At 71.1% G+C, this 55,801-nt stretch carries 50 protein-coding genes, 2 tRNA genes and 1 pseudogene (1 of these 53 cut by a window edge); 28 read left to right on the top strand and 25 right to left on the bottom strand.

Annotation, left to right across the window (positions count from 1 at the left end):
* Positions 1-793 carry the 3' end of an ABC transporter ATP-binding protein gene (locus BT98_RS0120755; protein WP_019461354.1) on the top strand. The gene continues 1,043 nt to the left of window position 1, outside the view, so only the last 793 of its 1,836 coding nucleotides appear in the window; its start codon lies beyond the left edge, outside the window; its stop codon occupies positions 791-793.
* Positions 794-875: 82 nt separating this feature from the next.
* Here BT98_RS0120755 and BT98_RS0120750 read toward each other — a convergent pair whose 3' ends face one another.
* Positions 876-1,721: a helix-turn-helix transcriptional regulator gene (locus tag BT98_RS0120750; protein ID WP_026033234.1), complete on the bottom strand. Its 846-nt coding sequence runs from the start codon at positions 1,719-1,721 to the stop codon at positions 876-878.
* Positions 1,722-1,814: 93 nt separating this feature from the next.
* On the opposite strand from BT98_RS0120750, the gene BT98_RS0120745 reads away from it, so the two are divergent.
* The gene (locus BT98_RS0120745) at positions 1,815-2,723 is read left to right on the top strand and encodes an SDR family oxidoreductase (RefSeq protein WP_019461352.1); all 909 of its coding nucleotides are present in this window, start codon (positions 1,815-1,817) and stop codon (positions 2,721-2,723) included.
* A 44-nt stretch (positions 2,724-2,767) separates the two neighbouring features.
* Here the strand turns inward: BT98_RS0120745 and BT98_RS0120740 are convergent, their stop codons facing one another.
* The 5 genes from BT98_RS0120740 to BT98_RS0120715 form a co-directional block, all read right to left on the bottom strand.
* Positions 2,768-3,745, bottom strand: coding sequence for a Bug family tripartite tricarboxylate transporter substrate binding protein (locus tag BT98_RS0120740; RefSeq protein WP_081798694.1), 978 nt, complete (start codon positions 3,743-3,745; stop codon positions 2,768-2,770).
* Between the two features lie 262 nt (positions 3,746-4,007).
* A complete protein-coding gene (locus BT98_RS0120735) occupies positions 4,008-4,706 on the bottom strand; it encodes a glutathione S-transferase family protein (protein ID WP_026033232.1) in 699 nt (232 codons plus the stop codon).
* Positions 4,707-4,709: 3 nt separating this feature from the next.
* Positions 4,710-5,687, bottom strand: coding sequence for an SMP-30/gluconolactonase/LRE family protein (locus tag BT98_RS0120730; protein WP_019461349.1), 978 nt, complete (start codon positions 5,685-5,687; stop codon positions 4,710-4,712).
* Between the two features lie 274 nt (positions 5,688-5,961).
* Positions 5,962-7,245 (bottom strand): M20/M25/M40 family metallo-hydrolase, encoded by a 1,284-nt coding sequence (locus tag BT98_RS0120720; protein ID WP_019461347.1) that lies wholly within the window; start codon positions 7,243-7,245, stop codon positions 5,962-5,964.
* Between the two features lie 176 nt (positions 7,246-7,421).
* Positions 7,422-8,108, bottom strand: coding sequence for an MBL fold metallo-hydrolase (locus BT98_RS0120715; RefSeq protein WP_019461346.1), 687 nt, complete (start codon positions 8,106-8,108; stop codon positions 7,422-7,424).
* 173 nt (positions 8,109-8,281) lie between these two features.
* Between BT98_RS0120715 and thrC the strand changes: the two genes are divergently transcribed.
* The 3 genes from thrC to BT98_RS0120700 all read left to right on the top strand — a co-directional run bounded on the left by thrC (position 8,282) and on the right by BT98_RS0120700 (position 14,612).
* Positions 8,282-9,688: a threonine synthase gene (gene thrC, locus BT98_RS0120710; protein WP_026033230.1), complete on the top strand. Its 1,407-nt coding sequence runs from the start codon at positions 8,282-8,284 to the stop codon at positions 9,686-9,688.
* A 376-nt stretch (positions 9,689-10,064) separates the two neighbouring features.
* Positions 10,065-12,545, top strand: a complete 2,481-nt coding sequence (locus BT98_RS25520; RefSeq protein ID WP_019461344.1) for a cellulase family glycosylhydrolase — start codon at positions 10,065-10,067, stop codon at positions 12,543-12,545.
* 231 nt (positions 12,546-12,776) lie between these two features.
* Positions 12,777-14,612 carry an SLC13 family permease gene (locus BT98_RS0120700; RefSeq protein WP_019461343.1) on the top strand — a complete coding sequence of 612 codons (1,836 nt, stop codon included), beginning with the start codon at positions 12,777-12,779 and terminating at the stop codon, positions 14,610-14,612.
* 242 nt (positions 14,613-14,854) lie between these two features.
* On the opposite strand, the gene BT98_RS0120695 is transcribed toward BT98_RS0120700, so the two are convergent.
* The 4 genes from BT98_RS0120695 to BT98_RS0120680 all read right to left on the bottom strand — a co-directional run bounded on the left by BT98_RS0120695 (position 14,855) and on the right by BT98_RS0120680 (position 18,185).
* Positions 14,855-16,294, bottom strand: a complete 1,440-nt coding sequence (locus BT98_RS0120695; RefSeq protein ID WP_026033379.1) for an IS1182 family transposase — start codon at positions 16,292-16,294, stop codon at positions 14,855-14,857.
* Between the two features lie 83 nt (positions 16,295-16,377).
* Complete coding sequence (locus tag BT98_RS26940; RefSeq protein ID WP_076970170.1) at positions 16,378-16,839, bottom strand: GNAT family N-acetyltransferase; 462 nt, start codon at positions 16,837-16,839, stop codon at positions 16,378-16,380.
* A gap of 129 nt (positions 16,840-16,968) precedes the next feature.
* Positions 16,969-17,547: a glutathione S-transferase family protein gene (locus BT98_RS0120685; protein ID WP_019461909.1), complete on the bottom strand. Its 579-nt coding sequence runs from the start codon at positions 17,545-17,547 to the stop codon at positions 16,969-16,971.
* Positions 17,541-18,185 (bottom strand): GNAT family N-acetyltransferase, encoded by a 645-nt coding sequence (locus BT98_RS0120680; RefSeq protein WP_079253332.1) that lies wholly within the window; start codon positions 18,183-18,185, stop codon positions 17,541-17,543. Before BT98_RS0120680 ends, BT98_RS0120685 begins: the two co-directional genes overlap by 7 nt.
* A gap of 260 nt (positions 18,186-18,445) precedes the next feature.
* Here BT98_RS0120680 and BT98_RS28285 point away from each other — a divergent pair.
* From BT98_RS28285 to BT98_RS0120650, 6 genes and pseudogenes are all read left to right on the top strand, one after another.
* Positions 18,446-18,643 (top strand): annotated as a pseudogene (locus tag BT98_RS28285) (transposase); the annotation flags it as partial.
* Between the two features lie 47 nt (positions 18,644-18,690).
* Positions 18,691-19,038: a hypothetical protein gene (locus BT98_RS28280; protein WP_237719385.1), complete on the top strand. Its 348-nt coding sequence runs from the start codon at positions 18,691-18,693 to the stop codon at positions 19,036-19,038.
* Between the two features lie 190 nt (positions 19,039-19,228).
* Positions 19,229-20,494 carry a M16 family metallopeptidase gene (locus BT98_RS0120670; RefSeq protein ID WP_019461907.1) on the top strand — a complete coding sequence of 422 codons (1,266 nt, stop codon included), beginning with the start codon at positions 19,229-19,231 and terminating at the stop codon, positions 20,492-20,494.
* Between the two features lie 23 nt (positions 20,495-20,517).
* On the top strand, positions 20,518-21,870 hold the full coding sequence (locus tag BT98_RS0120665) for a TldD/PmbA family protein (protein ID WP_019461906.1): 1,353 nt from the start codon (positions 20,518-20,520) through the stop codon (positions 21,868-21,870).
* Between the two features lie 175 nt (positions 21,871-22,045).
* Complete coding sequence (locus tag BT98_RS27510) at positions 22,046-23,710, top strand: FkbM family methyltransferase (RefSeq protein ID WP_019461905.1); 1,665 nt, start codon at positions 22,046-22,048, stop codon at positions 23,708-23,710.
* A 49-nt stretch (positions 23,711-23,759) separates the two neighbouring features.
* Positions 23,760-27,539 carry a glycosyltransferase gene (locus BT98_RS0120650; RefSeq protein ID WP_019461904.1) on the top strand — a complete coding sequence of 1,260 codons (3,780 nt, stop codon included), beginning with the start codon at positions 23,760-23,762 and terminating at the stop codon, positions 27,537-27,539.
* A 75-nt stretch (positions 27,540-27,614) separates the two neighbouring features.
* On the opposite strand, the gene BT98_RS0120645 is transcribed toward BT98_RS0120650, so the two are convergent.
* The 5 genes from BT98_RS0120645 to BT98_RS0120625 form a co-directional block, all read right to left on the bottom strand.
* The gene (locus BT98_RS0120645) at positions 27,615-28,784 is read right to left on the bottom strand and encodes an iron-containing alcohol dehydrogenase (protein ID WP_019461903.1); all 1,170 of its coding nucleotides are present in this window, start codon (positions 28,782-28,784) and stop codon (positions 27,615-27,617) included.
* 179 nt (positions 28,785-28,963) lie between these two features.
* Complete coding sequence (locus tag BT98_RS0120640) at positions 28,964-29,221, bottom strand: GlsB/YeaQ/YmgE family stress response membrane protein (RefSeq protein WP_019461902.1); 258 nt, start codon at positions 29,219-29,221, stop codon at positions 28,964-28,966.
* Between the two features lie 142 nt (positions 29,222-29,363).
* The gene (locus tag BT98_RS0120635; protein WP_051004905.1) at positions 29,364-30,641 is read right to left on the bottom strand and encodes a TIGR03862 family flavoprotein; all 1,278 of its coding nucleotides are present in this window, start codon (positions 30,639-30,641) and stop codon (positions 29,364-29,366) included.
* Positions 30,638-32,323, bottom strand: coding sequence for a M3 family oligoendopeptidase (locus BT98_RS0120630; protein WP_019461900.1), 1,686 nt, complete (start codon positions 32,321-32,323; stop codon positions 30,638-30,640). The genes BT98_RS0120635 and BT98_RS0120630 overlap by 4 nt, the downstream gene beginning before the upstream one ends.
* A 51-nt stretch (positions 32,324-32,374) precedes the next feature.
* On the bottom strand, positions 32,375-33,697 hold the full coding sequence (locus tag BT98_RS0120625; protein ID WP_115359206.1) for an Hsp70 family protein: 1,323 nt from the start codon (positions 33,695-33,697) through the stop codon (positions 32,375-32,377).
* Between the two features lie 150 nt (positions 33,698-33,847).
* Here BT98_RS0120625 and BT98_RS0120620 point away from each other — a divergent pair, with 150 nt between their 5' ends.
* The 8 genes from BT98_RS0120620 (at position 33,848) to BT98_RS0120585 (ending at position 38,798) form a co-directional block, all read left to right on the top strand.
* Entirely contained in the window at positions 33,848-34,501 is a 654-nt protein-coding gene (locus BT98_RS0120620) for a glutathione S-transferase family protein (protein WP_019461898.1), read from the top strand.
* 181 nt (positions 34,502-34,682) lie between these two features.
* Positions 34,683-35,138 (top strand): hypothetical protein, encoded by a 456-nt coding sequence (locus BT98_RS0120615; protein WP_019461897.1) that lies wholly within the window; start codon positions 34,683-34,685, stop codon positions 35,136-35,138.
* A complete protein-coding gene (locus BT98_RS0120610) occupies positions 35,135-35,410 on the top strand; it encodes a hypothetical protein (protein ID WP_019461896.1) in 276 nt (91 codons plus the stop codon). Before BT98_RS0120615 ends, BT98_RS0120610 begins: the two co-directional genes overlap by 4 nt.
* Positions 35,407-35,700: a monovalent cation/H(+) antiporter subunit G gene (locus BT98_RS0120605; RefSeq protein WP_019461895.1), complete on the top strand. Its 294-nt coding sequence runs from the start codon at positions 35,407-35,409 to the stop codon at positions 35,698-35,700. Before BT98_RS0120610 ends, BT98_RS0120605 begins: the two co-directional genes overlap by 4 nt.
* On the top strand, positions 35,697-35,957 hold the full coding sequence (locus BT98_RS0120600; RefSeq protein ID WP_019461894.1) for a Na(+)/H(+) antiporter subunit B: 261 nt from the start codon (positions 35,697-35,699) through the stop codon (positions 35,955-35,957). Before BT98_RS0120605 ends, BT98_RS0120600 begins: the two co-directional genes overlap by 4 nt.
* Complete coding sequence (locus BT98_RS0120595; RefSeq protein WP_019461893.1) at positions 35,954-36,712, top strand: MnhB domain-containing protein; 759 nt, start codon at positions 35,954-35,956, stop codon at positions 36,710-36,712. The genes BT98_RS0120600 and BT98_RS0120595 overlap by 4 nt, the downstream gene beginning before the upstream one ends.
* Positions 36,709-37,053, top strand: coding sequence for a sodium:proton antiporter (locus BT98_RS0120590; protein WP_019461892.1), 345 nt, complete (start codon positions 36,709-36,711; stop codon positions 37,051-37,053). The genes BT98_RS0120595 and BT98_RS0120590 overlap by 4 nt, the downstream gene beginning before the upstream one ends.
* Positions 37,050-38,798 (top strand): complex I subunit 5 family protein, encoded by a 1,749-nt coding sequence (locus BT98_RS0120585; protein WP_019461891.1) that lies wholly within the window; start codon positions 37,050-37,052, stop codon positions 38,796-38,798. Before BT98_RS0120590 ends, BT98_RS0120585 begins: the two co-directional genes overlap by 4 nt.
* A gap of 149 nt (positions 38,799-38,947) precedes the next feature.
* On the opposite strand, the gene proB is transcribed toward BT98_RS0120585, so the two are convergent.
* The 4 genes from proB to rplU form a co-directional block, all read right to left on the bottom strand.
* Positions 38,948-40,060, bottom strand: coding sequence for a glutamate 5-kinase (gene proB, locus BT98_RS0120580; protein WP_019461890.1), 1,113 nt, complete (start codon positions 40,058-40,060; stop codon positions 38,948-38,950).
* Complete coding sequence (obgE, locus tag BT98_RS0120575) at positions 40,057-41,067, bottom strand: GTPase ObgE (protein ID WP_019461889.1); 1,011 nt, start codon at positions 41,065-41,067, stop codon at positions 40,057-40,059. The genes proB and obgE overlap by 4 nt, the downstream gene beginning before the upstream one ends.
* Positions 41,068-41,180: 113 nt before the next feature.
* Positions 41,181-41,462, bottom strand: coding sequence for a 50S ribosomal protein L27 (gene rpmA / locus BT98_RS0120570; protein ID WP_019461888.1), 282 nt, complete (start codon positions 41,460-41,462; stop codon positions 41,181-41,183).
* A gap of 25 nt (positions 41,463-41,487) precedes the next feature.
* The gene (rplU, locus tag BT98_RS0120565; protein WP_019461887.1) at positions 41,488-41,805 is read right to left on the bottom strand and encodes a 50S ribosomal protein L21; all 318 of its coding nucleotides are present in this window, start codon (positions 41,803-41,805) and stop codon (positions 41,488-41,490) included.
* 191 nt (positions 41,806-41,996) lie between these two features.
* Here rplU and BT98_RS0120560 point away from each other — a divergent pair.
* Positions 41,997-42,086: transfer RNA gene (locus BT98_RS0120560), tRNA-Ser, on the top strand.
* 195 nt (positions 42,087-42,281) lie between these two features.
* A tRNA-Sec gene (locus BT98_RS27505) sits at positions 42,282-42,372 on the top strand.
* Positions 42,373-42,412: 40 nt separating this feature from the next.
* On the opposite strand, the gene BT98_RS0120555 is transcribed toward BT98_RS27505, so the two are convergent.
* Both BT98_RS0120555 and BT98_RS0120550 read right to left on the bottom strand, forming a co-directional pair.
* The gene (locus tag BT98_RS0120555; RefSeq protein WP_027297495.1) at positions 42,413-44,104 is read right to left on the bottom strand and encodes a dihydroxyacetone kinase family protein; all 1,692 of its coding nucleotides are present in this window, start codon (positions 44,102-44,104) and stop codon (positions 42,413-42,415) included.
* A gap of 25 nt (positions 44,105-44,129) precedes the next feature.
* Complete coding sequence (locus BT98_RS0120550) at positions 44,130-45,557, bottom strand: FAD-binding oxidoreductase (RefSeq protein ID WP_019461885.1); 1,428 nt, start codon at positions 45,555-45,557, stop codon at positions 44,130-44,132.
* 303 nt (positions 45,558-45,860) lie between these two features.
* Here BT98_RS0120550 and BT98_RS0120545 point away from each other — a divergent pair, with 303 nt between their 5' ends.
* From BT98_RS0120545 to BT98_RS0120520, 6 genes are all read left to right on the top strand, one after another.
* A complete protein-coding gene (locus BT98_RS0120545; protein WP_019461884.1) occupies positions 45,861-47,705 on the top strand; it encodes an ABC transporter permease in 1,845 nt (614 codons plus the stop codon).
* A gap of 361 nt (positions 47,706-48,066) precedes the next feature.
* Complete coding sequence (locus tag BT98_RS0120540; protein WP_019461883.1) at positions 48,067-48,831, top strand: ABC transporter ATP-binding protein; 765 nt, start codon at positions 48,067-48,069, stop codon at positions 48,829-48,831.
* The gene (locus BT98_RS25510) at positions 48,831-49,460 is read left to right on the top strand and encodes an ABC transporter ATP-binding protein (protein ID WP_019461882.1); all 630 of its coding nucleotides are present in this window, start codon (positions 48,831-48,833) and stop codon (positions 49,458-49,460) included. The genes BT98_RS0120540 and BT98_RS25510 overlap by 1 nt, the downstream gene beginning before the upstream one ends.
* Positions 49,461-49,665: 205 nt before the next feature.
* A complete protein-coding gene (locus tag BT98_RS25505; protein WP_019461881.1) occupies positions 49,666-51,057 on the top strand; it encodes an FAD/NAD(P)-binding protein in 1,392 nt (463 codons plus the stop codon).
* Between the two features lie 47 nt (positions 51,058-51,104).
* Positions 51,105-51,545 (top strand): response regulator, encoded by a 441-nt coding sequence (locus BT98_RS0120525; RefSeq protein WP_019461880.1) that lies wholly within the window; start codon positions 51,105-51,107, stop codon positions 51,543-51,545.
* Complete coding sequence (locus BT98_RS0120520) at positions 51,542-51,982, top strand: CBS domain-containing protein (RefSeq protein WP_019461879.1); 441 nt, start codon at positions 51,542-51,544, stop codon at positions 51,980-51,982. Before BT98_RS0120525 ends, BT98_RS0120520 begins: the two co-directional genes overlap by 4 nt.
* A gap of 24 nt (positions 51,983-52,006) precedes the next feature.
* On the opposite strand, the gene BT98_RS25500 is transcribed toward BT98_RS0120520, so the two are convergent.
* The 3 genes from BT98_RS25500 to BT98_RS25490 all read right to left on the bottom strand — a co-directional run bounded on the left by BT98_RS25500 (position 52,007) and on the right by BT98_RS25490 (position 54,040).
* On the bottom strand, positions 52,007-52,444 hold the full coding sequence (locus BT98_RS25500; protein ID WP_037251926.1) for an HNH endonuclease: 438 nt from the start codon (positions 52,442-52,444) through the stop codon (positions 52,007-52,009).
* 180 nt (positions 52,445-52,624) lie between these two features.
* Positions 52,625-52,990: a hypothetical protein gene (locus tag BT98_RS26350; RefSeq protein ID WP_019461011.1), complete on the bottom strand. Its 366-nt coding sequence runs from the start codon at positions 52,988-52,990 to the stop codon at positions 52,625-52,627.
* Positions 52,991-53,098: 108 nt separating this feature from the next.
* Positions 53,099-54,040, bottom strand: a complete 942-nt coding sequence (locus BT98_RS25490; protein WP_147292460.1) for a helix-turn-helix domain-containing protein — start codon at positions 54,038-54,040, stop codon at positions 53,099-53,101.
* Between the two features lie 116 nt (positions 54,041-54,156).
* Here BT98_RS25490 and pobA point away from each other — a divergent pair, with 116 nt between their 5' ends.
* Positions 54,157-55,368, top strand: a complete 1,212-nt coding sequence (pobA, locus tag BT98_RS0120500) for a 4-hydroxybenzoate 3-monooxygenase (protein WP_019461009.1) — start codon at positions 54,157-54,159, stop codon at positions 55,366-55,368.
* A 111-nt stretch (positions 55,369-55,479) separates the two neighbouring features.
* Here the strand turns inward: pobA and BT98_RS26930 are convergent.
* Positions 55,480-55,801 (bottom strand): transposase (locus BT98_RS26930; RefSeq protein ID WP_027297307.1); only part of this gene is annotated, 322 nt, incomplete at its 5' end.

Genomic DNA, 55,801 nt, shown 5'->3' with positions numbered 1-55,801 from the left:
CGACCGCCCCGGCGCGCGCGCCATCGACGTGCGGGAAGGCCGCATCGAGTTCGACCGCGTCACCTTCCACTACGGCCGCCACACCACCCCGCTCTACCGCGACTTCTCGCTCACCATCCAGGCGGGCGAGCGTGTCGGGCTGGTCGGCCACTCCGGTTCCGGCAAGACCACCTTCGTGAAGCTGATCCAGCGGCTGCACGACGTGAGCGGCGGCCGCATCCTGATCGACGGCCAGGACGTCGCCGCCGTCACGCAGGAATCGCTGCGCCGGAACATCGCCATCGTGCAGCAGGAGCCGGTGCTGTTCCACCGCTCGCTGGCCGAGAACATCGCCTATGGCCGCCCCGGCGCCACGCGCGCGGAGATCGAGCGCGCCGCGCAGCTCGCCAATGCGCACGGCTTCATCGCCCGCCTGCCGGAAGGCTATGCCACCACGGTCGGCGAGCGCGGCGTGAAGCTGTCGGGCGGCGAGCGCCAGCGCGTCGCCCTGGCCCGCGCCTTCCTGGCCGACGCCCCGATCCTGATCCTCGACGAGGCTACCTCGGCCCTGGATTCGGAATCCGAGGCGCTGATCCAGGAAGCGGTGGAACGGCTGATGCACGACCGCACCACCATCGTCATCGCCCACCGCCTCTCCACCGTCCGCGCCCTGGACCGCATCCTGGTCTTCGACCACGGCCAGGTCGTGGAGGAAGGCCGCCACGAGACCCTGGTCCGCCGCGAGGACGGCATCTACCGCCGCCTCTTCGAACGCCAGGCCCTGGAACTGGCGCGCGGCCTGATGGCGGAGTGATCCGGGTGGCCATCCTTCCCTGCCCGGCCCCGGTCCATCCGTGGGGAAGGCGGCCGCCCGGACATCCCGTTCAGCGTGCCGCTCAGCCCGGGGCGGCGGCGCGCGGCGCCTCGATCAGCGCCCTGATCCGCTCCCTGTCCGCGGGCAGGACAGGGTTGTGGACCAGCAGCCAGAGATCGGGCCGGCCATCCACGGCGAAGCTGGACAGCTCCAGGGTAATCCGGCCCAGCACCGGGTGCCGCAGGTGCTTGAGGCCCTCGCCATGGCTGCGGACATCGTTGTCGCGCCACATGGCCGCGAATTCCGGGCTGGTCCGGCAGAGCTCCTCCGCCAGCGCCCGCACCTCCTCCACCGCGCCGGCGCGCGCCGCATCCGCCCGGAACGACCCCACCACGAAGCGGGCCACGCCCTCCCAGTCATCCTGCGCGGCACGGACACGCGGATCGCCGAAGAGAAGGCGCAGGACATTGCGCTGCCCTGGCGGGAGCAGGCTGTAGTCCGTCAGCATCACCACCGTCGCCCGGTTCCAGGCGACCACGTCCCAGGTGGCCGTCCTGATGATCGCCAGCCCGGGCTCCAGCGCATCCAGCACGCGCTGCAACCGCGGCGTGATGCCCTCCGCCGCCCGGTAGCGTGCCTCCGGCGGCCGGCCCAGCCCCAGCAGGAACAGGTGCTCGCGCTCGACCTCCGTGAGCATCAGGGCCTGCGACAGCCGGTCAAGCACCTGGGGCGAGGCCGCGCCGCCACGCCCCTGCTCCAGCCAGGTGTACCAGGCCGGGCTGATATGGGCGCGCAACGCCACTTCCTCCCGCCGCAGCCCCAGGGTCCGGCGCCGCGTCCCCGGCAGGCCACAGGCCGCCGGGTCGAGCCTGGTGCGACGGTCCTTCAGATAGGCGCCCAGCGTCATTCCGCCGGCCGGCGTGCTCATCCTGACAGTCATTATACCACGATGATCTCACGGCTTTACCACGATGGAGACTGGGCCAAGTCTCGCCCCCGACCAAGATCTGGAGATTGTCCCATGCGTATCTTCGTGACCGGCGCGACGGGTTTCGTGGGTTCCGCCGTGGTCCGGGAACTCATCGGCGCCGGGCACCGGGTGCTCGGCATGGCCCGTTCGGAGGACGGCGCCCGGGCCGTCGCCGCCATGGGAGCCGAGGTGCATCGCGGCTCGCTGGAGGATGCCGGGAGCCTCCGCAGCGGCGCCGCCTCCACGGACGGCGTCATCCACACCGCCTTCATCCACGACTTCTCGCGCTTCCAGGAGAACAGCGAGATCGACCGCCGCGCCATCGCGGCGCTTGGCGCCGCGCTGCGGGGCTCCGGGCGGCCCCTGATCGTCACCTCCGGGATGGCGCATCTGGCGAAGGGCCGGCTCGCGACCGAGGACGACACCCCGCCTCCCCCGACGCCCCATTTCCCCCGCGCCTCCGAAGAGGCCGCCGCCGCGCTCGCGGCAGAGGGCGTGCGCGTCGCGGTGATGCGCCTGCCGCCATCGGTGCATGGCGACGGGGACCACGGCTTCGTGCCGATCCTGCATCGCATCGCCTGCGAGAAAGGCCGGTCCGCCTTTATCGGCAAAGGACTCAACCGCTGGCCCGCCGTGCACCGCCTGGATGCCGCCCGCGCCTTCAGGCTGGCGATCGAGCATGGGTCCCGGGGCGATGCTCCACCGGGCGAGCGCTATCACGCAGTGGCCGAGGAAGGCGTGCCGTTCCACGGGATCGCCGAGGCCATCGGCCGCCAGCTCGGCCTGCCCGCCGCCGCCCTGCCCCCGGGGGAGGCCGCCGGGCACTTCGCTTGGTTCGCGGCCTTCGCCGGCATGGACGCGCCGGCCTCGAGCGAGCGGACCCGGGCGCTGCTGGACTGGGCGCCGGCGCAGCCAGGCCTGCTCGCCGATATCGGTCGGCCCGGCTATTTCGGCGGCTGAGGCAGCCGCAGGGCGGCCCGCGGTCCGGCGTGGGCCACCTCCGGCTAGCTATCCAGCCGGATGCCGAGTTCCTTGATCAGCGGCCGCCAGCGCGCGCTTTCCTTCGCGACGAAGGCATTGAACGCGGCGGGCGACAGGGGCGAGGACTCGATCCCGAGGGCCTGCATCCGCGACTGCGCCACCTCGCCCCGTACGGCGCCGTTCAGCGCCGCGTTCAGCCTCTCCACCAGCTCGCCCGGCGTGGCCGCCGGCACCGAAAGCCCCTGCCAGCCATAGGCCACCGCATCCGCATAGCCGAGCTCCAGCGCTGTCGGCACCTCCGGCGCCGCCCGGGAACGCGCCTCGCCCATCACCAGCAGCGCCCGCGCCTTGCCGTCGCGCAGGAAGGGGATGCCCGTCGCGCAGTCCACCACCACGCAGTCCACGCTGCCCGCGATCAGGTCCTGCATCGCCGCCGGCGCGCCGCGATAGGGCACGTGCACCGCCGGGAAGTTCCCCGCCCGCCGCCGCAGCATCTCCATCGCCAGATGGTGCGGCGAGGCCACGCCCGCCGTGCCATAGGTCGGCGGGTCCTTCGGCGCCGCGGCCAGGAAATCCGCGAAGCCCTTTGCCGGATCGTCGGGCCGCACCACCAGGAAGAGCGGAAAGCGCCCGATGAACCCCACCCCGGTCAGGTCGCGGTCCGGGTCATAGGGCAGCTTCGCATAGAGTGCCGGGTTGTAGACGAGGTTCCCGTTGTCCGTATGCAGCCAGGTATAGCCATCCGGCGCGGCATGGCTCACCACCTCGCTGGCCAGCACCGCGCCCCCGCCGGGCCGGTTCTCCACCACCACGTTCTGCCCCAGCGCCGCGCCCATGCCCGCGCCGATCAGCCGCGCGAAGACATCCGACGCCCCGCCCGGGGGATAGCCCACCACCCAGCGCAACAGATGCTCCGGCCAGCCCGCCGCCCGCACCGTCCTGGCACCCGCCAGCGATGCCGCCCCCAGCAATCCCAAACCCAGCCCGCGTCGTCCCAGCATCGGTCCCTGCCTCGCCAACCTGTTCAGCTTATCGCATGGCGGGCGCTGGCACATGGCGTGCCAGAGCGGCGCATTCCCTCCGGCATACAGGTTCCCTTCGGCAGCACCTCTCCCCGGGAGAGGCGCCGCCTCTCCCGGACCCTCTCCGCCGGGGGGAGCGAAGCCGGTTCCCGGACCCCGGGGCAGGGTTGGCCCTGGTGATTGCCGTCATCCCGGCGTCCGATTCTTGGGAACAGGCGGAAAGGCGGGGCGCCCGAGAACGTCAGCCCCGCTCCGCCGCCGGCACCGCCCGCGCCACGCCGCCGAAGGCATCGAGCAGCCGTCCGCGCCAGGCATGCAGCACGTCATCCGGCGCCAGCAGCGGCAGCGGGCTCACCACCCGCGCCCACTGGAAGCCGGAGAAGGCGATGTAGTCCCCCGCACCCGGCGTGGCGCCATGCAGGAAGGGCCGGTCCGACAGCGTCAGCCGCAGCGGCCGCAGCCCGGCGCGGAAGCCTTCCAGCCGTTCCTCCCGCCCCGCCGTCACCTCCGCCAGCGGCTTGCCGAAACGCGCCTCGCGCGTGCGGACGAAATACGCCTGGTCCTCGGGATCGAGCAGCGCCGGGATGTCGGACACGATCAGCGCCGCGATCGCCGGGTTCAGCACCGTATCCGCCCAGTGCGCCACGAAGCGCGCCAGCGCCCGCCCGCCCTCGCCGCCGAAGAGGCTGGCATGGCCCGGATAGCGGTCCTCCAGATATTCCAGGATCGCCCAGGAATCATGCACGGTGCGTGTCCCGTCGCGCAGCACCGGCACCTTGTCCGTGCCCGCATCGGCGATCGCCGCCTTCTCGGTGAAGCGCCAGGGCAGGCTCTCATGCGGCAGCCCCTTGTGCAGCAGCGCCAACCGCGCCCGCCAGCAATAGGGGCTGAAGACCCGCGCCGGATCGCTGCCGCACAACTCATGCAAACGGATCGCCATGCCTCAGCACCCCCGCGTGTTGACGAAAACGCTGTACAGCGAACGGCACCCCGCCATGAAGAGCCGGTTCCGCCGCCACCCGCCGAAGGCGACATTGGCCACCCGCTCCGGCAGGTCGACATGCCCGATCGGCGCGCCGCTGGCGTTGAACACCCGCACCCCGTCCAGCCCGTCGCGCCCCATGCCCCAGCCGCACCAGAGATTGCCGTCCTCGTCCACGCGGAACCCGTCCGGCGTGCCGTCCGCCTCGGCCTCGACCAGCACCCGCGCCTCGCCCAGCGAAACGCCGCCCGCCCGCACCGGATAGCTCAGGATCTGCCGCGGCTCGGCGCGCGAGGCAACGAGGTAGAGCAGCCCCTCATCCGGCGAGAAGGCCAGCCCGTTCGGCCCCGGCACACCCTCCGCCACCTTGCGCAGCGTGCCCCGCGACGGATCGGCGCAGTACACGGCGGCGGGGATCTCCGACTCCGCACGCTCGCCCTCGTAATCGCCGCCAATGCCGAAAAGCGGGTCGGTGAACCAGATCGTGCCGTCCGACCGCACCACCACGTCGTTCGGCGAGTTCAGCCGCTTCCCCTCGAAACGGTCGGCGATCACCGTGATCCGCCCGTCATGCTCCGTCCGCGTCACCCGCCGCGCGCCGTGCTCGCAGGTGACGAGCCGCCCCTCGCGGTCGCGGGTATTGCCGTTGGCGAAGTTCGAAGGCTTGCGGAACACGCTGACGCCACCCGTCTCCTCGTCCCAGCGCAGGATGCGGTTGTTCGGGATGTCGGAGAAGAGCAGGCAGCGATGGTCGCCGAACCAGACCGGCCCCTCGCCCCAGCGCAGCCCGCCGCACAGCTTCTCCACCGCCGCGTTCATCACCCGGTACTTCGCGAAGCCCTGGTCGAGATCCCGCAGCCGCGCATCCGGATAGCGCGGCGAGGCCACCCAGGGTGTCTCGTTCGCCCTGTCCGCTTCCGGCGCCGTTCCACCGCTCATGCCCACCTCCCCATACCCCTCTTTCATCCCCGCCGTCCCGCCGGAGCGGCACGGAAGACCGCAAGTCCGGGACGCAACCCCCGCCGCGAACGCCACGTTTCCCCTCCGCAGACAATCGAGAGGAAACGATGCGCGGCATCCTTCTGTGGCTGATCGGGATCCCGATCCCGGTGATCATCCTGCTGTGGCTGTTCGGCGTTCTGCACTGAGGCAGAGCCGGCGGAAAGGGTGGACCTGACGGTCCGCCCTTCCCATCTCCCGGCACGCCCCGCCGTCACCCCGCCAAGCCAGCCACCGACACGATGATGCCCAGCGCCGTGGCAATCCCCTTCGCGCTTTCCTCCGGCGCCACGTCGATCCATTCCTCCAGCGAGTGCGCCCGCCCACCCCTGCCGCCCGAGGCCACGGTGACCGCCGGAATGCCCAGGCTGATCGGGATGTTGCTGTCCGTCGAGGACGCTTCCAGCTTCGGCGCATAGCCCCGCGCCGCGATCACCGCCTCCGCCAGCCGCACGATCCGCGCCTCGCGCGGCGTCGTCCCCGCTGGCCGGTCGCCCACCTGCCTCACCTCGACCTGGATGCCGCCGCGCTTCACGTCGCGCGCCGCATTCTCGTCCGCCGCCGCCTGCGGCAGCGTGGCCAGGAAGCGCTCCTCCAGCCGCGCCAGTTCCTCGGCGGATTCCGACCGCAGGTCCACCTCCATCCAGGCCTCCTCCGGAATGGCGTTGATCGAGGTGCCGCCGCCGATCTTGCCGATGGAGAAGGTGGTGCGCGGCACCGGCGGCACGCGGATGCGCGACAGGTCGTCCGCCGCCCGCGCCAGCGCGAAGACCGGGTTCACCAGGCCGAAGGCGCCGAAGGAATGCCCGCCCGGCCCGCGGAAGCTGACGCGGTAGCGCTTGCTCCCCACAGCCCCCACGGTCAGCCGCGCCGTCTCCAGGCTGTCCACCGCCACGAAGGCCGCCACCCTGTCGCGCAGCGGATGCTCGCGGAAGAAGCTCTTCACCCCCCGCAGGTCGCCCGCCCCCTCCTCGCCCACCGAGGCCAGCACCAGGATTCCCGCCTTCGTCCGGATGCCCGCCGCATCCAGCGCCCGCAGGATGGCGAGCTTCACCGCCAGGCCGCGGCTGTTATCCCCTACTCCCGGCCCGCGCAGCACCGTGCCCTCGCGCTTCACGGTCACGTCCGTCCCCTCGGGGAACACCGTGTCGAGATGCGAGCAGATCACCACCAGCCCCGCCTGCGGGTCGGTGCCGGGCCGCAGCGCGGTGACGTTGCCCTGCGCGTCCCGCGCCACATCCGCGAGCCCCTGCGCCCGCAGCATCTCCCCATAGGCCGCCGCCCGCCTCGCCTCGCCAAAGGGTGGCGAGGCGATCTCGGCGATGCGGATGATCTCCGACACCGTGCGCTCATGGTCCTGCCGCACGAAGGCATCCGCCTTGCGGAACGCCTCGCCGGACAGCAGCCGCGTCACCTCGCCCGCCACCTCCGGCCCACCTTCCGAGACCAGGGCCTCCCGCAGCGCAGGCAACATGGCAGGCGGGGAAAGCTCGTTCATGGCAGGGGCCTCCGGAATTCCGGGCGCGGAGGCTCCGCCCGTTGCCCGGCCCGGTCAAGGCCAGGCAACCTCCGGTCCGCGCCCGACCGGCGCCGTTGCTCCGTCCCCGTGGTGGAAAGGCCCTGCCTTTCCCCGGGCGGGCGGCCACAGGGCGGAACGCCGTCCGTATCACGCCCTCAGCGCGACTGCTCCAGCACATAGACATGCGGCGCATCCGCCGGCAGCGTCTCCGGGGTCAGTTCCAGGCTCGGCCCGCCGACCCGCGTTACCCGTCCCGGCGGCACCCGCGCCAGGAAGGTCTCGACCGGCTCGATCTGCAGGATGCCGCGCGGGTTGTAATAGTGCATCGGGATGACCACCCGCGGCCCGATGGCCTCGATCGCCGCGTCCAGGTCGTCCAGCGCGATGGTCGCATGCGCGCCGGTCAGCGCCAGCAGGATGTCCACCTGCCCGCGCAGCGCCTCCAGCTGCCTCGGGTCCACCGGGTTGCCGATATCGCCCATGTGCAGCACCCGCAGCCCGCCCAGGGTGAAGTGGTAGAGCGCATTGGCATCCGGGTCCCGCCCCGCCGCTGCCTGGAAGTCGAAGGTCAGGCTCTCATAGGCCGGAAAGGAGCGGACCGGGATGCCCAGCACCTCCACCCCCTCGGGCGGCAGCTCCAGCGTGTTGATCACCACCGGCTCGCCCCGGATATGGCTGGGGTCGGAATGGAACTCGTCGGTGGCCGAGCTCATCAGCACCAGGTCCGCCGGCTCGTCGATCGGGTCGAAGCGGCTGAGCGGCGGCTTGTAGGGATCGGTGATCACCACCACCCCATCCGCCTCCAGCCGGAAGCTCGCATGCGCGTAGAACGTGATCTTCACGATTCCCTCCGCTCCATCCAGGACCGTTTCCGGGGCGGCCTCCCGCCCGGACCCCTCCCATAACGGCCCACCCCGGCCTTCGTCCCGGAATCTTCGGTGAAGCCGCGCCCCGCGTCCCACCCCCCTCATCCCGCATGGCTTCCTGCCGCCCACCCGGCTATACGCTGCCTCCCATGCGATACGTCTCCACCCGCGGCGAGGCTCCGGCCCGCGACTTCCCGGGCGTCCTGCTCGCCGGCCTGGCCGAGGATGGCGGCCTCTTCGCCCCCGAGACCTGGCCCTCCCTCTCCGCCGCCGAATGGCGCGCGATGCGCGGCCTGCCCTATCCGGAACTGGCCGCGCGCATCGTCGGCCTCTTCACCGGCGGCACGATCCCGGACGCCGCCCTGCGCCGCATGACGGAGGAGGCCTACGCCTCCTTCAACCATCCCGCCATCGCCCCGCTGGTGCAGCTCGACACCCGCAGCTTCGCGCTGGAGCTCTTCCACGGCCCCACGCTCGCCTTCAAGGACATGGCGATGCAGCTCCTGGGCCGGCTCTTCGACCATGTCCTGGCCGAGCGTGGCGAGCGCGTGACCATCGTCGGCGCCACCTCCGGCGACACCGGCTCCGCCGCCATCGAGGCCTGCCGCGACCGCGCCAACATCGACATCGTCATCCTGCACCCGCAGGGCCGCACCTCCGAGGTGCAGCGCCGGCAGATGACCACCGTTCTCGCCTCCAACGTCCACAACCTGGCCGTGGAAGGCGATTTCGACACCTGCCAGGATCTCGTGAAGGCGATGTTCGCCGACGCCCCCTTCCGGCGGGAGATGAACCTTTCCGCGGTGAACTCGATCAACTGGGCCCGCGTCGCCGCCCAGATCCCCTACTACGCCTATGCCGCCCTGGCGCTCGGCGCCCCCGACCGCCCGGTCGCCGTCTCCGTCCCCACCGGCAATTTCGGCAATGTGCTGGCCGCCTGGGCGGCCCGGAAGATGGGCCTGCCGATCGAGCGGCTGATCATCTCCTCCAACCGCAACGACATCCTGCCGCGCTTCTTCACGGCCAATGACATGTCCGCCCGGCCGGTGGAGCCCTCCCTCTCCCCCAGCATGGACATCCAGGTCTCCTCGAACTTCGAGCGCCTGCTCTTCGAGCTCCTGGACCGCGACCCCGCCGCCACCGCCCAGGCCATGCGCGGCTTCCGCGAAACCGGCCGCATGCCCGTCCCCGATGCCGCCTGGCAGCGCGCGGCGGAACTCTTCCGCGGCGTCGCCCTGGACGACGAGGGCACGCTGCGGGAGATGCGCCGCGTCCACGCCACCACCGGCTGGCTGCCCGACCCGCACAGCGCCACCGCCACCTACGCCGCCCGCGCCCTGGCGCCCGAGGACCCGGCGATCCCGGTGATCGTCGCCGCCACTGCCCACCCCGCGAAATTCCCCGACGCGGCGGAACAGGCAGTCGGCTTCCGCCCCGCTCTCCCCCCGCACCTCGCCGACCTCTTCACCCGCGAGGAACGCCTGGAACTCCTCCCCGGCGATCTCGCCCAGGTCGAGGGCGCCGTCCGCCGCCACGCGCGCCGCAACCGGGCCTGAACCCTCCGGCCCCCGGAGTTTCCCCACGGCCAGCCGGGAAAGGCCTTGCCTCCCCCGGACCCTATCCACCAGGGCCCTGGAGGGGCCTGGACCTCCCCTTCGCTGGCGCTCGCCGATGCCGGATCGCGCCGGGAATCATGGCTTCCCGGCGACTGCCGGTGCCACCAGCACCAACCCGGGGCGTGGTCTGGGGAGATACGATCTTCCCAGCGGTGGGGGACCGGGGGAGGCGGCGCCTCTACCAGGGCCAACCATGGGCGCGACGCCGCACGCCCCCCATTCTTGACGTTTCGCGAAAGCATGTTTCCGGAATTGCAACTGTTCTGCGCCTGATGTCTCATGCGCTGCAACACTCGGATTCGGAACGCCCTCGCCCATGGCATCGTCCCTGACCTACAACGTCGCCAGCGACTGGGGCGCCGGCTTCGTCGCGAACATGGCCATCCAGGCGGGCGACACGGCCCTGAACGGCTGGCTCGTGGAATTCGACGCCGCCTTCACCATCACCAACCTTTGGGGCGGCGAGATCGTCAGCCATGTCGGCACGCACTACGTCGTGCGGAACCTGTCCTGGAACGCTACCGTTCCCGCCAACGGCCAGCTCGGATTCGGCTTCCAGGCCACCTCCGGCGCCGCCGGCAGCCAGGCCGCCAACCTCGCCCTGAACGGCACCACCGCCGCGCCCCCCGCCACCCCGCCCGAGCTCTCCGTCGCCGATGTCTCGGTCGCCGAGGGCAACAGCGGCAGCAAGGTCCTGACCTTCACCGTCGCCCTGTCCAAAGCTGCCAGCGGCCCGGTCACGCTGCACTACGCCACGGCGGACGGCACCGCGACGGCAGGCAGCGACTATGCCGCCTCCTCCGGCACCCTCACCTTCGCAGCCGGGGAAACCAGCAAGACCGTCAGCGTCACCGTCTCCGGCGACACACTGGTGGAGGCCAACGAGAGCTTCCTGCTCAACCTTTCCGATGCGAGCGGCGCCACCATCGCCCGCGCCAGCGCCACCGGCACCATCCTCAACGACGACACCGCCGCCGCCCCGCCGAAGCTCAGCGTCAGCGACGTCTCCGTCATGGAAGGCAATCTCGGCACCTCCGGCACGGGCACCGCCGCCACCGGCTGGTTCAGCACCCGGGGCAACCAGATCGTCGATGCCGGCGGCAACATCGTGAAGATCGCCGGGGTGAACTGGTTCGGGCTGGAATCCTCCAACGAGGCGCCGCACGGCCTCTGGGCGCGCGGCTACAAGGAGATGATGGACCAGATGGTGGATCTGGGCTTCAACACCATCCGCCTCCCCTTCTCCACCGACCTGCTGCACGGCGGCATGCCCAGCGGCATCGACTTCAGCAAGAACCCCGACCTGCAGGGCCTGACCGGCCTCCAGATCATGGACCGGATCGTGGACTATGCCGGCCAGGTCGGCCTGCGCATCATCCTCGACCACCACCGCAGCGATGCCGGCGCCGGCACCTCCGGCAACGGCCTCTGGTACGACGACGCGCATCCGGAATCGCAGTGGATCGGCGACTGGCAGATGCTGGCCGCCCGCTATGCCGGCGATCCGACCGTCATCGGCGCCGACCTGCACAACGAGCCCTATAACGGCACCTGGGGCACCGGCACCGCCACCGACTGGGCCGCGGCGGCGGAACGCGCCGGCAACGCGATCGGGGAGGTCAACCCGAACTGGCTGATCTTCGTCGAGGGCATCGGCACCTATGACGGCCAGAACTACTGGTGGGGCGGCAACCTCATGGGCGTGCGCGACCGCCCCGTCACGCTCGACGTCGCCAACAAGCTCGTCTACTCGGCCCACGACTACCCGAACTCGATCTATGCCCAGCCCTGGTTCCAGGGCGCGAATTTCGGCGACACGCTGACCCAGAAATTCGACCAGATGTGGGGCTACATCTACAAGGAAGGCATCGCGCCGGTCTATCTCGGCGAGTTCGGCAGCAGGATGGCCGACGCCAAGGACCTCGTCTGGCTCGACAAGATCACCGCCTACCTCTCCGGCGACCTCGACGCCAACGGCACCCACGACATCGCCGCGGGCCAGCAGGGCATCAGCTGGACCTGGTGGTCCTGGAACCCGAATTCCGGCGACACCGGCGGCATCCTCCAGGATGACTGGACCTCGGTGAACGCCGCCAAGGTGGCGGAGCTGCAGCCGATCCAGTTCAGCCTCGACGGCAGCACCGCCACCCCCGGCACCGCGGGCGACGCTCATGTGGCGCTCTTCACCGTCACCCTCTCCGCCGCCGCCGGCACCGCCGTCACCGTCGACTTCGGCACCGTTCCCGGCACCGCCACGGCCGAGGACTTCACCGCCGCCTCCGGCAGGCTGACCTTCGCCCCGGGCGAGACCAGCAAGACCGTCGCCATCGCCATCAGGGCGGACAGCGCGGCCGAGGCGGACGAGACCTTCTCCCTCGTCCTCTCCAGCCCCTCCGGCGCCACCCTCCTGGACGGCACCGCCACCGCCACCATCCTGAACAACGACGCCGGCACTTCCACCGGGGGCTCGACCGGCGGCGGAACCGGCGGCACGGGCTCCGCCGGCAGCGGCCTCGACGCCAGCTTCGCCGTCACCAATGCCTGGAACAACGGCTTCCAGGGCGCTGTCACGGTCCACAACGAAGGCGCCGCCACGGTTTCCGGCTGGGAGTTCGAGCTGAAGATCAGCAACGAGATCACCCAGATCTGGAACGCCGAGATCGTTTCCCGCACCAGCAGTGGCTACATCATCCACAACGCGGCCTGGAACGGCGGCATTGCCGGCGATGGCGAGATCAGCTTCGGCTTCCTGGCCAGCGGGCAGGCCAATCCGGCACAGGTGGACTTCGCCTTCTGACCGGGGTGGGGATGCCGCCGCCCTGATATCGCCCCGCCCGGTTCACCCGGGCGGCGGAATGGGATAGTCCCGCCCCAGATCCCGGCCGCCCCGCCTTCCGCCCCGGCACCGGCCGGGGCGCCCCAAGGGGGAGCACCCCGAGGGAACGCCCCCTCGGGGCCGGACGATCCAGGGCGGCGGAAGGACCGGCATGACCTCTCCCTCGTGGCGCGATCGTCTTCCGGCCCGCCGATGACCGCCCAGCTCGCCATGGTGCTGGCCCTCCTCGGCCTGGCCATCGGGATGTTCGTGACCGGCCGCCCCCGCACGGATGTGGTGGCGCTGCTCATGCTGCTCCTCCTGCCCCTCACTGGCACCGTCACCGTGCCGGAGGCCCTGGCCGGCTTCGGCGATGCCAGCGTCCTGCTCGTCGCGGCCCTCTTCGTCGTCGGCGAGGGCCTGGTCCGCACCGGCATCGCCCGCCGGCTCGGCGACTGGCTGCTCGCCCGCGCCCGCGGCAGCGCCACCCGCCTGCTGGTGCTGCTGATGCTGATCGTCGGCCTCACCGGCTCGGTGATGAGCTCCACCGGCGTGGTGGCGATCTTCATCCCCGTGGTGCTGCGCATCTGCACCCGCCTCGGCATCCCGCCCGGCCAGCTCATGATGCCGCTCAGCGTCGCCGCCCTGATCAGCGGCATGATGACCCTGGTCGCCACCGCCCCCAACCTCGTGGTCCAGGCGGAACTGACACGGCAGGGCCTGCCCGGCTTCGGCTTCTTCGGCTTCACCCCCTTCGGCCTGCCCATCCTCCTGCTCGGCATCGGCTACATGCTGCTGGCCCGCCGCCGGCTCTCCGCCGGCCCGGCCGAGGACGGCACCACCCCTGGTGCGCGCACCACCCTGCGCCAGCTCGTCGAGGACTACCGCCTCCAGGACCGCGCCCACCGCCTGCGCCTGCGCGCCGGCTCCCCGCTGGCGGGCCAGCGGCTCGACAAGCTGGCCCTGCGCGCACGGCACAGGCTCAACGTCATGGCGGTGGAACGCCCGGCCCGCTTCGGCACCGAAATCTTCAGCCCCAACGCCGAGACCGTGCTGCGCGCGGATGACGAGCTGCTGGTGGAACTGCCCGCCACCCCGCAGGATCTGGCGGAAATCACCCGGCGCCTGGGCCTCCAGCCCCTGCCGATCGAACACTCCGACCTCGCCCATCGCCCCCACGCCGTCGGCATCGCCGAGATGATCGTCACCCCCGGTGCCGAGCTCACCGGCAAGTCGGTGCTGGAGGCGAAGCTACGCTCCCGCCTCGGCCTGACCGTCGCGGGGATGCGGCGCGGCAACGCCCCGGTGGCCGAGGGCATGCTGGAAAAACCCCTCCAGGCCGGCGACTCCCTGCTGGTGGTCGGCCCCTGGACGGATATCCGCCGCTCCCAGCGCGGCCGCCGCGACCTGCTCCTGCTGAACCAGCCGGAGGACCTGGAGGAACTCACCCCCGCCGCCACCCGCGCCCCCTACGCCCTGCTCAGCCTCGCCGTCATGGTGGCGCTGATGGTCAGCGGCCTGGTCCCGAACGTCCAGGCGGCCTTCATCGCCGGCCTGCTGATGCTGGGCTTCCGCTGCCTGGACATGGACAGCGCCTACCGTGCCATCCACTGGCCCAGCCTGGTCCTCATCGTCGGCATGCTGCCCTTCTCGCTCGCCCTCCAGCGCACCGGCGGCGTCACGCTGGCCGCCGACGCGCTGATCGCCACGGTCGGCGAGGCCGGCCCCCACGCCCTGCTGGCCAGCCTCTTCGCCCTGACCGCCGTCACCGGCCTCTTCATCTCCAACACCGCCACGGCGGTGCTCATGACCCCCGTCGCCATCGCCACCGCGCAGGAAACCGGCCTTTCCCCCTATCCTTTCGCCATGATCGTGGCCCTGGCCTCCTCCGCCGCCTTCATGACCCCCGTCTCCTCTCCGGTGAACACCCTGGTCATGGGCCCGGGCCGCTACCGCTTCAGCGACTTCCTCCGCATCGGCCTGCCCCTCGCCGTGCTGGTGATGGCGGTCAGCGTGGCGCTGGTGCCGCTCGTCCTGCCGTTGCGCTGAGGCTGTCCGGCGTCGCTCCGTCCCGGGGGAAGGCCCTACCTTCCCCCGGCCCCCATCCGCCAGGACTCTTCGAGCCCTGGACCCGGGGAGTTGGCGCTTGCTGCCGGCGGGGTCGCGCCGGGGCGCATGACGTCGCAATGACGGCCAGCGACCGAGGCCGTGGGAAAACGGGTTCGCGGTCGCATGCAGCCAGATGAACTTCACGGACGGCACCTGAGAGCTGGCCGTGGCGTTCCGGGTGTTCAGGTCCGGATGGCTAGCATCAGCGGCCCTGCACCCAGGATCGCGATCACCCGCTTCATGTTGTAGGCCAGCACGTGCAGGCTCATCTCCGTGCCGACCCGTTTCAGCGTCCGGGTCAGGAAGTGGGTCGAGCCCATCCAGGCCTTCAGCGTGCCAAACGGGTGCTCGGCGGTCTGCCTGCGGACGCGCATGCTGTCCGGCGCTTGGTCGAGCCGGTGCTGCATGGCGTCCAGCACGCCCTCGTGCTCCCAGCGCGTGACCCGACGCATCTTGGCGGGGGTGCACTGGGCCTTGATCGGGCACTCCGGGCACTTGGTTGTCCAGTAGTGGCGCAGCGTCATCCCGTGCTCGTCGACGCGGTTGAACCACCACTTCATTGTTTGGCCTGCGGGACATTTGTAGGCGTCCTGCTGCGGCAGGTAGACGAAGTCCTGCTTGCCGAACCGCCCATCGGCCTTGGCGCCCGAGGTCAGGATTTTCGGTACCATCGGCACCACGCCTTCCTGCTCGCACAGCAGGATGTCCTCACCCTTGTAGTAGCCGCGGTCGGCGATGGCGGTCAGCTCGGTATGGCCCATCACCTCGCGTGCCTGGCGTGCCATGCCGGAGAGCTGCCCCCGGTCGAAGCCCTTGTTGGTGACCTCGTGCGCGACGATCAGGTGGTGCCTGGTGTCGACGGCGGCCTGCACGTTGTAACCGACGATGCCGCTGCCCTTGCCGCTGGTGGCCATCGAGCGCGCGTCTGGGTCGGTCAACGAGACCTGCCCATCAGGCGCGTTCTTGATGGCCTGCTCCATGGTGCGGAACTGCCGGACCTGCTCCCGCAGCGCGGTGATCTTGTCTCTGAGCCGGGCCGACTTCGCCCGGGCGATCTCGTTCTCCTGCCGGTCGGCGGTGTCCATGGCGGCCATGTAGCGGGCGATGCTTTCCTCGACCTGCTCAATCCGGCGCTGGAGCTTGGCGGGCGTGAAGTTCTTGTCGCGGTTGTTCACCGCCTTGAACTTGCTGCCGTCGACCGCGACCACCGCGTCCGTGAACAGGTCAAGCTTGCGGCACAGCAGGACGAACTGGCGGCAGGTCGCCTTGATGGCCGGGCCGTTGTCGCGGCGGAAGTCGGCGATGGTCTTGAAGTCCGGCGCGAGCCGCCCGGTCAGCCACATCAGTTCGAGGTTGCGACCGGCCTCGCGCTCCAGCCGGCGGCTCGACTGGATGCGGTTCAGGTAACCATACAAGTAGAGCTTCAGCATGGTCGCGGGGTGATAGGAGGGCCGACCCGTCACCTCGGGCACCACGCCCGCGAAGCCCAGCGCGCCGAGGTCCAGCTCGTTGACGAATACCTCGACCACGCGGACCGGATTCTCCTCCGCCACGTAGTCGTCGAGGCAGGGCGGCAACAGCGTCACCTGACGGCGGTCAGCACCCTCAACGAAACGCTTCATTTCAGATCCTCCGCAGATGATTGAATCTAGCCGCGTCGCATCGCCTCGGCAGCTCCGATCATGCGTGCTCCTGACGTTTATTGTCAGGTCAGATCACGCCTCATCAGCATGACGTCGCGGCCGTCCTCCTGCTCCAAACCGGCATGCTGCCATCCAAGGCGCAGGTAGAGACCATCAGCACTCAGGGTATAGAGCCACAGGACTGAAACCGACACGGCGCGGGCAGCATCCTCCACCTGCCGCACCAACGTGGTTGCGTGGCCGCGACTACGAAATGCCGGTTCAACGTACAGACCTCCCAGCCAAGGAGTGAGGTCAGGCCTGCTTTCGAGATCGCCGCGCATCAGGCCAGCTGTCCCGACAGGTCGATCATCATCAAACAGGACGAACGTTTTGTTGGGGCCACCTGGAGGTTTGAGGATCAACGCAGTCATCTCGTCGACCGTGTAGCCGCCCGGCGGAGTGAAGAAGGCCTGCACTCGCCATCTGGCTACCAGCGACGCCAACTCCGGCTGTTCTGAAACTGCGGCTATGCGGGTGCTCATGGGATAAACATAACAGACCGGAACGAAAGTTCCGCACATACAGCCAGCCATGTGTCTGCCCAAGACCGCTAAGAGGCGCGGGCGTGAGTTTCCACACAGGCTGGACCCAAAACAGACTCTTGCCCAGGATTAAGCAGGCAACTCGTACCCTATCGCCGCTTCGGCTTCGATCGTGCGCTGGACAGCCGGACGGGCCAGCATTCGGTCGTAATGGGCGGTGAGGTTCGGAAAGATTCCAGTCGGCGGCCGTAGCGAGGTGTTCAATCGCCAGAACAGGCGGAACAGATGAATATCGGCGATGGAATAGCTCGTGAGCACCCAGCTGCGCCCGGCCATCCGCCGGTCGGCCATCCCGTAGACGGCAGCGGCGTGCTCCAGACCCTGCCTCCTGGCCGGGTGCAGCGTCGCGGCGGCGAAGGACATCCACGACACGGCTTGCGCCTCTCCCTCCGCGTCCTGGGGCAGCAGTCCGGCCCCTGGGTAGCTCCGGGCGAGGTAGAACAGGATCGCGGCCACCTCCGTCAGTGGTCGGCCGTCGATGAGGAGCGTCGGGACCTTCCCCTCCGGGTTCAGGGCCAGATACTCGGGGGTCCGGTTCTCGCGGCGGCGGAAGGAGAGAGGGCGCGCCTCGAAGGCAGAGCCGACCTCGTGGAGCGCGATGTGGGCAGCCATCGAGCTTGAGCCGGGGGCGAGGTACAAGGTCAGCATCGCAGTCGCTCCAGGCCGCTGCCCACGCGGTGTCGATAGACCAGATCTCCTGGGTCCTGCCCCCGCGCCTGGGCGTCCGGCGTGGCACCGATCCGCTCGGCGAGGGCGATGGATCGCGCGTTCCCCGGGTCGATGTAGCTGACGAGGTGGTCCAGCCCGATCGCCTCATGCGCCCAGTCCCGCAGGACCATCGCCGCCTCGGTCGCGTAGCCTCGCCCCTCATGCCCGTCATAGATGAGCCAACCGAGTTCCTTCTCGGGGTAGAGAGGCCCGTGGCTGATGCTGACCTGCCCGACGCATGCACCTGAGGCCCGAAGATCAACCATCAGTGCCCCGTGCCCGTAGAGCGTCCAGCCCGCCACCTCGTGGCAGAACAGCCCCCAGGCCGCACGGGTGCCATAAGGCCCGCCCATGCCGCGCGCGCGAGTCGAGTTCAGAAAGTCAGCATAGGCTGGAAAGTCCGCTTCGGTGGGCGCGCGCAAGATGAGGCGATGGGTCACCAGCCTTGGGATGAGCCGTTCAGTCACGCTGGCCTCTGCGGGGATGTCACCTAACCATCCCTCGTAGCCCCGGGTGGGCCGTGTCAAACGAAAGTCCGGTTTCCACCGAGGCTGTGTGAAAACTCGTCGATCCGGCATCGAAAGAGAATATCCGTCTCTTCGGCTGCCGGAATGCCCTTCTAGTAGCCGTCGATACGGCCATTTTGGCTCGCTTCAGGCTGCTCGGTGAGTCGGGAGCTACCGGGGAGCATACTATTCTCCACAGCACCTTCTGGTCGTGTGTTTTCCCACGGCCTCCACCCTTCCCGGCCGACCCTTCACCTCATGGACTGACCCTCGATCACTCCCATAAATAGGAAAACTTGCCTATTTCCACTCCCCCATGCTATCCCTCCCCCATGCGCGCCAGCTCCTTCTCCACCCCCCATCCCTTCCACCCGATGACCGAGGCGGAATGGCGCGCCCTCGCCCCCTACCTCCCCACCAACCCTACCGGCACTGGCCGCCCCGCCGACCACCGCCACCGCCTCGACGCCATCTTCCACGTTGCCCTCACCCATTCCCCCTGGTCCGCCTTGCCGGAACGCTTCGGCAATCCCGGCACGGTCGCCCGCCATTTCCGCCGCCTCACCCATGCCGGGTTGTGGCAGCGCCTGCTCAACGCCCTCGCCACCACCCCGCCCGGCCACCCTCTCCACGCCCTGGCCCATCGCATCTGCCGCGCCGCCCGCCGCGCCACCGCATCCTGGGCCTCGGCCTCATCCTGCTCGCCCGCCGCCTGGACCTGCGCGCGGCCCTGCCCGGCCCGCCCTGGCTGCTGCCCGATCCGGATTTGTCCCAAACCCTCGCTCGCGCGAAGCTTCCGCCGTTTACAGGCGCTTACGGCACCGTCACCCCGTATCGCCGCCTCGTGCGGGGCCTCGCCGCCCTGCACCGCGCCGCCGCCGGCCGCGCCCGCATCCCGCGCTCGCTGCGCCTGGGCTGGGCCTGACCCCCCGCCATGCCCGATTGCCATGCCCAATCGCCATGCCCAATCGCCATGCCCACTGGCCGGATCAGCCCTTTCTGCCTCGCCCCGGTCGCAGTTTCGGGCCACCGCGCCTACATTGTCCCCGGATAAGACAGCACGCCCTGCCCAGGACCGGGCCGGGCCCCGAACGAGTGGAAGACCGACCGAACCCATGAGCGATGCCGTGCGCCTGACGTGCCTCCCCAACGGCCTGACCGTCGTTTCCGACACCATGCCCCGCGTGGAGACCGCCTCGATCGGCGCCTATGTCCATGCCGGCACCCGGGACGAACGCGCCGAGGAGAACGGCGTGTCCCACTTCCTGGAGCACATGGCCTTCAAGGGCACCGAGAAGCGCGACGCTGCCGCCATCGCGCGGGAGATCGAGGATGTCGGCGGCCACCTCAACGCCTACACGGCGCGGGAGAACACCGCCTACTACGCCAAGGTGCTGAAGGACGACCTGCCGCTCGCCGCCGACATCCTGGGCGACATCCTCACCCATTCCTCCTTCGCGCCGGAGGAGGTGGAGCGCGAGCGCGGCGTGATCCTGCAGGAGATCGGGCAGGCCAACGACACGCCCGACGACATCGTCTTCGACCACTTCCAGGCCACCGCCTATGGCGATCAGGCCATGGGCCGCCCCACCCTGGGCCCGGCCGCCATCATCGAGAAGATGCCGCGCGACGCGCTGCGCAACTACATGCGCCGGCACTACGGCCCCTCCCGCATGGTGGTCGCCGCCGCCGGGGCGCTGGAGCACGAGGCGCTGGTGGAGATGGTCGGCCGCCACTTCGCCGACCTGCCGGTAGCCGAGACGCACGAGGCCGAGCCCGCCCGCTATACCGGCGGCGAGTTCCGCGAGGAGCGGGAGCTGGATCAGGTCCATGTCGTGCTGGGCTTCCCCGGCCCGGGCTATGGCGACCCGATGCACTACCCGACCATGCTGATGTCCGGCCTGCTCGGTGGCGGCATGTCCTCCCGCCTGTTCCAGGAGATCCGCGAGAAGCGCGGCCTCGTCTATTCCATCTACTCCTTCCACTCCCCCTTCCGGGACAGCGGCATGTTCGCGATCTATGCCGGCACGGGGGAGGACCAGGCCGCCGAGCTCGTCCCCGTGACGCTGGAGGAACTGCGCCGCGTCCAGCACGACGTGACCGAGGAGGAGCTGAACCGCGCCAAGGCCCAGCTCCGCGCCTCCCTGCTGATGTCCCTGGAATCCACCGGCAGCCGCTGCGAGCAGCTCGCCCGCCAGCTCCAGGTCCATGGCCGCATCATTCCGGTCGAGGAAACCAAGGCGAAGATCGCCGCCGTGACGGTGGAACAGGTCCAGGCGGCCGCCGCCCGCGCCTTCCGCGGCACCCCCACCCTCGCGGCCCTCGGCCCCATGGGCAAGGTGCCCTCGCTGGCCACCATCGCCGAGAAGCTGGCGGCGTGAGCGCCACCGGGATGGCGGGCCGGATGGAGGGCCACGCGGACCGCCACCTGGCGCGGCTGGGCGACCTCGTCGCCGCCGCCCGGGCGGCCGGGGCGGATTCGGCCGATGCGGTGCTGATCCGCGGCACCGCCCTCTCCGTCGCCCGCCGTCTCGGCAAGGTGGAGCGGATCGAGCGCGCCGAGGGCGTGGAGCTCGGCCTGCGGGTCTTCCTGCACAGCCGCTCCGGCCGGCGGCAGGCAATCGTCTCCACCACCGACACCGACCCCCTGTCCTTTCCGCCCCTGGCCGAACGCGCCGTGGCCATGGCCCGCGCCGTGCCGGAGGACGGCTTCGCCGGCCTGCCCGAACCGGCGAGGTTCGACCTGCCCGACCTCGACCTCACCAGCGGCGCCCGCCCGGATGTCGAGGAACTGGCCGCCCGCGCCGCCCAGGCCGAGGACGCCGCCCTGGCCATCCCCGGCATCACCAATTCCGAGGGCGCCGAGGCCGGCTGGTCGCACCGCGAATTCGCCCTGGTCACCTCCACCGGCTTTTCCGGCGCCTATGCCCGCTCCGGGCACCACCTCTCCGTCGCCGCCCTGGCGGGCAGCGGCACGGGGATGGAGCGGGACTACGACCATGTCTCCACGGTCCACCTCTCCGACCTCGACGACCCCGCCACGCTGGGCCGCCAGGTCGGCGAGCGCGCCGTCCGCCGCCTGAACCCCAGCCGCCCCGCCACGGCGCGCCACACGGTGGTCTACGACCCCCGCATCGCCGCCTCGCTGCTCGGCCACCTCGCCGGGGCGCTGAACGGCGCCGCCGTGGCGCGCGGCACCTCCTTCCTGCGCGGCAGCATGGGCCAGCCGGTCATGGCCCGCGGCCTGACCGTCCGCGACGACCCCACGAAGCCCCGCGCCCTGCGCTCCCGCCCCTTCGACGGCGAGGGCCAGCCGGGCGCCTCCCTCGCCCTGGTCGAGGACGGCACGCTGCGGAGCTGGGTCCTGGACGCCCGCTCCGCCCGCCAGCTTAACCTCCCCACCACAGGCCACGCCACGCGCGGCCCCTCCTCGCCCCCGGCTCCGGCCCCCAGCAACCTGTGGCTGGAACCCGGCACCCTCTCGCCCCAGGCGCTGATGGCCGATATCCGCGAGGGACTCTACGTCACCGAGCTGATCGGCCATGGCGTCAACACCCTGACCGGCGACTACAGCCGCGGCGCCGCCGGCTTCATGATCCGCGACGGCCAGCTCGCCGAGCCGGTCAGCGGCCTGACCATCGCCGGCAACCTGCGCGAGATGTTCCTCGCCATGACCCCGGCCGACGACCTGCGCTTCCGCCGGGGCACCGACAGTCCGACGGTGCGGGTCGAGGGGCTGACCGTGGCGGGGGGCTAGCGTTCCTTGCCGCCCCCGCCGCCGGGTCCATCGCGCCACCAGCCGGTGTGGGCGCCCGTCCACCCGCGACGGATGCAGGACGGCACTCCAAGACCCGCCGACAGGCGCATTGTTCGCAAGAAGGGCCGCTAGCGCGATGACCTCCCTATCCTGGGCACAGAATCAGGAAGATGTGATGCTGTGGCGGGCGCTGAAGCATGTCCCGGACGGCTTCTACATCGATGTCGGGGCCGCCGAGCCCGGCCACCTGTCCGTGACGCGCCTTTTCTACGAGAACGGCTGGAGCGGGATCAACATCGAGCCCAATCCCCAGCTCTTCCAGGAACTCCAGAAGGCAAGGACACGCGACGTCAACCTGATGGTCGGCGCCGCCGAAACGTCCGGGACGAAGACGTTCTACCGGATCGGCACGACAGGGCTCTCGACGCTGGACACCGCCGTCGCCGAGCATCACGCGGCCACCGGCTGGGAGGTCGAGCGCATCGACATCGCCTGCCGCACGCTGGCGGACATCTGCGCGGAACACCGTCCGGAAGGCCCGATCCACTTCCTGAAGATCGACGTGGAAGGCGGGGAGGGCGCGGTGCTGGCCGGCATGGACCTGCACCGCTTCCGCCCCTGGATCATCCTGCTGGAAGCTACGCGCCCCCTGTCGCAGGAGGAGGACTACGGCTGGGAACCGTCCCTCCTGGACCATGGCTATCGCTTCGTCTGGTTCGACGGCCTGAACCGCTTCTATCTGGCGGAAGAGCATTTCGACGAGCTCGGCAGGCACTTCCAGGTGCAGCCCAATGTCTTCGACGACGCCTTCCGTTCCGCCGGCCTGCCGGTCGAGCTGGAGGCCGCGCTGTCGCGCGCCACGAGCGCGGAGGCCCAGCGGGACGGACTGCTGGCCGAGCTGCAACAGGCCCGGGACACCGCGGCCGCGGATGGACACCGGGCCGGGGAGAAGATCGCCTCCCTGGAAGCCGCCTTGCGGGAAAGCCAGGACGGCGCTCTCGCCCGGCAGAGCGAGGCCGAGCGGAAGATCGCCTCCCTGGAAGCCGCCCTGCAGGAGAACCGGGATGCCGCCCTGGCCCGGCAGGAGGAGGCCGAGCGGAAGATCGCGGCCCTGGAGGCCGCGTTGCAGGAGGCCCAGGATGCGGCCCTGGCCCGCCAGCACCGGTCGGAAGTCGAAATCCGCTCCCTGAAGGCAAGGCTGGTCGAACTCCGTGTCACCTATGGGACGAGCCTCCGGGACGCGCTTTCCGACGCCGCGGAAGCGGATCGGCAGAAACGCGGCTTGGCGGAGCAGCAGGTCGTGGAAGCCATGCAGCAGGTCGCCGAGGCGATGCGGCAGAACCGCCGGGCCGCGGAAGAGACCGCGCAGCGCGAAAGCGTGGCCCATGCCCTGCGCCTCCGCGCGGAGCAGGCCGAAGCCCGGTTCCATGCGCTGCAAAGCAGTACCTCATGGCGCGTGACCGCGCCGCTGCGCGCGCCCGTTCACCTGATGCGGGGCGACCTGACCCCGAAGGACGTGGCCCGCCGGATCTTCCACAAGACACTGCGCTATGTCCGCCGCGTGCCGGGCGGGCGGCCGGCCGCGAAGCTGTTCGGCCGCGTCATGCCCCGGGCGTCCGGCTGGCTGGAAATGCGCTACCGCTACTACGACCAGGCGGCGGCCCAGCGCCTGACCTGGCCCATGGCGCAGCCCGAGGCGATCTGGCCCCAACCCATGGCCCTGGAGCAGCCCAGCCATTCTGTGACGGCCCTGCCTGCCGCGCCGGACAGCGTGTCGGGGCTGGGCGGTCGTGAGGGCAGTATGTATCGATACCTTGCGAAATTGTTCAGAAAGGCCTGAATGGTCACGCAACCCATGTTCGTGACAGCAAGGCGGGAACGGTACTGATATGCGGCTTGTCATCGACCTGCAGGGCGCGCAGGGAAGCAGCCACGAGCGCGGTATCGGCCGTTATTCCCGGGAGCTTGCCGCCGCGATGGCGCGCGCCCCACGCGGCCACGAGGTCGTCGTCGCGCTGAGCGGCGCTTTCCCGGATGTCGCCGGCAAGCTGACCGAGAGCTTCTCGGCCATCCTGCCCCGGGATCAGATCAGGTCCTGGCACCCGCCGCCGGGGACCTCCTTCTTCGCGCATTCGCCGAACCGCGGCGTCGCCGAGCATCTGCGGGCGCAGTTCCTGGCCTCCCTGCGCCCCGACCTGATCCATGTCTCCAGCATCTTCGAAGGGCTCGGCGACGATGTGGTGACCCGCTGGCCCGGGCCGCTGCAACGCCTGCCGGTCGTCGGGACCTGCTACGACCTGATCCCGCTGATCCTGCGCGAGACCTATTTCGGCCCCAGGGGCATCATCTCCAGCGGCCAGAACTGGTACTATGGCTGCCTGCAGGAGATGTCGCTCTCCACCGGCCTCCTGGCCATCTCCGAGTCCAGCCGCCAGGAAGCCATCCGGTATCTCGGCTATCCGCCCGGGCGTGTCTTCAACATCCGGGCCGGCATCCACGGCGACTTCCGCCCCGCCTCCCTGGACGAGAAAGGACGCGCGGCGTTGCTGCAACGCTACGGGCTGAAAGGGGAGTTCATCCTCTTCCTCGGCGCCGGCGACATCCGCAAGAACGAGGCCGGGCTCATCGGCGCCTATGCCCTGCTGCCGCCGGACCTGCAGGCACGCTACCAGCTCCTCATCGTCGGCAAGATGGACCCCGGAACGCTGCACAGGGTTGCAGCGGAGCACGGCATCCCGGAAGAACGGTTCGTCATCGCCCGCTTCGTCGAGGAGGGCGACCTTTCCGCGCTCTACACGGCCTGCTCGCTCTTCGTGTTCCCGTCGCTGCATGAAGGCTTCGGCCTTCCGGCCGCGGAAGCCATGGCATGTGGCGCGCCGGTCATCGCCAGCAATACGACGAGCCTGCCGGAGGTCGTGGGAAGGGCCGATGCGCTCTTCGATCCCACGCGGCCCGAAGAGATCGCGGCCCGCATGAGGGAGGTCCTGGACAACCCTTCGCTGCGCGATTCCCTTGTGGCCCATGGGCGGGAGCAGGCGAGGAAGTTCACCTGGCAGGCCAGTGCCGAGCTGGCCTGGGACGCGCTGGAGCAGATCGCCCTCCTGCGCCGCGACGAGGAACTGGGGGCCACGCGCCACGCGGTGCTGCGCCCGAGGCCCAGTCTCGCCTTCGTATCGCCCCTGCCGCCGCAGGCGACCGGCATCGCGGACTACAGCCGGGATCTCATCCCGAGCCTGGCGAGGCACTACGACATCACGCTCGTCACGGAAGCCTCGCCCGTTGACGATCCCAGGCTGACCGGCGGCTTCCCGGTCATCGATCCGGAAACCTTCGCCGCGAAGGCCGACCGTTTCGACCGTGTCCTCTACCAGATCGGCAATTCCGAGTTTCACCGCTTCCAGCTGCAGGACCTGCTCCCGGCTATCCCGGGGGTGGTCACCCTGCACGACGCCTTTCTCTCGAACGCCCTGCATGCCTTCGCGCACCGCAGGGGAAAGCCCGAGGGCTTCCGGGAGGATCTCTATGCCTCCCACGGATACCGCGCCGTCGAGGCCTACGAAGCGGAAGGCGATCTGGCGGCACTCGGCTCCTTCCCATGTTCGCTGCCGGTCCTGGAAAGCGCCATCTGGCTCATCCAGCATTCCAGGCACGCGCAGGAGGTGCTGTCCCGCCATTTCGGCGAAACGGTCACCCGCAAGACCAGCGTCATCCCTCACCTCCGTGCCTTCCGCCCGCGCCCCGGCCGCGCCGAGGCCCGGCGGAAGCTCGGCCTGGCGGAAGACGCGTTCGTCATCTGCAGCTTCGGGATCGTGGCGGCGACCAAGCTGCCGGAACGCCTGATCGGCGCGTGGCAGCGTATGGACGGCGATCCGGGCCTGCTGGTCTTCGCGGGCCTGCTGGCGGACGACGCCGCCCATCTGGCCGAGGGCACGGCTCCGGAGCAGGATGCGGACCAGCCGCGCTTCCTGGGCCGCATCGACGCGGACACCTACGACCTGTGGCTCGCCGCATCCGATATCGCCGTGCAACTCCGCAGCAAGTCACGCGGCGAGAGTTCCGGCGCCATCGCCGACTGCCTTGCCGCGGGCCTGCCGCTGATCGTCAACGCGCATGGCTCCTCGGCCGAACTGCCCGATGAATGCGCGATCAAGCTGCCGGACACGTTCAGCGACGAGGAACTGAGCGCGGCGCTGACGTCGCTGCGCGACGATGCCGGGCGCCGCGAGGCACTGGGACGTGCCGGCAGCGCCTATGCGGCCGAGGTTCTCGGGGCCGATGCCGTCGCGGCCCAGTACCACGCGGCGATCGAGAGTGCCTATGCCGCGTCTCCGGCCCCGGCCATCGCGCAGATGGGCCGCAGCCTGGCGGATCAGCCCAGCCTGTCGCAGGAGATTCTGGCGGACATGGCCCGCGCCACGGCGCGAACCCTGACGAGGCCGCTCGTCAGGCGTGTCTTCCTCGAGCTCTCCGGCTGGAGTCCGGAGAAACCCGGCCATGGCTCCGGCAGGGCGGTCGAGGAGACCTGCCGCCGCCTGCTCCGGCATGACGTGTCCGAGGCCCGGGGAGAAGCCGTCCGCTTCCTGGATGGGCGGCTGCACTATGCCCCGGACATCGCCTCGGCCCTGCTCGGCACGACGCTCCTGCCGGGCTGGCAGCGGCCGCTCGATGCCGGCGAGGGCGATATCCTGTTCTGCGCGGTCCCACATGCCGGAATGACGCATGCGGAACTCCGGGAAATCCAGCGCCTGCGCCTTTCGGGGGTGCAGGTGGTCGTGCTGCTGCATGATTCGCTGCCACTGCTGCAGCCCGAACGCCTGGGAAGCGATGCGCTTCCCCTGGCGGACTGGCACGCCCGGCTGCTGGCCATCGCGGATGGCGCCGTCTGCTGGTCGCCCGCCACGGCCCAGGGGCTCAGGTCCTGGCTCGACGATGGCCAGATCACGCGGAACTGCCCTCTTCCGATAGCCAGCCTGCGGGCCGGCGCCGATTATGTCGGCCCCCTGCCGGCGAAACTCGGCGACACGGAGGAAGGAGCCTATCTCGCGGCCATCAGATCCGCGGCCCGGCGCCCCACCCTTCTCATGAACGGTCCCTTCGCGATCTGGGATGGACTCGATCAGGCGCTCGAAGCTGTCGAGACGCTATGGTCCGAGGGATATGATGTCGCGCTGACCCTGGTCGGCCCCATGGGAAAAGGGATGGGACGTTTCGCGGCGGCCCTGCGCCAGCACCGCGAATCCGGATACCGGCTGCACTGGATCCTCCAGCCCGAGGAGACGAAGCAGCGCCAGCTCCGGACGGTCTGCTCGGCCCTTTTGGTCACGTCCGAGAGCGAGAGCAGCGTCCCCTTCGTCGATGAGGCCGTGCAGGTCGGGCTTCCGGTCATCGCCCGGCGGCTGCCGGGCCACGACGGGGTATGGCGGACAGACGTCACCCTCTACGAAGGGGCCATCTCCACCGCTCTTCCGGACGCCATACGGCGCACGCTCGGGCAGGCCGCGGCAAGCGCCTCGCGCCCGGCCGGGCGCGGCCCGTCCTGGAGCTGGGACAGCGCCATCGCGCGGTTCCTGGACGCAGTGCTGCGGGGACAGTGGCCCGACGGCTGGCACCCCCCCGCTGCCTTCCCGCCGCAGCGGGTGGACGACGACGCCGTGCTCACGGAGGGATAGGCAGGCTCCGCCCGGATACCATCGCCGGACCGGGCTGGATCACCGCCGGGAAGAAACGGGGGCATGAGGCTGCGGCTAGCCCCCGTACACCTCCCGGTACAGCCCGATGATCTCCTCCTTCCCCGGCACGCGCGGGTTGTTGCCGGGGCTGCCGGAGGCCAGGGCCTGTTCCGCCATCAGGGGCAGGAGCGTGTTCCAGCGCCGCTCCTCGATCCCCCAGGCGGCGGGGGACGGCACCGCGAGGTCACGGTTCAGCGCGCGCAGGGCCTCGACCAGCCGGGCCGCGGCGGCCTGGTCCCCCTCCTCCGGCCCCGCCACGCCCATGATCCGCGCCGCCTCGGCATAGCGCGGCAAGGCACCCGGCAGGCTGTAGGCGGTCACGGCGGGCAGCAGCATGGCGTTGGACAACCCGTGCGGCACATGGAAATGCGCGCCCAGCGGGCGGGACATGCCATGCACCAGCGCGACCGAGGCGTTGGAAAAGGCGAGCCCCGCCAGCAGGGCACCGCGCATCATGGCCTCCCGCGCCGCAACATCGTCCGGCCGGGCATAGGCGGCTCGCAGGTTGGGCGCGATGAGGCGCATGGCCTGGCGGGCATAGTCGTCGGAGAAGGGGTTCGCCCGGCGGGACACGAAAGCTTCCAGCGCATGGGTCAGGCTGTCCACGCCGGTATCGGCGGTGATCCGAGGCGGGACGGTCCAGCTCAGCTCATGGTCCACGATGGCGGCCAGGGGCAGGGCGCCCAGGCCGGCGATCAGCATCTTCTCGTCGCGTTCCGTGTCGGTGACGATGGTGAAGCGGGTGGCCTCGCTGCCGGTGCCGGCCGTGGTGGGGATGCAGATCACCGGCAGGGCACCGTGATCCGCCCGGGCGGGGAACTTCACGCTGCGGATATGGGTGCCGGGTTCCAGCGCGGCCTGGATGGCCATGGCCTTGGCGGTGTCCATCGGGCTGCCGCCGCCGAAGCCGATCAGGCAATCATGCCGGGCACCGCGCAGGCGCTCCACGCCCGCCGCCACCACCGTGTCGGTGGGATCGGGCACGGTGTCGGAGAAGACGGCCGGTTCGAGCCCGGCCTGCCGCAGCGGCTTCAGGCAGCGCTCCACCATACCGGAGGAGACCATCCAGGGATCGGTCACCACCAGGGGGCGGGACAGCCCGAACTGCGCCAGCACCTCGGCGACCTGCGCCACCGCGCCGCCGCCCAGGAGGATCAGCCGGGGCGTGACCAGGGAAACCAGCATTCTTCTTCCTCCCTTTTCGAGGAGGGAAGCATCGCGGATATCCCGGGATGCGTGAAGAGCAGCCGGGCAGCGGGGAAGTACCCTCCGCCACCCGGAAGCGGGCAAGAAAAAACCGGAGCCCGCTATGCCGGCTCCGGTTCCTTCATGACGCGCAGGTGCTCCGCCTGGAGGCTCTTTCCTCAGACGGAGTTCGAGCGCCGGGCCACCATGCGGTAGATGAAGAGGACGATGACCGCGCCGACAATGGAGGCGATGAACCCGGCTCCCTGTCCTGGTCCGTACCAGCCGACGGCCTGGCCGAGATAGGTGGCCACCACGGCGCCGATGATGCCCAGGATCGTGGTGATGATGAAGCCGCCAGGGTCACGCCCAGGCATCAGGAACTTGGCGACCAGGCCCACGATGAAGCCGATGATGATGGTCCAGATGATGCCCACTTCGGTGTCTCCGGAAACGTTGTGAAACCTTGAGCGCCGGCATGGCGGATGGGTTTCCTGCGGGACTGCGGGAATCGTCGCGGAGCAGGCGGGGGAATAGCCGGTGGACGAGAAGAGACGAGCGCGAGCCTTCCCTTGCCCCCTATGGCACCGGCGGAACCGTTTCCGGCAGACGCAGCCAGTGCTGCATTCCTTCCGCCGCCGCGCGGCCTGTGCTGAAACAGGCCTGGAGCAGGTAGCCCCCGGTCGGCGCCTCCCAGTCCAGCATCTCCCCCGCGGCGAAGATGCCGGGACGGCGGCGGAGCATGAAGTTCGCGTCCAATGCCTCTCTGCCAATGCCGCCCGCCGAGGAAATGGCGCGCTCGATCGGCCTGATCCCTGTCAGGCGCAGCGGGAGCGCCTTGACCAGCCCTGCCAGCCGCGCCGGTTCCGACAGGCTGTCCGGTGCCTCCCGCGCCGCCTCCCGCAGCAGGCCGATGGCCACGGGCGGCAGGGCCAGGGTCTTGCGCAGGAAGTTGGAAAGGGATTGCCCGCGACGGGGCGCGGAAAGGCGCCGCAGCACGTCCTCGGCTGGAAGGTCGGGCCGGAGATCGAGTTGCGGCACCGCTTCTCCCCGGAGAGCGATGGCTTCGCGCAAGGGGGCGGAAAGGGCGTAGAACACCCCGCCTTCCAGCCCCTCGGCCGTCACGACGGCCTCGCCCCGGGCCGTGCGGCCCTCGAAATGCAGGGCGATGCGCTTCAGCGGCTCGCCGGCGGCACGTTCGCGGAACAGGGGCGACCAGTCGAGGGTGAAGCCGGCATTGGCAGGGCGGAGCGGCGAGATGGCGATCCCGGCGTCGCGCAGGACCGGCACCCAGGCGGCGTCCGAGCCCAGGCGCGGCCAGGAGGCGCCGCCCAGGGCGAGGAGCGTGGCATCGGCCCGCCATGCGAAGGCTTCAGCCCCCTCGGGCTCGAAGAGCAGCCTTCCCTGCCTGTCCCAGCCGGTCCAGCGGTGCCGTGGGCGCAGGCGGACGCCCAGCGCATCCAGCCGGCGCAGCCAGGCACGCAGCAGGGGCGCCGCCTTGAAGGCGGTGGGAAAGACGCGGCCGCTGCTGCCGGTGAAGGTCGGCTGGCCGAGATCCTCGCACCAGCGGCGCAGCGCTTCGGGCGGGAAGGCGCGGATGGCGGCCTCCAGCCAGTCGTGGGCCGCGCCATAGCGGGGGAGGAAGGCGTCCAGCGGCTCGCTGTGGGTCAGGTTCAGGCCGCCGCGCCCGGCGATCAGCAGCTTGCGGGCCGGGGAAGGCATACGGTCGAAGACGGTGACGGCGCAGCCCGCCCCGGCCAGGCATTCCGCGGCGAAGAGCCCGGCGGGGCCGGCGCCGATCACCGCGACCGCCGCCGCGCCTCCGGGCCGCCCTTTCTCCGGGGAGGCCGCCGTCACGCCCCGAGCACGGCCTCGGCCTCGCGCACCACCTCGGCCAGGGCGCCCGGCTCGAAGGGGGAGACGAGGCCGGCGGAGCGGACGAGTTCGCCGAAGGGGGCGGAGCCGCCCTGGCCGCAAAGGGCGACATAGGCCTCCAGCGTGCCCGCGTAGTCGCGGCGGGACTTCACCCAGAGCTGCATCGCGCAGCAGAGCGCCAGGGTGTAGTCGATGTAGTAGAAGGGCGAACGGTAGATGTGGTGCTTGGCCTGCCAGCGCCCGCCCCGCGCCGGATAGGCGAGGTCGCCGTAATCCGTCCAGGGCATGTAGAGCTTCTCCAGCCGCTGCCAGATCGCGTGGCGCTCGGCCGGGGTGGCCCCGGGGTTGGCATAAACCTCGTGCTGGAAGTGATCGACGCAGACGCCATAGGGCAGGAAGGCGAGCGAGGTGATCAGGTGCAGGCGGCGGAAGCGGTCGGCGGCGCCGGGTTCCACCATCTTCTCCATCTGTGGCCAGGTAAGGAATTCGAGGCCCATGGAATGGATCTCCGCCGCCTCCATGGTCGGCCAGAGATAATCGATGCCCGGCTGCTCGCGGCTTTCCCAGTTCTGGAAGGCGTGCCCCATCTCGTGCGTGAAGACGCCGATATCGTGGTTGGTGCCGTTGAAGTTGGCGAAGATGAAGGGCACCCCATAGCTGGGGAAGGAGGTGCAGAAGCCGCCGCCCGCCTTGCCCGGACGGTTCTTCAGGTCGAGGAAGCCGCCCTCGTGCATCAGGCGGTAGAAATCGCCCAGGCGCGGGTCCATCGCGTCGAACATTGCCTGGGCGCGGGTCACGAGCAGGTCGTGGCAGCCCGCGGGCTTCGGGTTGCCCTGGGGATCGACCAGCGCCTCGTCCCAGAAATACAGCTTCTCCCAGCCATTCTCGCGGCGCTGCCGCTCCATCAGGCGGGAGACCAGGGGCACGACATGCTCCGCCACCTGCTCGCGGTAGCGGGCCACGTCCTCCGGCCCGTAATCCACCCGGCGCATGTTGCGGTAGGCGAGCGGGGTGTAGCTGTCATAGCCCAGCTTGCGCGCCATGCCGTCGCGCAGCTTCACCAGCCCGTCGTAGATCGCGTCCAGCTCCTTCGCGTTCGCCTCGAAGAAGCTCCAGCGCAGGCGTTCGGCGCGGTGGCGGGTGTCGCGGTCCAGGTCCTCGGCATAGGGGGCGAGGCCGGCGAGGTTCACCGACTTGCCGCCGATCTCGAAGCGGGCGGAGGCGAGCAGCGCGGTGTAGCGGGCGCCGAGCTTCGCCTCCTCCTCCAGGTCCTTCGCGATCGCCGGCTCGAAGGTGGTGATGTCTGTTTCCCAGAGGCGCAGCGCATGGGCGCCGGCGAGGCGCTCCAGCGCCCGGCGATCCGGCTCGGCCAGGAGGCGGCGCTTGACGGCAACCTCGTGCTCCGTCGCGACCGGGGCCAGGGCATCGGCGTATTCGCGCGCCGCCCTGACCTCCCCGTCGGTGGTATCCTGCGAGAAGCGCAGGTGCACCAGGGAGCTCCAGGTCTCGTATTCGCGCCGCAGCCGGTCCCATTCCTCCAGCGCCTCGGCATGGCCGGAGGTGCCGGGGCGGCCCAGCAGCGCCTCGATGACGGCGTATCGCGCGGAGAGGCTTTCCCGGCTCGGCGTCGCGGCGTCGATGTCCTCGAAGCGGATCTGGCTCATGGCGGTTCTTCCCGTTCGGGCTGTTCTTTCGGGGGGCGGTGCCCTCCGGCGCTACCTATCCTGCGCCTCGGCGCCGATCAGCGCGAGGCCCTCCGCCACCGAGACAAACTCGCTGCCGCCCGCCACCCGCTCCGGGCCAAAGCGGCGCTCGAAGAGGTGCCGTACCGCCGGGACCAGGGAGGTGCCGCCAGTGAGGAAGACGCGGTCCACCTCTCCTTCCCGCAGGCCCGCATCGGCCAGGGCGCGGTCCACCGCTGCCTCGAACTGGGCCAGCTCCGGGGCGATCCAGCGCTCGAAATCGGCGCGGGCCACCTCCTCCTCCAGCCGGAAGCCCTCATGCTCGAAGCGCAGCGTGGTGGAGGGCGCGCGGGAGAGCGCGGCCTTGGCGCCGGAGACGGCCTGGTAGAGCGCGTAGCCCGCCTCCTCCTCGATGAAGCGGATCAGGTGGTGCAGGCGCTCGGGGTGGTCGGCGGTGCGGGCGACCTCCTCGATCTCGCGCAGGGTGCGCGGGGCGCGCATGAGGGAGAGCCGGTGCCAGCGGGCGAAGTTGGCGTACCATCCGGGCGGCACGGGCAGGTCCTTGCCCATGATCTGGTAGCTGGTGCCCTTGCCGAAGCGCGGCGAGACCACATGATCGATGATGCGGTAGTCCAGCGCATCGCCGGCGATGCCGACGCCGGCATGGCCGAGCGGCGCGACGCGGCGCGGCGGGCCGGGCTCGAAGTGCAGGATCGAGAAGTCGCTGGTGCCACCGCCGAAATCCCCGACCAGCACGGTGGCCGCGCCGTCGAGGGTGCTGGCGAAGCGGTGCCCGGCGGCCTCGGGTTCCAGCGCCACCTGGATCCGCCCCTGGCCGGCGGCGCGGAAGCCATCGCGCAGCCGGGCCTCGCCCAGCGCGTCGTCCGCCGTCTCCCCCACGAAGCGCACCGGCCGGCCGGCCACGATATGCGCGCCCTGCGGCAGGCCGCCCGCCGAGTCGAAGAGGCCGTTGAGCAGCAGGCCGACGAGTTGGTCGAGGGCGTAGGAGCGGCCGAAGACGCGGGTCTCCATCAGGCTCCGCTGCGCCAGGTAGCTCTTGATCGACATGATCAGGCGGCTGGCGAGCGGGTCCTCCAGATAGGCCTCGATGGCGCGGGGGCCGGCGGCGTGGCGGGTGGCGGCGCGGCCCGCGGCCCCGTGCTCCGTCCAGAAGCAGAGCACGGAGCGGAAGGTGTCCAGCACCTCCCGCCCCACGGCGTAGCGGGCGGTGGTGACGGAGCCGTCTGGCTGCAGCGTGGCGATGACGCTGTTGGTGGTGCCGAAGTCGATGCCCAGGACAGGCCCCACCGAGGCACCCATGGCGGAACGGCCCATGGCAGCATGGGGAGAGGACATGGAGCGGCTCCGCTGGGTCGAGGGGGCGCGTCTTAGAGCCAAAAGCGACGGGCGGGGCAAGGGGTGGGGCGGCGTTTTCCGCGTAACGGGCCGCACGGGCGACGCTTCAGCGCGTTAACCTTTCCCGCGCCGCGCAACAGGGAGGCCACGATGCTGACTGTCCACCACCTGAACAATTCCCGCTCCCAGCGGGTGCTCTGGCTGCTGGAGGAGCTGGGTGTGCCTTACGAGGTGAAGCGCTACGAACGCGACCCGCAGACCATGCAGGCGCCGCCGGAGTTGCGGGCGGTGCATCCGCTGGGGAAGTCCCCGGTCGTCACCGACGAGGGGATGGTCCTGGCCGAGACCGGCGCGATCGTGGAATACATCCTGGACCGGCACGGCCAGGGGCGGCTCCAGCCGGCCAAGGACGGGCCGCACTGGTGGCCCTACCGGCACTGGATGCATCACGCCGAGGGGTCGGCCATGCCGCCGCTGGTGATGACGCTGCTGCTCAACCGCGCCGCGGAGAAGGTTCCGCCGGAGGCGCGCGATGCCATGCTGAAAATCCGCGACGGCTTCGTGGCGCCCGGCCTGGAGCGGATGAAGCAGTATTGGAACGACGCCCTTTCGGGGACGGGCTGGTTCGCCGGGCCGGAAATGACGGCGGCGGACATCATGATGAGCTTCCCGCTCGAAACCGCGGCGCAGCGCGCGCCCTTCGGCGAGGCGCGGCCGAACCCGGCGCGCTTCCTGGCGCGCATCCATGACCTGCCGGCCTACCGGCGGGCGCTGGAGCGGGGCGGGCCCTATGCCTATGCGTGACGGAAGCCGGTGTTCCGCCACGGACAGCCGTCGCATGAGCTGGCGGCCGAGGGCGGGCCCGCCGGATCTCGCCGCCTTCACGCCGCCGCGGCGCAAGGGCACGCAACCCACCGGCGGCGGAAAGGGTTAGCAGCGAGACCTGCCCCGGGAACTCCTGGAGGCATGACGTCGTGGGGCCGCCATGCCACTGCGCCTGATTGCGCTGATGCTCCTCTACCTGCTCTTCGCCGGGCAGGTGGATGGTGAGGAAGTCCTGGCCGCGCTGCTCTGTGGCGGCCTGGCGGCGACCCTGTCGCTGGCGCTGCGCCGCATCGCGCCCCATCGCCTCGGCTGGCCCAGGCCACCGGCCCGGCTCCTCCTGGCGCTGCCACTCACGCTGCTGCGGGAAACGGCGCTGACGGCCGCCGCGCTGTGCCGTGCCGCAAGCGGCAGGGAGATGCGGCCAGGGAAGATACGGGAGATCCCCGTTGCCCAGGGGAATGACCCAGGCAGCCTGACGCGGCGCGGCCTGTCGATCCTACGGCTGTCCCTGGCGCCGAACGGCTATGTCACGGACGACTCGGCGCAGCCGGGGCTTTGGCCGCTGCACCAGCTGGTGCCTCGTCCGGTTGACGGCGACGAGACATGGCCAGGATGACGGGCCCGCTCGCAAGTCCCGCCGGCCTCTGGCTTCTTGCCCTGGGGGCGCTGGTGCCAGCCTTCGCGGTCCCGGCCGCCATGGCGATACGCGGGCGGGTCGGCAGCCGGCTGGTGGCCGCGCAACTCGCCCTTTCCGTCGCAACGCTCATCCTCGTGGCGATGAGCTTCGCGTTCGATCTGCCATCGATCATCGACCTGCCCTTTGCCCTGGTGCTGCTGTCGCTGCCGGGAACGCTGGTGATGACGATCTTCCTGGAACGCTGGCTGTGAGCACGCTGCTGGCGGCCTGCCTTCTCCTGACCGTGGCGGCGGTCTGGCTCGGCGTCCTCGGCGCCGCGCGGTTGCGCGATCCGCTGGACCGCCTGCACGCGGTGACCTTCGTGAACATCGCAGGCGGCGCGGCGGTGACGGCGGCGGCCTTCGTGACGGACGGGCTCAGCGGACGCTCCCTCAAGATCACCCTGATGGTGCTGCTCTCCTGGGCCATCGGCGCGGCGCTGGCGCATGCCACCGGCCGGGCCCTGCTCCGGCGGGACCACAAGGGGGCGGAAACGGGATGAGCCTTCTGCTGGCCATGCTGTTCCTGCTTGTCGCGGCGACGGGCACCGGGGTGGCGCTGTCGCGCCAACCGCACCGGCAGGTGATGGCCATGGCCGCCCATGGCCTGGCCCTGACCATGCTTTTCACGGCCCTGCAGGCGCCCGATGTCGCCTTCTCCCAGTTCGTGGTGGGCACGGCGGCGCTGCCGCTGCTGTTCCTGGTGGTCCTGGCGAACCTGCGGCTCCGGCAGCGGCGCCCGAACGGGGATGGATCGTGACGCCACGCCTGCGCTGCCTCCTGGCCTGGGTGTCGGCCCTTTGCCTGCTGCCCTGGGCGGCTGCGGTGATCCACGCCATGCCGGAGTTCGGGAACCACCCCCTGCCCTATGGCGATGCCGTCAACCGGCTCGGCCCGGCGGAGCGGCAGGTCACCAACATGGTGACGGCGGTGAATTTCGACCTGCGCGGCTTCGACACGCTGGGCGAGGAGGTCATGCTGCTCGCCGCCGTGGTGGGCACCACGGTCATCCTGCGCGGTGCGCGTGGCGAGAAGACGATGGACCGCGCGGCCACCTGTCAGGGCCGCCCCATCGCACCGCGCAGCCCGGGCGTGATCCTGCTCTGCCGCGTGCTGGCGCCGATGACGCTGCTCTATGGCCTGTATGTCGTGCTGCATGCCGCGCTGACGCCTGGCGGCGGCTTCCAGGGTGGCATGATCATCGGCTCCGGCCTGTTGCTCGTGTGGCTGGGGGAGCGGTACGGAACATGGAGGCGCGTGGTGCGGGGCCATGCGCTCCATGCGGCCGAGGCTGGCGGCGCGGCGCTCTACGCACTGGTGGGGATGGGGGCACTGCTCAGTGGCGGCGCCTTTCTCGCCAACCTGCTGCCGCTCGGCGAGATGGGAAGCCTCCTGTCCGGCGGGATCATCCCTGTTGTCAACCTGGGCGTCGGGCTGGCTGTGGCCGGCGGCTTCGGGATGCTCTTCCTGGAGTTCCTGGAGGAGACCCGCGTGGCGGGAGAGGACGGGTCATGACGCTGCTGCCGTGGCTGGTCAGCGTCTGGCTCTTCGCCATCGGCCTCTACGGCATTCTCACCAGCCGGCATTATGTCCACCTGATCGCCTGCCTCTCGGTCACGCAGTCGGGCACCTACGTCCTGCTGCTGGCCGCGGGCTTCCGGTGGCAAGCCAGTCCGCCGGTCTTCCACGACCACCCGCCCGGCACACCCGCGGTGGATCCGGTGGTACAGGCGCTGGTGCTCACCGACATCGTCGTGGGTGCGGCGGTGACAGCGCTTCTGCTGGCGCTGGCGCTGCAACTGCACAAGCGGAGGGGCACGCTCGATCCCCGGCGCCTGCAGACGCTGCGGAAGTGACCTCCCCGCTCCCTCCCCTGGTCGTGGCGGTGCCGATCCTGATGGCGGCCCTGCTTCTCGCCGCCGGCCGCGTGCTGCCGCGGCGTGCCCCCGACATCCTGGCCATCCTGACCGCGTTGGGCGTGGCGGCGCTGGGGGCCTGGATGGCGCGCCTGTCGATGGCGGGCCCCCTGCTGCACTGGTTCGGCGGCTGGGCGATGCATGGGGATATCCCGATCGGCATCGCCTTCTCGGCCGATCCGGCCGGGGCGGCGATGGTCGGCTTGGTCGGCCTGATCGTGGCCTCGGCCTGCCTCTTCGCCTGGGGGTTCTTCGAGGAGGTGGGCGCGCAGTTCCATGTGCTGATGCTGCTCTTCCTGGCGGCGATGGCGGGGTTCTGCCTGACGCGCGACCTGTTCAACCTCTTCGTCTGGTTCGAGGTGATGAGCGTGGCGGCCTTCGCCCTCACCGCCTACCGGCTGGAGGAATCCGCCCTGACCGGGGCGCTGAACTTCACGGTCACCAACAGCCTGGGCGCGATCATGATGCTGGCCGGGATCAGCCTGCTCTATGCCCGGCTCGGGCGGCTGGACATGGTGGCGCTCGGCGAACGCGCGGGCGCGGTGACCGCTGCCACCGGCCATGACCCGGTGCTGCTGGGTGCCTTCTGCCTGCTGGTGGCGGCGCTGCTGATCAAGGCGGCGACGGTGCCCTTCCATCTCTGGCTGTCGGACGCGCATGCGGTGGCACCGAGCCCGGTCTCCATGGTCTTCTCCGGCGTCATGGTCTCGATGGGCCTGTTCGGCCTGGCCCGGCTCACCGGCACGGTCTTCGCGCATGTTCCCGCCGTGACGGAGAATGCCCATGCGCTGCTGCTCTGGCTGGGCGCGGCCAGCGCGCTGATCGGCGGCGCGGCCTGCCTGTCACAGCGTCACGTGAAGCGCATGCTGGCTTTCTCCACCATCTCCCATACAGGGATCATGCTGATGGGCCTGGCCATGCTGCGGGAGGACGGAACGGCCGGCATGCTGGCCTATATGGCCGGGCATGGGATGGTGAAGGCGTCGCTCTTCGCCCTGGCCGGCGTGCTGCTGGCGACACTGGGCGGGATCGACGAGATCGGCCTGCGCGGCCGTGGCCGCCCGATCTGGCCGGCCGGGATCGCCTTCCTGCTGGCCGGGCTGCTGCTGGCAGGCCTGCCGGCCGGGCTGATGGATACGGGCATGGTGCTGCTGGAAAATGCCGCGAAGCAGGAGCCGCATCCCTGGCTGGTACTGGCGGTGCCGCTTGGAGCGGGGCTGACGGGGGGCGCCGTGCTCCGGGTCACCGGCCGGATCTTCCTGGGCTGGGGCGGGATGCCGGGCGAGGAGGAACGTGTGCCCGGCGAGGAGGCGGAGAAGGCGAACCGGCCGCTCTGGCTGATGCTGCTGCCGGTCGGGGTCCTGCTGTTCCTGGTCCTGGCGGCGGGCCCCTTTGCCGAGGAGTTCGCACGGCAGGCGACCCGGCAGCTCTGGGCCGCCCCGCCATCGCCCACGCCCACGGGACATTCCTTCCTTTCCTGGATGGGGCTGGTCCTTGCCCTGGCGATCGCCGGCTGGGATCTCGGACGGCGCCACCTGCCCCGCCCTGTCAGGAATGGGGTGGGTCTGGTGATACGCCCGTTGCTGACCGGATTGCAGGGGCTGCACAGCGGATTGATCAGCGACGAGGTGACCTGGATCCTGGCGGGGCTCGCCCTTCTGTCCCTGGCCTTCGCACTGGGCTGATACCGGCCTGCGGCGGAAGGTCATTTCCCCCGTCGGGCGGTTGGACAGGGCCGGGGTGGGTGCGCCGAAATGCCCAGGCTCCACGATCCGCCGCCCGGCACCGTCCCGGGCGCAGCCGGCCGGGGCGTGTTCTTCCTGTCCGGAAGCGTTCAGAGCAGGACGAGATCGTCCCTGTGGATGATCTCGTCACGACCGCGCAGGCCGAGGATGGCCTCGATCTCGTCGGTATGGCGGCCGGCGATGCGCTGGGCGGCGTCGGCGTCATAGGCGGAAAGGCCGCGGGCGATCTCGCGGCCGGCCTCGTCGCGGATGGAGATGGGGTCGCCGCGCGTGAAGCTGCCCGAGACCTCCCGCACCCCGGCGGGGAGGAGCGAGGAGCCGTTGCGGAGCGCGCGGACAGCGCCGGCATCCACCGTGACGGCGCCATGGGGGGCGAGGCTGCCGGCGATCCAGGCCTTGCGGGCACTGCGGCCCTCGGGCGCCGGAAGGAACCAGGTGCAACGGCCGCCTTCGAGCAGGTGCCGCAGCGGGTTCAGGCGGGTGCCCAGGGCGATGGCCATGGCGCAGCCGGCGCCCGTGGCGATCTTCGCGGCCAGGAGCTTGGTGCGCATGCCGCCGGAGGAATAGCCGGGCGGCGGCTCGCCCCCCATGGCCATGATCTCGTCGGTGATGCGCTCGATTGCCGGGAGGTGCCGGGCCTCCGGGTCGCGGCGCGGGTCGGCCGTGTAGAGGCCGTCGATGTCGGAGAGCAGGACCAGGGCATCGGCCTGCACCATCTCCGCCACCCGGGCGGCGAGGCGGTCATTGTCGCCGAAGCGGATCTCCGCCGTGGCGACCGTGTCGTTCTCGTTGATCACCGGCACGCAGCCCAGGCCCAGCAGGGTGGAGAGCGTGGCGCGGGCGTTCAGGTAGCGGCGGCGGTCCTCGCTGTCCTCCAGGGTCAGGAGGAGCTGGGCGGCGGCGATGCCATGGGCGGCGAAGGCGCCCTGCCAGGCACCGGCGAGGCGGATCTGGCCGACGGCGGCGGCGGCCTGCTTCTCCTCCAGCCGCAGGCGCGGCTGGGTCAGGCCCAGGACGCGGCGGGCCAGGGCGATGGCGCCGGAGGAGACCAGGACGACCTCGGCTCCGCCTTCGCGCAGCGCGGCGAGGTCGGCGGCGACGGAGGCGAGCCAGGCCTCGCGCGGCGCGGCGGTCTCCGGGTCCACCACCAGGGCGGAGCCGACCTTGACGACGATCCGCTTCGCGGTGCGCAGGTCGATCATGCGGTGCGTTCCGCCCGGTCGGCGGCCACGGCGTCGGCCAGGGCGCGGAGCACTTCCGGCACGCCCTCGCCCGTGGCGCCGCTGATCAGCATGACCGGGCGGCCGGTGGCACGCTCCAGCGCCTTGATGCGGGAGGTGCGGGCCTGCGGCGTCATGGCGTCGGTCTTGTTGAGGGCCAGGATCTCGGGCTTGTCGGTCAGGTCGGCGCCGTATTCCTCCAGCTCGCCGCGCACGGTCTTCCAGGCGGCGGCCGGATCGGCCTGGGTGCCGTCGATCAGGTGCAGCAGCACGGCGCAGCGCTCGATATGGCCCAGGAAGCGGGTGCCGAGGCCGGCCCCCTCCGCCGCGCCCTCGATCAGCCCGGGGATGTCGGCCAGGACGAATTCCTCGGAGGCGTTGAGGCGCACCACGCCGAGCTGCGGATGCAGGGTGGTGAAGGGGTAGTCGGCGATCTTGGGCCGGGCGGCGGAGACGGCGGCGAGGAAGGTGCTCTTGCCGGCATTGGGCAGGCCGACGAGGCCGGCATCGGCGATCAGCTTGAGCCGCAGCCAGACCCAGCGTTCCTCGCCCGGATAGCCCTTGTCGGCGCGGCGCGGGGCGCGGTTGGTCGAGGTCTTGTAGTGCGCGTTGCCATGGCCGCCGTCGCCGCCGCGGCAGAGCGTGGCACGCTGCCCGGCCTCGGTGAGGTCGGCCAGGACGGTCTCCTTGTCCTCGTCCAGCACCACCGTGCCGACGGGGACCTTGAGCACCACATCCTCGCTGCCCGCGCCGGTGCGGTCGGAGCCGGCGCCGTTGCCGCCCTTGCGGGCGCGGAAATGCTGGGCATAGCGGTAGTCGATCAGGGTGTTCAGCCCCTCCACCGCCTCGACCACGACATCGCCGCCCCGGCCGCCATTGCCGCCGTCCGGGCCGCCGAACTCGATGTACTTCTCGCGGCGGAAGGCCACGACGCCGTCACCGCCGTCGCCTGCCTTCAGGTAGACCTTCGCTTCGTCGAGGAACTTCATCGGTTCGGGAGCCTGAAGAGGGAGTGCGGGACCGGAATGGACCCCTGAAACGACGAACGGGGGCCGCGAGGGCCCCCGTCCGGTAAGACGAGCCGTTGGTGGGGGGCGCGTGGTTACTCGGCGGCCACCGGGGCAGCCACCGGGCGCGGGTCCACGGAGACCATCACGCGGCCTTCGGCCTTGCGGTCGAACTTCACGACGCCATCGGCCACGGCCTGGATGGAGTGGTCGCGGGAAACGAGCACGTTGCGGCCCGGCAGCATCTTGGTGCCGCGCTGGGTCACGATGATGCAGCCGGACTTCACCGCCTGGCCGCCATAGAGCTTCACGCCGAGGCGCTTGCCGGCGGAGTCGCGACCGTTGCGGGAGGAACCGCCAGCCTTCTTATGAGCCATGGTGGGGTTTTCCTGTGTTTCTGGATCAGGCCGCGGCGATGTCGCCGATGCGCAGCACGGTCATGTGCTGGCGATGGCCATTCTTGCGGCGGCTGTTCTGGCGGCGGCGCTTCTTGAAGACGATCACCTTGTCGCCGCGGGTCTGCTCGATCACCGTGGCGGTCACCGTGGCGCCGGCCACGGTGGGGGCGCCGATCGTCAGCCCGGACTCGCCGCCGAGGACGAGGACGTCCTGGAAGGTCACGGTCTGGCCGGCTTCGGCCTCGAGCTTCTCGACGACCAGCACGGCGTTCGGGGTGACGCGGTACTGCTTGCCGCCCGTGCGGATCACTGCGTAGGTCATTGTTACGCCTGCTCTATTCAAGTCGATGGTGAGGCCGCGAGCGGCACTGCGGCGTCACCTGGGGGATCTGCCGGGAGGCGGCGGATATAGCGAGCCCACCCTGGGGGAGTCAACGCAGAACCGCCCTTCCCCCCGTTGCGCTCAGCGCATTCCACCTCTATACGCGGCGCCGAAGCCTGTTCGGGCGGCGCGGAGAGGTGCCGGAGTGGTCGAACGGGTCGGTCTCGAAAACCGAAGTACGGGCAACTGTACCGTGGGTTCGAATCCCACCCTCTCCGCCAGATCGCACCTCCCGACCATTGCCATGATGCGCCCGGGCCATCCTGGATGGCCAGGGATTTGCGCGCAACGAGAAGGCCTTTCGGGTGGAGATGCCGCCCGGTGCGAGGAGCGCCGTGAGGCCGCGGTCCCATTGAATGAGTCGGCCGGACGTCAGCGGCTTGATCGGGCCGGGGTTCCGGCGTAGCTCCCGCTCCGGAAGAGAAACATTCCCGGTGGGGTGCACGGACTTCAAATCCGATGGGAGGCGCTGCGCGTCTCCGGTGGGTTCGACTCCCGCCTCTTCCGCCGCCTGCCCTTACCAGGAAGCCACGCCCCCTCAGCGGCTTCAGGACGGCACGGCGGCCAGCGCGCGCAGCCAGACCACGGCCGCGGCGGCCCCCGCATCTGGCACGCCGAGCGCGCGCTCCCCGAGATAGCTGGCCCGGCCCAGCCGGGGCCGCATCCGGGCGGTCCGCTCCGCGCCGTCCCCGGCGGCCCGCACGGCGGCGGCCCAGGCCTCGGGCGCCGGGCGGCCCGCTTCGAGTTCCGCCTGGAAGGCTTCCGCTGCCGGGTGCAGCGCATCCAGCATGGTCCGGTCGCCGGGCCTCGCACCGCCGAGTTCCGCGATGGCGTCCACGCCCCGCTGGAGGGCCGCGGCCCAGTCGGCCGGGCCGGGCTCCGGTGGCAGGCCGCGCGCCGCGCGCAGCAGGGCCGTGGCGTAGAAGGGGCCGGAACTTCCCGCGATGGCCCGGCGCAGCGCGCCGCCGATCCGCGCCAGGGTTTCCGGCGCATCGGCGAAGGCGGTCTCCGGCAAGGCCCGGATGGCCGCTGCGCCGCGCGCCAGGCTGATCCCCAGATCGCCATCCCCGGCCCGGCTGTCGAGCGCGGTCAGCTCCGCCTCGGCGGCCTCCACCGCCGCCGCCACGGCCAGGGCCGCCCGCCGCAACGGGCCGGAAAGCGGACCGGGCGCACGCTCCGCCGCATCTCCGTCGGCCGGGGCCGGGGCCGGGACCAGGCCCGGCCGGGCGGGGACATGGCCGCCACCGGGCCAGGCCGGAGCGCCGGCCGGCGCATCGAGCAGATCCCGCCGCGCCTCGTCCAGCCGCAGCAGGGAGAGCGAGCAGCCCGGCATTTCCAGCGCGGTCAGGAAGTTCCCGGCCCAGGCCCGCTCCACCACGAGGCCCCGTTCCCGCAGCAGGAACAGGGCGCGGCGGGCGACGATGGCCAGCTCCATCGGCGGCGTGCCGCCCAGCCCGTTGACCAGCAGCGCGACATGGTCCCCGGCCCGCAGCCCGCGATCCTCCAGGATAGCGGCGAGCAGCGTTTCCACCAGCCCGTCCGCCGGCCGCAGCACACCGCGCTCCACGCCCTGCTCGCCATGGATGCCGAGGCCGAGCTCCACCTCCTCCTCGCCCAGCGCGAAGCCGGGCTGCCCGGCGGCCGGCACGGTGCAGGCGCCCAGCGCCACGCCCATGCTGCCGGTCTCCGCCGCGGCCTCGCGCGCCAGCCGCGCCACTTCCGCCAGGGGCAGCCCCTGTTCCGCCGCGGCACCGGCGAGCTTGTGCACCAGCACCGTGCCGACGATGCCGCGCCGCCGCTCCGGCTCCACCGTGGCGCGCAGGGCGACGTCGTCGGCCACCACGACGATCTCCGCCGGGATGCCTTCCGCCCGCGCCAGCTCGGCGGCGAGGCCGAAGTTCAGCCGGTCGCCGGTGTAGTTCTTGACCACCAGCAGCGCCCCGGCCGGGCCCGCCACCGCCCTGATGCCCGCCAGCACCGCATCGGTGCTCGGCGAGGTGAAGACGTCGCCCGTCACCGCCGCCGAGAGCATCCCCTCCCCGACATAGCCCGCATGGGCCGGCTCGTGCCCCGCGCCGCCGCCGGAGATCACCGCCACCTTGCGCCGTGCCGCTTCCGGCAGCCCGGCGCGGATGACGACATCCTCGCCCTCCAGCAGGGCCTGGGCCGGGTTGAGGGCCACCAGCCCCTCCAGCATCTCCCGCACCACGTGGCGGGGGTCGTTCACCAGCTTCTTCATGCGTCCTCCTCCCTCCTCTTCCCGGTCAGGCCCCGTCACACGGCGGCAGCAGCTTGCCGGGATTCATGATCCCGTACGGATCGAAGGCCCGCTTGATGGCCCACATCAGGTCCAGCGCCCCGCCATGCTCCTTGGCCATCAGGTCCAGCTTGTGCAACCCGATCCCGTGCTCGCCGGAACAGGTGCCGCCCAGCCGGATGGCACGCTCCCCGGTGCGGTGCGCCAGGGTCTGGGCGCGCTCGCGCTCCCCCGGAACGGCGGCGTCGAAGAGGATGCCCAGGTGGAAGTTGCCGTCGCCGACATGGCCGATCAGCGGCGCCTCCAGCCCCGTCGCCGCGATATCCGCCTCCGTCTCCAGGATGCAGGCGGCGAGTTCGGAGATCGGCACGCAGGCATCCGTGCCCATCAGGGCGCGGCCCCGGCCATGCGCCAGGTTGGCCGGCAGGGCGTCGTGCCGGGCCTTCCAGAGCCGGGAACGGTCCTCCGGCCGCCGCGCCCAGGCGAAGCCGCCGCCGCCGGCCCCCGTCGCCAGGGCCTCCACCGCCAGCGCCTGTTCCTCCACCGCCGCAGGGCTGCCATGGAATTCGAGGAACAGGGTCGGCAGCGCCTCCAGCCCTTCCAGGCGGGAGAAGGCGATGCAGCAGCGCATCTGCGGCGCATTGGCGAATTCCATCCGCGCCACCGGGATACCGGATTGCAGCACGCCCACCGCGACCTCCAGCGCCGCCTCGACGGAGGGAAACTGGCAGGTGGCGGCCGAGACCGCCTCGGGCAGGCCCTGCAGGCGGAGCTGCACCTCGGTGATGATGCCCAGCGTGCCCTCGCTGCCGAGGAAGAGGCGGGTCAGATCGTAGCCGCTGGCCGATTTCCGCGCCCGCGTGCCGGTGCGCAGGATGCGGCCATCCGCCGTCACCACCGTCAGGCCCAGCACGTTCTCGCGCATCGTGCCATAGCGTACCGCGCCGGTGCCGGAAGCGCGGGTGGCCGCCATGCCGCCCAGCGTGGCATCCGCCCCGGGATCGACCGGAAAGAACAGCCCGTCGCCACGCAGCGCCTCGTTGAGCCGCAGCCGCCGCACACCCGCCTGCACGCGGCAGTCCAGCGCGGCGGGCGAGACGTCGAGGATCACGTCCATCAGCGACAGGTCCATGGTCACGCCGCCCTGGATCGCGACGACCTGCCCCTCCACCGAGGTGCCGGCCCCGAAGGGGATCAGCGGCACCCGCGCCTCGTGGCAGAGGCGCGCCACGGCGGCGACCTCCCCGTTGTCGCGCGGGCGCACCACGGCATCGGGCGGGGCGTCGTCGGGCAGGGCCTCGCCATGGCCGTAATGGGCACGGGCGGCGGGGCTGGTCAGCACCGGCTCCCGCAGCGCGGCCTGCAGGGCGGGGAGAAGGGTGGCGATGCCGGCACGAGGCCAGCAGGCTGCCGTGGTGGCCGGGTCCGGCAACATGCGATGGTTTCTCCCCCCGATGGTCAGGGGGCGAGGTTTCCGCCCTCCTTCCATCCCGTCAATGCGGGTGGGAGCATGGCGGAACAGCCCGGAGGCCCCGGCCCGGAAAACCGTGGCGGGGCCGGGAGGTGCAACGGGAACCGGCGCGGCGGCGCATTCCGCGCGAATTTGCGGCGCAAGCCCGGCGACGATGGGAAGGCCATCGGCTATCGAAACTGGCATGGGAACCTTCCACGACCTGCCGGAGCACCGGGGAAAGCCGTTGGCCGTGCCCCGAATGCCTGAACGGGACGCATCCGGCCCATGACCGAAACCTTCCTGCCCACCCTGCTGACGGGGCTGGCCGGGGCCTCCTCGCTCTTCCTGGTGGCTTCGGGCCTGACGATCCTCTTCGGCGTCACGCGGATCGTGAACTTCTCGCATGGCAGCCTGACCATGCTCGGCGCCTATATCGGCTGGAGCATCCTGACGCGCCTGCCGCGCGATCCGGAATGGTTCGTGCTGGGCGTGCTGCTCACCGCGCTCGCCACAGGGCTGATCGGCGCGGTGCTGGAACTGGCGGTGATGCGCCGCGTGTACCGGGCGCCGGAACTGTTCCAGTTGCTGGCCACCTTCGGCGTGGTGCTGATCCTGCAGGACCTCACGCTGCGCCTCTGGGGCCCGGCGGAGCTTTCCCTGCCCCGCCCGCGCTGGATGCGCGGCTTCGTGGAGATCGCCGGCAGCCGCTTTCCCTTCTACGACCTGCTGCTCATCGCGGCCGGGCCGGTGGTGCTGGGCCTGCTCTGGCTGCTGCTGCACCGGACGCGCTGGGGCACGCTGCTGCGCGCCGCGACGCTGGACCGGGAAATGGCGGCGGCGCTGGGCGTGAACCAGCGCCTGCTCTTCACCTCGGTCTTCGCCCTGGGTGCCGGGCTGGCCGGGCTGGGCGGCGCGCTGTCCCTGCCCAATGCCTCGGCCAACCTCCAGATCGACCTGTCGGTGATCACCGAGGCCTTCGTGGTCGTGGTGGTGGGCGGGCTGGGCAGCCTGGCGGGCGCCTTCCTGGCCAGCCTGCTGATCGGCGTGCTGCAGGCCTTCGGCGTGGCGCTGCTGCCGCAGAGCACGCTGGTGCTGGTCTTCCTGGTGATGGCGGCGGTGCTGGTGCTGCGCCCGAACGGGCTGCTCGGCAGGCCCCAGGCGGAGGCGCGGGAGGCGATGGCCGCCGCGCCGGTGATCCGCCCCGCCCCGCCCGCCCTGCGCGCGCTGGGCCTCGCGGCGCTGCTGCTGGCCGCCTCCGCGCCCTTCTGGCTCGGGGACTATGCGCTCAGCGTGCTGACCGAGGCCTGCGTGGCGCTGGTCTTCGCGGCCAGCCTGCACTTCATGATGGGACCGGGCGGGCTCGCCAGCTTCGGCCATGCCGCCTGGTTCGGCATCGGCGCCTATGCCGCCGGGCTGCTGGCCCAGGACCTGTCCGCCCCCATGCCTCTGGCGCTGCTGGGCGCGCCGCTCGCCGCCGGGCTGGTGGCGGGACTGTTCGGCTGGTTCGTGGTGCGGCTTTCCGGCATCTACCTCGCCATGCTCACCCTGGCCTTCGCGCAGATCACCTGGGCCGTCGCCTTCCAGTGGGTCGGGCTGACCGGCGGCGACAACGGGCTGCTTGGCCTCTGGCCGCAGGGCTGGGCGCGCGATCCGCGCGTCTTCTACGCGCTGGCACTGGCGCTGGCCGTGGCCACGGTGCTGCTGCTGCGCCGGATGCTCTATGCCCCCTATGGCTATGCCCTCCGCGCGGCGCGGGATTCGGCGCTACGGGCGGAGGCGATCGGCCTCGACGTGTCACGGCTGCGCATCCTGGCCCTGGCGGTGGCCGGGGCGGCGGCGGGCCTGTCCGGTGCACTCTTCGCCTATGCCAAGGGCGGCGTCTTCCCGACCTACATCGCCATCCCGCATTCGGTGGAGGCCTTGCTGATGGTGCTGCTGGGCGGGCTCCAGACGATGAGCGGCCCGGTGGTGGGCGCGCTCGCCTATACCGGCCTCGCCGACCTCCTGGTCCGCAGCACCGATCTCTGGCGCCTCGTGCTGGGCGCCGTGATCCTGCTGGTCGTGGTGGCCTTCCCCGAAGGCATCGCCGGCGCGGCGCGGCGCCTCTGGCTGCGGGGACGCGAGGCGTGAGGCGCCTTGTTGCCGTCGTGCCGCGCGGGAAAGGCTCCGCCCTTTCCCCCGCACCCCCTTATCCGCCAGGACCCTGCGGGCCCTGGCCCCCATTCGCCGGCTCTTCGCTGCCGGCCGGATCGCGCCGGAGAGCATGGCCCTCCGGCAACCGTCCGGGCCGCCCGTACGGACATCGTGCTTTCCTTTCTTCGGGAGACCCACTGATCCACCTTCCCCTCGGGTTCAGACGGGAGACCGGCCTTGCCACCCCGAGGCCACCCCAGGCGGGGTCCGGGGAGATACTATCTCCCCGGCGGAGGGGGGCCGGGGGCAGGCGGAGCCTCCCCCGGGGCCGGCAACGGGCGCGACACCGGACCGGCGCATGAGCCTGCTCGTGGTACAGGGCCTGCGGAAGTCCTTTGGCGGGGTAACGGCGGTCTCCGATGTCTCCTTCGCACTGGCGGCGGGGGAGATGCTGGCGCTGATCGGCCCGAACGGCGCCGGGAAGTCCACCTGCTTCAACATGGTGGGCGGGCAGTTGCGGCCGGATGCCGGGCGGCTGACCCTGGAGGGGCGGGAGATCGCCGGCCTTTCGCCCCGCGCCATCGCACGGCGGGGGGTGGGGCGGACCTTCCAGGTCACCGCCACCTTCGGTTCCATGACACTGCGCGAGAACGTGCAGCTCGCCCTCCTGGCGCGGGAGGGGAAGGTCTGGCGCTTCTGGCAGCCCCTGGCGGGGCACCATCGGGCGGAAGCCGGGGCGCTGCTGGAACAGGCGGGGCTGGCGGAGCAGGCGGAACGCGCCGCCGGGGTGCTGGCCTATGGCGACCTGAAGCGGCTGGAACTGGCCGTCGCCCTCGCCGCCCGCCCGCGACTGCTGCTGATGGACGAGCCCACCGCCGGCATGGCCCCGGCGGAGCGCGAGGCGCTGATGCGGCTGGTGCGGCGGATCGCCACGGAACAGGGCATCGCCGTGCTGTTTACCGAGCACGACATGGACGTGGTCTTCGGCGTTTCCGACCGCATCCTGGTGCTGGACCATGGCCGGCTGATCGCCGAGGGCGATGCGGCCGCCATCCGCGCCGATCCGGCGGTGCGGGAGATCTACCTGGGCACCGGAAGCACGCAACAGGGGGCGGCGGGCTGATGCTGGAGGTCGCGGATCTCGTCAGCGGCTATGGCCGCGCCCGCATCCTGCGGGGCCTCTCCTTCCGGATCGGGGCGGGCGAGCTGGTGATGCTGCTGGGCCGCAACGGCGCGGGCAAGAGCACCACGCTCAGGACCGTCATGGGACTGCTGCGGGCCGAAGGCGGCAGCATCCGCCTCGCCGGGCAGGAGATCGCGGGATGGGAGCCGCACCGCATCGCCCGCGCCGGCCTCGGCTACGTGCCGGAGGAACGGCGGATCTTCGCCGATCTCACGGTGATGGAGAATCTGGAGGTTGGCCGGCAGGCGCCGCGCGCGGGGCTGCCGGCCTGGACGCCGGAACGGCTCTTCGCGCTCTTCCCCAATCTCGGGCAGATGCGCGACCGGCCGGGCGGGCGGATGAGCGGCGGCGAGCAGCAGATGCTGACCATCGCGCGCACCCTGATGGGCAATCCGCGCCTGCTGCTGCTGGACGAGCCTGGCGAGGGCCTGGCGCCGGTGATCGTGGAGCAGATGGCGCAGGCCGTGCTGCGGCTGAAGGCCGAGGGGCTGACCATCCTCCTGGCCGAGCAGAACCCGCATTTCGCCGGGGGCGTGGCGGATCGCGCGGTGGTGCTGGAAAAAGGCTAGGCGGTCTGGAGCGGCACGCCGGAGGCACTGGCGGCGGACGAGGCGCTGCGGCGGCGCCACCTGGCGGTGTAGCCTTCCCCCCCAAGGACCGCCGGGGAATTTTCATCCCCCTGAATGACGTTCGGGAGAAGATACGACCCCGGCAACCCCGGAAAAGGGGATGGGTCGTTTGCCCGCCTCCGATCCGCTCCGCTAGGCTGCGGCCATGGATCAGCCGGTCGAGATCGCCATCGTCGGCGGGGGCTTCACGGGGACCCTGCTGGCCGTCCTTCTGCGCACGAGGCTTCCGGCCGGGCGGCAAGTCCTCCTCTTCGAGCCGCGCTCCGAGCCTGGCCGCGGCCCGGCCTATGGGGAAGCGGGGCGCTGGCACGTCCTCAATGCCCCGGCCGGAGGCATGAGCGCCCTGGCCACGGAGCCCGACCACTTCGCCCGATGGCTGGCGGCGCAGCCGCCGGACGCCCTCTGCCCGGCGGAGGCGCGCGACAAGCCCGCCGCCCGCCGTTTCGCGCCGCGCCAGCTCTACGGGCGCTACATGCTCTCGCTGCTGGAGGAGGCCCGGCGCGGGCCGGGGGCGGAGATCCGCCATGTGCCTCGGGCGGTTTCCGCGATCCGGCGCGACGCGGAGGGGCTGTGGCGCATCGAGGCCGGGACGGCGGGTTGCCGGGCGCATGTCTGCGTGCTTGCCCTGGGAAACGCGCCCGCGAAGCCGGTCGAGGGGGCCCGCCAGGGCCTGTCCGGGCTGCACGACCTGCCGCCGGAGGACGCGGTGCTGCTGCTGGGCAGCGGCCTGACCATGGTGGACCACCTGCTGGCCCTGCGCGCGCAGGGACATCGCGGCCCGGTGCATGTGGTTTCGCGCCATGGCTGGCTGCCCTTGCCGCACGTCGCCGCGCCGCCTGCCATCCCGGTGGACACGGCTTGGTGCCTGACCAGGCCGCCGCGGCCCCTGACCGTGCTGGGCCTGTCGCGCTGGCTGCGGCGGGAGGCGGCGCGGGCTCAGGCCGCTGGCCAGCCCTGGCAGGCGGTGATGGATGCCGTCCGGCCGCAGGTCCAGGCGCTGTGGCGTGGGCTGCCGCTGGCGGAGCGGCGGCGCTTCCTGCGCCATGCCCGCACGGCCTGGAGCCTGCACCGGCACCGTATCGCGCCGGAGATCTTCGCCGTGGTAGGGGAGATGGTGGAGAGCGGGCAGGTGGCGGTCCATGCCGCCCGGCTGGAATCCTGCGCCGCCGGGCCGGGTGGAGGTCTCCGGGCCATGCTGCGCCACCGGGACGGCCGGCGGGAGGAACGGACCGTGGCGCGGCTGCAACTCTGCACCGGCCCGGCCGGGGGGCGCCACTGGCTCCGGCACCCGGCCGTCGCGGGGCTGGCCTCGGCGGGGCTGGCGCGGCTCGATCCGCTGGAACTCGGCCTCGACACGGCGCCCGGCAGCGACGCCGTGCTGGACCGGGGTGGCGAGCCCGTGCCCGGCCTCCATGCCATCGGCCCCTGCGCTCCCGGTGGCCTCTGGGAGATCACGGCCGTGGCGGAGATCCGGCGGCAGGTGGCGGACCTCGCCGAAAGGCTGGCGCCCTCGCCCTGCTCCCCGCCGGCGGCATGACCCCCCCTGCGTCCCGGCGGCAACCCGCGGGGATGTGCGGCGCTTCGATGACAGACCGGCTCCGGCGCCGGATCGCCCCCGTGGAAGGTGCCGCCCAGGACCATGACGTGACCCAGATTCTGCTGGTGGAGGACCATGAGGACCTGCGGGACGCGCTGTCCCGGAGGCTGGAGCGGCGGGGCTTCCATGTCGTGCTGGCGCCGGATGGGGAGACCGGGCTGCGCCGGGCCCTGATGGAGCAACCCGACGTGATCCTGCTGGACATGAACCTGCCGCTCCGTGATGGCTGGAGCGTGGCCCGCTCCCTGCGTGGCGCGGAGGGCGAGGCCGCCCGCATTCCGATCATCGCGCTGACGGCGCATGGCCTGTCCGCCAGCCCGGCCGATCTGGCGGCGGCGGGGTTCGATGCCTACCACCCCAAGCCGGTGGACTTCCCGCGCCTGCTGGAACAGATCGACGAGGCCCTGCTCGGCCGGGATGAGCCATGAGCGCCGCCCTGCGGGTGACGGATATCATGGCCACGGAGGTGGAGTTCGTCGCACCGGACGCGCCGGTGCGGGAGGCGGCGGAGCTGATGGGCGAGATCGAGGTCGGCGCCCTGCCGGTGGGCTCGCCGGAGCGGCTCGAAGGCATCGTCACCGATCGCGACATCCTCTACCGCCTGGTCGCGCGGGGGCTGGACCCGAACCGGATCCAGGTGCGCGAGGTGATGTCGCGCCCGGCCGTCACCTGCCGGGAAGGCGATACGCTGCATGCGGCCATGGACCTGATGGCCGCGCACCATCTCCGCCGCCTGCCTGTCACGAACGAGGCCGGGCAGGTCGCCGGCTGGCTGACGCTGGCCGACCTGTCCCGGCACCTGCTGGTGGAGGATGCCCCGTTGCAGGAGGCGCTGCGCCGCCTGACAGAAGGAGGAGAGGCCTGACCTCCCGAGGCCGGGCCTCTCCGTTCAGCGCGGCTTGTGGCCGCGGCACCAGCCCAGCCTGTCCGCCCGGTCCACGTTGCAGCGTCGGCAGGCGACGGCCAGGTTGCAGGGCCGGTTCCCGCCGCCCTGCTTGCGCGGCAGAATGTGCTCGAAGCTCGGACGGTCGTCCGGGTCCGGCGCATCCGCCTCCATCCGCTTGCCGCAATGGCAGCAGCGGTGGTTCTGCTCCGCCGAAAGCCGCTCGCGCAACCTGGGCGAGTTCCATTCCACGAAGCCGTAGAGCCGCGCCTCCTCCGACAGCAGCTGCCGGTGATAGGCTTCCCAGTCGTTCACGGCGCTGCTGGTCAGATGGCACTCGCCCCGGTGGCGCGCCCAGGCCAGGTCACATTCCCGGGCGACCGGATCGGCGGTGGAGCCCCTGGCGCCGGCCGGGGGGCCAGCGGTCCGGGTGATCCTGTTCATGCTGCCTGCGCGCGGTCGCGCCTCCCTGCAAGGAAGAGGCTGCCATGGCGAAGGGCCTTCGCCTGGCCCGGGACAGGCATCCCGTGCGGGGATGGCCCTGCCGGCCCACGATCGCTGGAAGCGTCATCGCGGGCCCTGGCACCCTCCTCCGTGGCCGGAGCTGCTCCTCGCCAGCCACCGTTACCGGGCGGCCAGCATGGAGTGCCGCGGAGCATGGGGGCCGGTGCCGAAGCCGCCGCCCACCGCGCTGGAGCCCGAGCCCGAGAAGTCGGTGGGCGAGGCACCCGGGCTGTTCTGCGTCAGCATCACCCGCTCGGCGGCATAGGGCGAACCGATGCCGATGGCCGAGGAGCCGGCATTGCTGACGTTCAGCGGGGTGGCGCCGGCGAGGGCGCGGGTGGTGTCCTCGTAGGAGGGGGTGCCGCTCACGCTCGAGGAGCCGGAATTGGAGAAGTCTGTCACTTCGGCCTGAGCCGCCAGCGGGGCGAAGGCGCCCAGCGAAAGGGTCAGGGCGGCGATGGCGAGACGGCTGGAAAACCTGGACATGGTGTCGTTCCTGTCTTTCCGGCGGGCCCTATTGCCCGTCCGGTGACAGGGATATGGAGTCTCCTAACTATCCTTTGGACGGGCAAAATTCTGAGGATTTCTATCATTTCATTTGATATATCCATCAGGCCCACTCCACGAGGCACGGCGCCGGAAGGCGACCGGCGAAAGCCCCTCCTGCCGGGTGAAGGCGCGCGAGAAGTAGGCCGGCTCGAAGCCGAGCTGAAAGGCGATCTCCGCCACGCTGGAGGCCGTGTAGGCCAGCAGGCGCCGTGCTTCCAGCATCAGCCGGTCCTGGATCAGTTGCAGCGGCGACCGCCCGGTCACGGCGCGGCAGGCGCGGGTCAGCGTGCTGGGCGTGACCCCCAGCCGCCGGCAATGCTCCGGCAGGGGCAGGTGCTCGGCGAAATGCGTCTCCAGATGGACCCGGAAGCGTTCCACCAGCACCGATTGCGGTGAGGGCCGCTGGCGGGCCGAGGCCTCCTCCGCGAGGCCGCGCCGCAGCAGCGACAGGATCAGCAGCACCCACCCCGCCATCGCCGTGTTGCGTCCCGGGCCGGTGCGGCGGAACTCCGCCTCCAACGCCTGGAAGGCGCCGTTCAGGCCCTCGGCCAGCGGCTCGTGCCCGGCCAGGCCGAAGCTGAAGGCACCGGCCGGCCAGGGCTCCGGCATCAGCCGCAGCGCCGAGGCCAGAAGGGAATCGGTGAGCGTCAGCACATGCCCCGCGCTCCAGGGCGCGAAGCGGAAGCCATGCACCGCGCCGGGCGGCATGTAGATCAGGAAGGGCGCCTCGAAAGCCTGGGCCTGGCCTTCGCGCAGGATCAGCCCGCTGCCCGCCGAGAGCCAGAAGACCTGTCCCAGGGCGCGGTGCCGGTGTGGCCGGATATTCCAATCATGCGGGTGGCTCCGGGCCATCAGGGTTTCCAGGTGCACCGGGTCGAGCACCGGGCGCGGCTGCGCCTCGCCATAGAGGTCGTAGGTGGGAACGGCGGGCAGCATGGCCGGGGCACCCGGCTCCTCCGGCGCCATGGTGGGTGGAAGCGGAGACATGGCGGGGTTCTCCGGCGCTTTGCCTGAAAAGTCCAAACCAATGCGATAAAATTGCCTTGTCCGGAGCCACTCTTCCGCGCGATCTCTTCTGTAAGATTGAGGACTGGGAGGCATCCATGCGCCAGCGCACACAGGTCGCCATCATCGGGGCCGGACCGGCCGGGCTACTGCTGTCCCAGCTCCTGCACTGTGCCGGGATCGACTGCATCGTGCTGGAGCGGCGGGACCGCGCCTATGTGGAAAGCCGCATCCGGGCCGGCGTGCTGGAGCAGGGCACGGTTGATCTGCTGGAGCAGTGCGGCGTGGCCGCGCGGCTGCACCGCGAGGGGCTGGTGCATGACGGCTTCCGCGTCGCGCTCGGCGGCGAGACCTTCCGCGTGGACATGCGCCAGCTCACCGGCAAGGCGGTGACGATCTATGGCCAGACCGAGGTCACCCACGACCTGATCGAGGCGCATCTGGCGCGCGGCGCCGCCCTGGTCTTCGAGGCGTCGGATGTCGCGCTGCACGGCCTCGAAAGCGAGGCGCCGCATGTCACCTACCGCCATGGCGGCGAGGAGCATCGCATCGACTGCGACCACATCGCCGGCTGCGACGGCTTCCACGGCGTGTCGCGTGCCAGCATCCCCGAGGCACTGCGCACGCATTTCGAGCGCGTCTATCCCTTCGGCTGGCTCGGCATCCTGGCCGACGTGCCGCCCTGCGACCACGAGCTGATCTATTCCAACCACGAGCGCGGCTTCGCGCTGGCCAGCATGCGCTCGCCGACGCGCAGCCGCTACTACGTGCAGGTTTCGCTCGACGAGAAGCTGGAGGACTGGCCGGACGAGCGGATCTGGGACGAGCTGGCGATCCGCCTGGGCGACGAGGCGGCGCGCAACATGGTGCGCGGCCCCGCCATCGAGAAGGGCATCGCGCCGCTGCGCTCCTTTGTCAGCGAGCCGATGCGCCACGGCCGCCTGTTCCTGGCCGGGGACGCCGCGCATATCGTGCCGCCCACCGGCGCCAAGGGGCTGAACCTCGCGGCCTCGGATGTGGCGATGCTGGCCGCGGCACTGATCGCGAAGCACCGCGACGGGCAGGCCGAGCCGCTGGAGACTTATTCCGCCCGCGCCCTGTCCCGCGTCTGGAAGGCGGAGCGCTTCTCCTGGTGGTTCACCACCCTGACGCACCGCTTTCCCAACATGGACGGCTTCTCCCGCCGCATGCAGATGGCCGAGCTGGACTATATCCGTGGCTCGCAGACCGCCCGCGCGGTGATGGCGGAGAACTATGTGGGCCTGCCGATGGAACTGCCCCTGCTGCGCCAGGCACCGCTGGCCGCCTGAGCCGCCGCCCTGGCCAACCGGTGCCCCCCGCCGCGCCCGGAACGGGCCGTGGCGGGGGCTTTCGCCGGTATCCTGTGCCTGGTTCGGCAGGGCTCTCAGCGTTTAGAGCGCCTAACAGAACCGCCTAATCTGGCCGAGGCAGACGAGGGCGCAGGCGAGTGTGGTGAAGGCGAGGTGGATGTCGGCGCGGCGCTCGTAGCGGATGGTCAGGCGTCGGTAGCGGGCGAGCCAGGCGAAGGTACGCTCCACCACCCAGCGGTGTCGTCCGAGGCGGGCGCTGCTCTCGATGCCACGGCGTGCGATGCGCGGGGTGATGCCACGGGCGCGGCACTCCCGGCGGCAGCGACGGTGGTCGTAGGCCTTATCGGCGTGGAGTTTGCCCGGCCTTTGCCGTGGGCGGCCGCGATGGCCGATCCTGATCCGCGGCACGGCA

This window comes from Roseomonas mucosa ATCC BAA-692, from assembly GCF_000622225.1.
GTDB lineage: Bacteria > Pseudomonadota > Alphaproteobacteria > Acetobacterales > Acetobacteraceae > Roseomonas > Roseomonas mucosa.
This window is presented reverse-complemented; position numbering and strand designations above follow the sequence as displayed.

What these genes read in the sequence shown, in the direction of transcription:
- BT98_RS0120750 (WP_026033234.1), bottom strand. Translation starts at nt 1,721, where the DNA reads ATGAGCACGCCGGCCGGCGGAATGACGCTGGGCGCCTATCTGAAGGAC.
- BT98_RS0120745 (WP_019461352.1), top strand. Translation starts at nt 1,815, where the DNA reads ATGCGTATCTTCGTGACCGGCGCGACGGGTTTCGTGGGTTCCGCCGTG.
- BT98_RS0120740 (WP_081798694.1), bottom strand. Translation starts at nt 3,745, where the DNA reads ATGCTGGGACGACGCGGGCTGGGTTTGGGATTGCTGGGGGCGGCATCG.
- BT98_RS0120735 (WP_026033232.1), bottom strand. Translation starts at nt 4,706, where the DNA reads ATGGCGATCCGTTTGCATGAGTTGTGCGGCAGCGATCCGGCGCGGGTC.
- BT98_RS0120730 (WP_019461349.1), bottom strand. Translation starts at nt 5,687, where the DNA reads ATGAGCGGTGGAACGGCGCCGGAAGCGGACAGGGCGAACGAGACACCC.
- BT98_RS0120720 (WP_019461347.1), bottom strand. Translation starts at nt 7,245, where the DNA reads ATGAACGAGCTTTCCCCGCCTGCCATGTTGCCTGCGCTGCGGGAGGCC.
- thrC (WP_026033230.1), top strand. Translation starts at nt 8,282, where the DNA reads ATGCGATACGTCTCCACCCGCGGCGAGGCTCCGGCCCGCGACTTCCCG.
- BT98_RS25520 (WP_019461344.1), top strand. Translation starts at nt 10,065, where the DNA reads ATGGCATCGTCCCTGACCTACAACGTCGCCAGCGACTGGGGCGCCGGC.
- BT98_RS0120700 (WP_019461343.1), top strand. Translation starts at nt 12,777, where the DNA reads ATGACCGCCCAGCTCGCCATGGTGCTGGCCCTCCTCGGCCTGGCCATC.
- BT98_RS0120695 (WP_026033379.1), bottom strand. Translation starts at nt 16,294, where the DNA reads ATGAAGCGTTTCGTTGAGGGTGCTGACCGCCGTCAGGTGACGCTGTTG.
- BT98_RS26940 (WP_076970170.1), bottom strand. Translation starts at nt 16,839, where the DNA reads ATGAGCACCCGCATAGCCGCAGTTTCAGAACAGCCGGAGTTGGCGTCG.
- BT98_RS0120685 (WP_019461909.1), bottom strand. Translation starts at nt 17,547, where the DNA reads ATGCTGACCTTGTACCTCGCCCCCGGCTCAAGCTCGATGGCTGCCCAC.
- BT98_RS0120680 (WP_079253332.1), bottom strand. Translation starts at nt 18,185, where the DNA reads ATGCCGGATCGACGAGTTTTCACACAGCCTCGGTGGAAACCGGACTTT.
- BT98_RS0120670 (WP_019461907.1), top strand. Translation starts at nt 19,229, where the DNA reads ATGAGCGATGCCGTGCGCCTGACGTGCCTCCCCAACGGCCTGACCGTC.
- BT98_RS0120665 (WP_019461906.1), top strand. Translation starts at nt 20,518, where the DNA reads ATGGAGGGCCACGCGGACCGCCACCTGGCGCGGCTGGGCGACCTCGTC.
- BT98_RS27510 (WP_019461905.1), top strand. Translation starts at nt 22,046, where the DNA reads ATGCTGTGGCGGGCGCTGAAGCATGTCCCGGACGGCTTCTACATCGAT.
- BT98_RS0120650 (WP_019461904.1), top strand. Translation starts at nt 23,760, where the DNA reads ATGCGGCTTGTCATCGACCTGCAGGGCGCGCAGGGAAGCAGCCACGAG.
- BT98_RS0120645 (WP_019461903.1), bottom strand. Translation starts at nt 28,784, where the DNA reads ATGCTGGTTTCCCTGGTCACGCCCCGGCTGATCCTCCTGGGCGGCGGC.
- BT98_RS0120630 (WP_019461900.1), bottom strand. Translation starts at nt 32,323, where the DNA reads ATGAGCCAGATCCGCTTCGAGGACATCGACGCCGCGACGCCGAGCCGG.
- BT98_RS0120625 (WP_115359206.1), bottom strand. Translation starts at nt 33,697, where the DNA reads ATGTCCTCTCCCCATGCTGCCATGGGCCGTTCCGCCATGGGTGCCTCG.
- BT98_RS0120620 (WP_019461898.1), top strand. Translation starts at nt 33,848, where the DNA reads ATGCTGACTGTCCACCACCTGAACAATTCCCGCTCCCAGCGGGTGCTC.
- BT98_RS0120615 (WP_019461897.1), top strand. Translation starts at nt 34,683, where the DNA reads ATGCCACTGCGCCTGATTGCGCTGATGCTCCTCTACCTGCTCTTCGCC.
- BT98_RS0120610 (WP_019461896.1), top strand. Translation starts at nt 35,135, where the DNA reads ATGACGGGCCCGCTCGCAAGTCCCGCCGGCCTCTGGCTTCTTGCCCTG.
- BT98_RS0120600 (WP_019461894.1), top strand. Translation starts at nt 35,697, where the DNA reads ATGAGCCTTCTGCTGGCCATGCTGTTCCTGCTTGTCGCGGCGACGGGC.
- BT98_RS0120590 (WP_019461892.1), top strand. Translation starts at nt 36,709, where the DNA reads ATGACGCTGCTGCCGTGGCTGGTCAGCGTCTGGCTCTTCGCCATCGGC.
- proB (WP_019461890.1), bottom strand. Translation starts at nt 40,060, where the DNA reads ATGATCGACCTGCGCACCGCGAAGCGGATCGTCGTCAAGGTCGGCTCC.
- obgE (WP_019461889.1), bottom strand. Translation starts at nt 41,067, where the DNA reads ATGAAGTTCCTCGACGAAGCGAAGGTCTACCTGAAGGCAGGCGACGGC.
- rpmA (WP_019461888.1), bottom strand. Translation starts at nt 41,462, where the DNA reads ATGGCTCATAAGAAGGCTGGCGGTTCCTCCCGCAACGGTCGCGACTCC.
- rplU (WP_019461887.1), bottom strand. Translation starts at nt 41,805, where the DNA reads ATGACCTACGCAGTGATCCGCACGGGCGGCAAGCAGTACCGCGTCACC.
- BT98_RS0120555 (WP_027297495.1), bottom strand. Translation starts at nt 44,104, where the DNA reads ATGAAGAAGCTGGTGAACGACCCCCGCCACGTGGTGCGGGAGATGCTG.
- BT98_RS0120550 (WP_019461885.1), bottom strand. Translation starts at nt 45,557, where the DNA reads ATGTTGCCGGACCCGGCCACCACGGCAGCCTGCTGGCCTCGTGCCGGC.
- BT98_RS0120545 (WP_019461884.1), top strand. Translation starts at nt 45,861, where the DNA reads ATGACCGAAACCTTCCTGCCCACCCTGCTGACGGGGCTGGCCGGGGCC.
- BT98_RS0120540 (WP_019461883.1), top strand. Translation starts at nt 48,067, where the DNA reads ATGAGCCTGCTCGTGGTACAGGGCCTGCGGAAGTCCTTTGGCGGGGTA.
- BT98_RS25510 (WP_019461882.1), top strand. Translation starts at nt 48,831, where the DNA reads ATGCTGGAGGTCGCGGATCTCGTCAGCGGCTATGGCCGCGCCCGCATC.
- BT98_RS25505 (WP_019461881.1), top strand. Translation starts at nt 49,666, where the DNA reads ATGGATCAGCCGGTCGAGATCGCCATCGTCGGCGGGGGCTTCACGGGG.
- BT98_RS0120525 (WP_019461880.1), top strand. Translation starts at nt 51,105, where the DNA reads ATGACAGACCGGCTCCGGCGCCGGATCGCCCCCGTGGAAGGTGCCGCC.
- BT98_RS0120520 (WP_019461879.1), top strand. Translation starts at nt 51,542, where the DNA reads ATGAGCGCCGCCCTGCGGGTGACGGATATCATGGCCACGGAGGTGGAG.
- BT98_RS25500 (WP_037251926.1), bottom strand. Translation starts at nt 52,444, where the DNA reads ATGAACAGGATCACCCGGACCGCTGGCCCCCCGGCCGGCGCCAGGGGC.
- BT98_RS26350 (WP_019461011.1), bottom strand. Translation starts at nt 52,990, where the DNA reads ATGTCCAGGTTTTCCAGCCGTCTCGCCATCGCCGCCCTGACCCTTTCG.
- BT98_RS25490 (WP_147292460.1), bottom strand. Translation starts at nt 54,040, where the DNA reads ATGTCTCCGCTTCCACCCACCATGGCGCCGGAGGAGCCGGGTGCCCCG.
- pobA (WP_019461009.1), top strand. Translation starts at nt 54,157, where the DNA reads ATGCGCCAGCGCACACAGGTCGCCATCATCGGGGCCGGACCGGCCGGG.